This is a genomic window from Paenibacillus glucanolyticus, assembly GCF_037333485.1.
In the GTDB taxonomy this organism is placed as follows: Bacteria; Bacillota; Bacilli; order Paenibacillales; family Paenibacillaceae; genus Paenibacillus_AQ; species Paenibacillus_AQ glucanolyticus.
The window spans coordinates 6,096,199-6,153,869 of record NZ_CP147845.1; the positions used below are offsets into that span (position 1 = coordinate 6,096,199).

48 protein-coding genes (2 of these 48 only partly in view) are annotated in these 57,671 nt (G+C 51.7%); 15 read left to right on the top strand and 33 right to left on the bottom strand.

The genetic code is table 11. The features are described 5' to 3' along the window. Nucleotides 1–347 carry the 5' portion of a response regulator transcription factor gene (locus tag WDY75_RS28190; protein WP_063478439.1) on the bottom strand. 373 nt of this gene lie to the left of the window's left edge, so 347 of the gene's 720 nt are visible here — the first part of the coding sequence; it begins with the start codon at nucleotides 345–347; its stop codon lies beyond the left edge, outside the window. Between the two features lie 158 nt (nucleotides 348–505). Here WDY75_RS28190 and WDY75_RS28195 point away from each other — a divergent pair, with 158 nt between their 5' ends. Beyond that, on the top strand, nucleotides 506–1,225 hold the full coding sequence (locus tag WDY75_RS28195) for a hypothetical protein (protein ID WP_006207865.1): 720 nt from the start codon (nucleotides 506–508) through the stop codon (nucleotides 1,223–1,225). A gap of 115 nt (nucleotides 1,226–1,340) precedes the next feature. On the opposite strand, the gene WDY75_RS28200 is transcribed toward WDY75_RS28195, so the two are convergent. Then, nucleotides 1,341–2,261, bottom strand: a complete 921-nt coding sequence (locus WDY75_RS28200; RefSeq protein ID WP_040680188.1) for a polysaccharide deacetylase family protein — start codon at nucleotides 2,259–2,261, stop codon at nucleotides 1,341–1,343. Then, nucleotides 2,227–3,549 (bottom strand): MFS transporter, encoded by a 1,323-nt coding sequence (locus WDY75_RS28205; RefSeq protein ID WP_006207863.1) that lies wholly within the window; start codon nucleotides 3,547–3,549, stop codon nucleotides 2,227–2,229. Before WDY75_RS28205 ends, WDY75_RS28200 begins: the two co-directional genes overlap by 35 nt. A gap of 215 nt (nucleotides 3,550–3,764) precedes the next feature. Here WDY75_RS28205 and WDY75_RS28210 point away from each other — a divergent pair, with 215 nt between their 5' ends. After that, nucleotides 3,765–4,481: a DUF421 domain-containing protein gene (locus WDY75_RS28210; RefSeq protein ID WP_006207862.1), complete on the top strand. Its 717-nt coding sequence runs from the start codon at nucleotides 3,765–3,767 to the stop codon at nucleotides 4,479–4,481. A 49-nt stretch (nucleotides 4,482–4,530) separates the two neighbouring features. On the opposite strand, the gene WDY75_RS28215 is transcribed toward WDY75_RS28210, so the two are convergent. The 19 genes from WDY75_RS28215 to WDY75_RS28305 all read right to left on the bottom strand — a co-directional run bounded on the left by WDY75_RS28215 (nucleotide 4,531) and on the right by WDY75_RS28305 (nucleotide 31,148). Further along, on the bottom strand, nucleotides 4,531–5,565 hold the full coding sequence (locus WDY75_RS28215; protein ID WP_063478438.1) for a copper amine oxidase N-terminal domain-containing protein: 1,035 nt from the start codon (nucleotides 5,563–5,565) through the stop codon (nucleotides 4,531–4,533). A 165-nt stretch (nucleotides 5,566–5,730) separates the two neighbouring features. Continuing rightward, complete coding sequence (locus tag WDY75_RS28220) at nucleotides 5,731–6,330, bottom strand: TetR/AcrR family transcriptional regulator (RefSeq protein ID WP_063478437.1); 600 nt, start codon at nucleotides 6,328–6,330, stop codon at nucleotides 5,731–5,733. Nucleotides 6,331–6,365: 35 nt separating this feature from the next. After that, complete coding sequence (locus tag WDY75_RS28225) at nucleotides 6,366–7,814, bottom strand: MDR family MFS transporter (RefSeq protein ID WP_228029905.1); 1,449 nt, start codon at nucleotides 7,812–7,814, stop codon at nucleotides 6,366–6,368. A gap of 406 nt (nucleotides 7,815–8,220) precedes the next feature. Beyond that, the gene (locus WDY75_RS28230; RefSeq protein WP_036643981.1) at nucleotides 8,221–8,940 is read right to left on the bottom strand and encodes a glycerophosphodiester phosphodiesterase family protein; all 720 of its coding nucleotides are present in this window, start codon (nucleotides 8,938–8,940) and stop codon (nucleotides 8,221–8,223) included. After that, nucleotides 8,901–9,746, bottom strand: a complete 846-nt coding sequence (locus WDY75_RS28235; protein ID WP_006207858.1) for an HAD family hydrolase — start codon at nucleotides 9,744–9,746, stop codon at nucleotides 8,901–8,903. Before WDY75_RS28235 ends, WDY75_RS28230 begins: the two co-directional genes overlap by 40 nt. Nucleotides 9,747–9,830: 84 nt before the next feature. Further along, nucleotides 9,831–10,691 carry a carbohydrate ABC transporter permease gene (locus WDY75_RS28240; protein WP_036643985.1) on the bottom strand — a complete coding sequence of 287 codons (861 nt, stop codon included), beginning with the start codon at nucleotides 10,689–10,691 and terminating at the stop codon, nucleotides 9,831–9,833. Continuing rightward, nucleotides 10,681–11,637 carry an ABC transporter permease subunit gene (locus tag WDY75_RS28245; protein WP_040680186.1) on the bottom strand — a complete coding sequence of 319 codons (957 nt, stop codon included), beginning with the start codon at nucleotides 11,635–11,637 and terminating at the stop codon, nucleotides 10,681–10,683. The genes WDY75_RS28240 and WDY75_RS28245 overlap by 11 nt, the downstream gene beginning before the upstream one ends. Continuing rightward, complete coding sequence (locus WDY75_RS28250) at nucleotides 11,637–12,974, bottom strand: ABC transporter substrate-binding protein (protein WP_063478436.1); 1,338 nt, start codon at nucleotides 12,972–12,974, stop codon at nucleotides 11,637–11,639. Before WDY75_RS28250 ends, WDY75_RS28245 begins: the two co-directional genes overlap by 1 nt. Before the next feature lie 298 nt (nucleotides 12,975–13,272). Further along, nucleotides 13,273–13,827 carry a glycerol-3-phosphate responsive antiterminator gene (locus tag WDY75_RS28255; protein WP_006207853.1) on the bottom strand — a complete coding sequence of 185 codons (555 nt, stop codon included), beginning with the start codon at nucleotides 13,825–13,827 and terminating at the stop codon, nucleotides 13,273–13,275. Between the two features lie 562 nt (nucleotides 13,828–14,389). Beyond that, nucleotides 14,390–18,259, bottom strand: coding sequence for a discoidin domain-containing protein (locus WDY75_RS28260; RefSeq protein WP_063478435.1), 3,870 nt, complete (start codon nucleotides 18,257–18,259; stop codon nucleotides 14,390–14,392). 559 nt (nucleotides 18,260–18,818) lie between these two features. Then, entirely contained in the window at nucleotides 18,819–19,289 is a 471-nt protein-coding gene (locus WDY75_RS28265; RefSeq protein ID WP_063478434.1) for a DinB family protein, read from the bottom strand. 150 nt (nucleotides 19,290–19,439) lie between these two features. After that, entirely contained in the window at nucleotides 19,440–21,512 is a 2,073-nt protein-coding gene (locus WDY75_RS28270) for an amylo-alpha-1,6-glucosidase (RefSeq protein WP_063478433.1), read from the bottom strand. A 25-nt stretch (nucleotides 21,513–21,537) separates the two neighbouring features. Next, nucleotides 21,538–23,667: a glycoside hydrolase family 3 N-terminal domain-containing protein gene (locus WDY75_RS28275; protein ID WP_063478432.1), complete on the bottom strand. Its 2,130-nt coding sequence runs from the start codon at nucleotides 23,665–23,667 to the stop codon at nucleotides 21,538–21,540. 26 nt (nucleotides 23,668–23,693) lie between these two features. Beyond that, a complete protein-coding gene (locus tag WDY75_RS28280; protein ID WP_063478431.1) occupies nucleotides 23,694–24,518 on the bottom strand; it encodes a carbohydrate ABC transporter permease in 825 nt (274 codons plus the stop codon). A gap of 5 nt (nucleotides 24,519–24,523) precedes the next feature. Continuing rightward, nucleotides 24,524–25,468: a carbohydrate ABC transporter permease gene (locus WDY75_RS28285; protein WP_063478430.1), complete on the bottom strand. Its 945-nt coding sequence runs from the start codon at nucleotides 25,466–25,468 to the stop codon at nucleotides 24,524–24,526. 95 nt (nucleotides 25,469–25,563) lie between these two features. Next, nucleotides 25,564–26,811: an ABC transporter substrate-binding protein gene (locus WDY75_RS28290; protein WP_006207846.1), complete on the bottom strand. Its 1,248-nt coding sequence runs from the start codon at nucleotides 26,809–26,811 to the stop codon at nucleotides 25,564–25,566. Between the two features lie 173 nt (nucleotides 26,812–26,984). After that, nucleotides 26,985–28,541, bottom strand: coding sequence for a response regulator (locus WDY75_RS28295; RefSeq protein WP_063478429.1), 1,557 nt, complete (start codon nucleotides 28,539–28,541; stop codon nucleotides 26,985–26,987). A 6-nt stretch (nucleotides 28,542–28,547) separates the two neighbouring features. After that, nucleotides 28,548–30,350 (bottom strand): sensor histidine kinase, encoded by a 1,803-nt coding sequence (locus tag WDY75_RS28300; protein ID WP_063478428.1) that lies wholly within the window; start codon nucleotides 30,348–30,350, stop codon nucleotides 28,548–28,550. A 54-nt stretch (nucleotides 30,351–30,404) separates the two neighbouring features. Further along, complete coding sequence (locus tag WDY75_RS28305; RefSeq protein ID WP_006207843.1) at nucleotides 30,405–31,148, bottom strand: helix-turn-helix domain-containing protein; 744 nt, start codon at nucleotides 31,146–31,148, stop codon at nucleotides 30,405–30,407. Nucleotides 31,149–31,259: 111 nt separating this feature from the next. Here WDY75_RS28305 and WDY75_RS28310 point away from each other — a divergent pair, with 111 nt between their 5' ends. The 4 genes from WDY75_RS28310 to WDY75_RS28325 all read left to right on the top strand — a co-directional run bounded on the left by WDY75_RS28310 (nucleotide 31,260) and on the right by WDY75_RS28325 (nucleotide 36,262). Further along, a complete protein-coding gene (locus WDY75_RS28310) occupies nucleotides 31,260–33,545 on the top strand; it encodes a glycoside hydrolase family 65 protein (protein WP_063478427.1) in 2,286 nt (761 codons plus the stop codon). Between the two features lie 158 nt (nucleotides 33,546–33,703). Next, nucleotides 33,704–34,381: a beta-phosphoglucomutase gene (pgmB, locus tag WDY75_RS28315; protein WP_063478426.1), complete on the top strand. Its 678-nt coding sequence runs from the start codon at nucleotides 33,704–33,706 to the stop codon at nucleotides 34,379–34,381. Nucleotides 34,382–34,756: 375 nt separating this feature from the next. Then, on the top strand, nucleotides 34,757–35,719 hold the full coding sequence (locus WDY75_RS28320; RefSeq protein WP_036644009.1) for a phosphotransferase enzyme family protein: 963 nt from the start codon (nucleotides 34,757–34,759) through the stop codon (nucleotides 35,717–35,719). A gap of 24 nt (nucleotides 35,720–35,743) precedes the next feature. Next, a complete protein-coding gene (locus WDY75_RS28325) occupies nucleotides 35,744–36,262 on the top strand; it encodes a hypothetical protein (RefSeq protein ID WP_063478425.1) in 519 nt (172 codons plus the stop codon). Nucleotides 36,263–36,507: 245 nt separating this feature from the next. Here the strand turns inward: WDY75_RS28325 and WDY75_RS28330 are convergent, their stop codons facing one another. The 4 genes from WDY75_RS28330 to WDY75_RS28345 form a co-directional block, all read right to left on the bottom strand. Then, the gene (locus WDY75_RS28330) at nucleotides 36,508–36,846 is read right to left on the bottom strand and encodes a hypothetical protein (protein WP_156515041.1); all 339 of its coding nucleotides are present in this window, start codon (nucleotides 36,844–36,846) and stop codon (nucleotides 36,508–36,510) included. After that, nucleotides 36,800–37,663 (bottom strand): extracellular solute-binding protein, encoded by an 864-nt coding sequence (locus tag WDY75_RS28335; RefSeq protein WP_063478423.1) that lies wholly within the window; start codon nucleotides 37,661–37,663, stop codon nucleotides 36,800–36,802. The genes WDY75_RS28330 and WDY75_RS28335 overlap by 47 nt, the downstream gene beginning before the upstream one ends. A gap of 67 nt (nucleotides 37,664–37,730) precedes the next feature. Continuing rightward, nucleotides 37,731–38,033, bottom strand: coding sequence for a hypothetical protein (locus WDY75_RS28340; protein WP_063478422.1), 303 nt, complete (start codon nucleotides 38,031–38,033; stop codon nucleotides 37,731–37,733). 56 nt (nucleotides 38,034–38,089) lie between these two features. Continuing rightward, the gene (locus WDY75_RS28345) at nucleotides 38,090–38,956 is read right to left on the bottom strand and encodes an AraC family transcriptional regulator (RefSeq protein ID WP_063478421.1); all 867 of its coding nucleotides are present in this window, start codon (nucleotides 38,954–38,956) and stop codon (nucleotides 38,090–38,092) included. A 126-nt stretch (nucleotides 38,957–39,082) separates the two neighbouring features. Here WDY75_RS28345 and WDY75_RS28350 point away from each other — a divergent pair, with 126 nt between their 5' ends. From WDY75_RS28350 to WDY75_RS28385, 8 genes are all read left to right on the top strand, one after another. Next, nucleotides 39,083–40,372, top strand: a complete 1,290-nt coding sequence (locus tag WDY75_RS28350) for a Gfo/Idh/MocA family oxidoreductase (protein ID WP_006207834.1) — start codon at nucleotides 39,083–39,085, stop codon at nucleotides 40,370–40,372. Nucleotides 40,373–40,487: 115 nt separating this feature from the next. Continuing rightward, on the top strand, nucleotides 40,488–42,302 hold the full coding sequence (locus tag WDY75_RS28355; RefSeq protein WP_006207833.1) for a sensor histidine kinase: 1,815 nt from the start codon (nucleotides 40,488–40,490) through the stop codon (nucleotides 42,300–42,302). Beyond that, nucleotides 42,280–43,878, top strand: coding sequence for a response regulator (locus tag WDY75_RS28360; RefSeq protein WP_063478420.1), 1,599 nt, complete (start codon nucleotides 42,280–42,282; stop codon nucleotides 43,876–43,878). The genes WDY75_RS28355 and WDY75_RS28360 overlap by 23 nt, the downstream gene beginning before the upstream one ends. A 122-nt stretch (nucleotides 43,879–44,000) precedes the next feature. After that, nucleotides 44,001–44,915 (top strand): carbohydrate ABC transporter permease, encoded by a 915-nt coding sequence (locus tag WDY75_RS28365; protein WP_006207831.1) that lies wholly within the window; start codon nucleotides 44,001–44,003, stop codon nucleotides 44,913–44,915. 5 nt (nucleotides 44,916–44,920) lie between these two features. Further along, nucleotides 44,921–45,760, top strand: a complete 840-nt coding sequence (locus tag WDY75_RS28370; RefSeq protein ID WP_036644138.1) for a carbohydrate ABC transporter permease — start codon at nucleotides 44,921–44,923, stop codon at nucleotides 45,758–45,760. Between the two features lie 71 nt (nucleotides 45,761–45,831). Beyond that, nucleotides 45,832–47,148 (top strand): ABC transporter substrate-binding protein, encoded by a 1,317-nt coding sequence (locus WDY75_RS28375; RefSeq protein ID WP_063478419.1) that lies wholly within the window; start codon nucleotides 45,832–45,834, stop codon nucleotides 47,146–47,148. Between the two features lie 24 nt (nucleotides 47,149–47,172). After that, on the top strand, nucleotides 47,173–48,819 hold the full coding sequence (locus WDY75_RS28380; protein WP_063478418.1) for an MGH1-like glycoside hydrolase domain-containing protein: 1,647 nt from the start codon (nucleotides 47,173–47,175) through the stop codon (nucleotides 48,817–48,819). A 25-nt stretch (nucleotides 48,820–48,844) separates the two neighbouring features. Then, nucleotides 48,845–49,747 carry a glycoside hydrolase family 43 protein gene (locus WDY75_RS28385; RefSeq protein ID WP_063478417.1) on the top strand — a complete coding sequence of 301 codons (903 nt, stop codon included), beginning with the start codon at nucleotides 48,845–48,847 and terminating at the stop codon, nucleotides 49,745–49,747. A 170-nt stretch (nucleotides 49,748–49,917) separates the two neighbouring features. On the opposite strand, the gene WDY75_RS28390 is transcribed toward WDY75_RS28385, so the two are convergent. Together WDY75_RS28390 and WDY75_RS28395 are read right to left on the bottom strand one after the other, a co-directional pair. Further along, on the bottom strand, nucleotides 49,918–50,937 hold the full coding sequence (locus tag WDY75_RS28390; protein ID WP_036644028.1) for a Gfo/Idh/MocA family protein: 1,020 nt from the start codon (nucleotides 50,935–50,937) through the stop codon (nucleotides 49,918–49,920). A gap of 25 nt (nucleotides 50,938–50,962) precedes the next feature. Then, the gene (locus WDY75_RS28395; protein ID WP_006207825.1) at nucleotides 50,963–51,736 is read right to left on the bottom strand and encodes a sugar phosphate isomerase/epimerase family protein; all 774 of its coding nucleotides are present in this window, start codon (nucleotides 51,734–51,736) and stop codon (nucleotides 50,963–50,965) included. Between the two features lie 139 nt (nucleotides 51,737–51,875). Here WDY75_RS28395 and WDY75_RS28400 point away from each other — a divergent pair, with 139 nt between their 5' ends. After that, complete coding sequence (locus WDY75_RS28400) at nucleotides 51,876–52,703, top strand: AraC family transcriptional regulator (RefSeq protein WP_036644140.1); 828 nt, start codon at nucleotides 51,876–51,878, stop codon at nucleotides 52,701–52,703. 217 nt (nucleotides 52,704–52,920) lie between these two features. Here WDY75_RS28400 and WDY75_RS28405 read toward each other — a convergent pair whose 3' ends face one another. The 5 genes from WDY75_RS28405 to WDY75_RS28425 form a co-directional block, all read right to left on the bottom strand. After that, entirely contained in the window at nucleotides 52,921–53,766 is an 846-nt protein-coding gene (locus tag WDY75_RS28405; protein WP_063478416.1) for an arylamine N-acetyltransferase, read from the bottom strand. A 143-nt stretch (nucleotides 53,767–53,909) separates the two neighbouring features. Then, nucleotides 53,910–54,977, bottom strand: coding sequence for a bifunctional transcriptional activator/DNA repair enzyme AdaA (locus WDY75_RS28410; RefSeq protein ID WP_006207822.1), 1,068 nt, complete (start codon nucleotides 54,975–54,977; stop codon nucleotides 53,910–53,912). 301 nt (nucleotides 54,978–55,278) lie between these two features. Further along, on the bottom strand, nucleotides 55,279–56,148 hold the full coding sequence (locus tag WDY75_RS28415; protein ID WP_063478415.1) for a carbohydrate ABC transporter permease: 870 nt from the start codon (nucleotides 56,146–56,148) through the stop codon (nucleotides 55,279–55,281). An 18-nt stretch (nucleotides 56,149–56,166) separates the two neighbouring features. Further along, a complete protein-coding gene (locus WDY75_RS28420) occupies nucleotides 56,167–57,042 on the bottom strand; it encodes a carbohydrate ABC transporter permease (RefSeq protein WP_006207820.1) in 876 nt (291 codons plus the stop codon). A gap of 45 nt (nucleotides 57,043–57,087) precedes the next feature. Beyond that, nucleotides 57,088–57,671 carry the 3' portion of an extracellular solute-binding protein gene (locus WDY75_RS28425; RefSeq protein WP_006207819.1) on the bottom strand. The gene runs 742 nt beyond the window's last position, so only the last 584 of its 1,326 coding nucleotides appear in the window; its start codon lies off the right edge, out of view; its stop codon occupies nucleotides 57,088–57,090.

The window sequence follows — 57,671 nt, forward strand, 5'->3', positions numbered from 1 at the left end:
TTGATTCGGGCGATCAGCTCACGGGGGCTGAACGGCTTGACCATATAGTCATCGCTGCCCAGCTCAAGCCCCAGTATTTTATCGACTTCACTATCCTTGGCCGAGATCATAATGATGGGGACCTCAGCTTCCGCGCGTATCCGCCTGCACAATTCGAAACCGTCCATGCCGGGCAGCATAATATCCAGCACCCACATATCTGGCGGGTTCGTTGTCCACATCTCCCAGCCTTCCTCTGCTGTTCCAAGCCCAACGGTCCGGTAACCCTCCTTGCGCAAATAAGCCTCCACCAAATTTCGTATATGCTGATCATCGTCGATCACGGCGATGAGATAATTTTGATTCATATATAGTACCTCCGAATTCATCTCCTCTCAGTATACCAAGCGGCGTGCGGCGAATGGGGAATGCCATTATTTTTCCACAAATACACCAATGTTCTGCCAATGCTGACCCGTACACTGGGTACTGTAAGACAAACCAACCCGATAAGGAGTGTTAAACCATGAAACACAGATTATTTGGCAAACTCGCACTATCCGCAGCCCTGCTTGGTGGAACAGCAGCTCTTCCAGTCCATGCCTCAGGTGCTGATACACCAGGCGACGTTTCAAGTCAAACAGGGAAAAGCGCGCCTGCTGAGACTATTGAGATTGCAGCTGTCCATACCCTGCCGAACCCGCTGGAATTGGCAGAGAAATACGCCCCGGAAACGGTTCAGGATTGGAAAGAAACCCTTGAGAAATACGGCAAGCTTGCTGGTGCTGAGGGAACATTTCAGTTCGCGGCGACAACAGCCGCCGCCACGGTTCGGGTTAACGATGACTCGAAGCCGGGTGAAGTAAAGGACCCCGTGGAAGCTACAATTTCGTTCAAGGCTACACCGGCCAAGGATATCCAGGAGTTAATTGACAGCGGTGAGATCAAGGAATTCACAGCAACCGGGGTCAATGACGTTGGGATGCCTCCTGAAGGTGTGACCATTCAAAGAACGGAAGCTGTAAAAGCAGGGGGCGGCGAGGCTCCATCTAGCTTTGTACCAGCCGGTGTAGAAGGTACAAAGGCAGTGAAAATCAGCGATGAGGATCTGGCTTTCATTCATGCAAGAGTAGACCTCTTCAAAGCTGCGGATTCCAAGGATTCCGCCGCCATTCAAGAAGCGCTGACAAAACTGCTGAACCAGTACAAGGAACAGATCACCAAGCTGGAAGCTGAAGCGAAATAACATACAACGGTTAAGTACAATCGGAACTTACAACACACAGGCGGCAAACGCCCGATATACTTAACAAAACAACCCTTGCCGGTGCCGCGGCAAGGGTTGTTCGTGCAGGCTCTGTTTATTTTTGCGCCATGGCCTTCATGAGTTTTACGGCTGAACGTATACGCGGACGCTTTAAGTTCTCCTCCACATAGCGGTAATCCGTTAAGATCACCTTCGCATCCCGCAGTCCGTATGCAAAATCGTCATCGAACAGAAGCCGATACTCCCACACCCGCTTCTCCCAATTCGGAATATTCGCCAGCATCCATGCATCCTCGGCTCCCGGGTGGACATAGGTTTCGCTAACCCCTTCAGGCAGTCTGTACAGCTTATCGATCAGCGATTGCTTGAAGCTGTCATAGGTCTCCCCTTCGACAACAGGGAACGGATGCGAGAGCAAATAATCCGGAATCGGCACCCCCAGCATATCGGCAAGACTGGAGGCAAGCGCGACCGGACGCTCGATATTCGATAAAGAGCTAAGCAGGGGATCCTCCGGATGAATGTAACGGAATAAACGTGCAGGAAGCCGCCAGCGCGAAGTCTTCCACAGCATCTGCGGAATAAGACTGCGCCCCGTCTCCATCCCATACAGACTGCCCATGTGATTATCAACATGGCTCACAGGAATGCCAGCCTTGCTCGCCCGCTCATACTGCGCGTCCAGCTCTTTCAGCACGGCCCCTGTCTCCGCCTTCTGTTCAAACTCCTGAACCGTCGCGTATTGTTGACCGCTCTGGTCATGCAGGGATGGATGACCGGTCAAGCTGCTCCATCGCAGCGCCTCGAATTCGCTTGTCATGGTCAGGTGCAGTCCGACATTGGGCTGGCGCCGACGAGCCGTCCAGGAAGCAGCCTCTTCAAACCCGGGGGCCACCGTCATGATGGTGGCAGAGGAAGCCTTGTTCTCCTCCAGCAGATGCTGAATCGCCTGGTTCATAGCTTTGCTCTGCCCGAAATCGTCACAATTGATGATCAGCCTTCGCTCCATGGTCATGTTCGCCTCCTATGGTTTTTGAGAATTCGATTCTGGTCAGGAAGGATAACAGGAAGGAGATGATCAGCAAGCACAACGGAACGACACTGATCAAGTACCTGAAGGTTGATTCCGGATCGCTTCCCGGGTTGTCACCGCTCTCATATCCGAAAATCATGCCGACCACAAAGAACGCCAGTGCGGAAATCAATCCGCTGGAACGCGTAATGAACCCGCTGACAGCCGTATAGATTCCCTCTCGCCTTAGACCCGTCCGCTCCGCATCCTCATCGATGATGTTCCCGCTAACCATAGCCGGTGTTACCAGAAATCCTGCCAGACCGAAGCCCACGCCGATGCCGGCCAAAATGCCGCTGAGCAAATCGTATCCGAACCAGAGTGGAATAACGGATATACCGTACACCCCGAGCGAGAGTCGCCAAGCCTTCACACCATCCATCCTGCGGATCATCCAATACCAGACGAACACCAGCGGGATGACCGATACAAACACAGCCGCCAGCAGAATCGATACTTGGTCAACCGGAATCTTCAGCACATATTTGGCATAGAAGGGGATCGTTGAGCTTATCAGACCATTCACCGTCTGGGCGAACGAGTTGGAGATGTTAAATACCCAGAACTTTTTGTTGCGCAAGGTTTCACGAAACGCCTGAACCAGCTTGAGCGGCTCGTTTGTGCTGTACACCTCCTGCTCCCGAACGCTCATCATACAGAGGAGCATGAATACACCAAACAACAGCGCATACAGAATTGCCATATTGGAAAAACCCAGGGCATCATAGATGATCGGAGTAAGCGCAGTGCCTATCAGCAAAGCCACTACCTGGTAGCCCTGCTGTATAGCTGAAGCCTTTGCCCGTATCCGGTCCCCGCGGAACAGCTCGGGAAACAATGCTCCATAATTAACCCATAACACGGTGGCTACAGCTTCATACAGAATAAGCGCAACCAAAAACCACATAAACAGTCCGTTCTGAGACAATCCTTCCGGTGGCGAGAATACGAGCACGAAGGTCAGCATGAACAGTGGAATCGCACCGAATACCCACGGCCTGCGCCGCCCAAGCCTGGTCTTCGTACGATCCGACCAATATCCCATGAGCGGATTGTTGACAGCATCCCAGATCAGAAATACCGTCCGCGCGAGGGATGCCAGCCCAATGCCAAGTCCCAGTGTGTCCACGTAAAAAAAGATATAAAAGGAGCTGAACGCCTGACTCGGAACCATCATGGCAAACATGCCGAGCGAATATGAATACGGTGAATTCCTCCAACTGCGCTTCATCCGTTTCCCTCCATCCGTTAAGGACGATTTGTTGTACAGTATTCGGCGCAAAGAACGATTATACCTGCTCATGCAAGGGAGGCCATGAGATCTTGTCGAACCGTGCAGGGCAGCGTCTCCCCCTGCCGTAAATTTGGCTGATAATACATAGTTTTCTTGGCAATAGCCAACCCTTCTGTGTAAGGCCGTAAAACCACTCGGAAAGGATCTGTGCCATGGAACTCATCAAAGATCTTCTGGTAGTGCTCGGCAGAATTTATACCATCTATCCGCTGCTCTTAGCCGTTACCCTGTTTATGGGCCGTCGATCCGTTGCCGAGCTGCCCGTCTTTGATTACATCATCATTCTGTCCCTCGGTTCCGTAATCGGGGCAGATATTGCAGACCCCCATATCGAGCATATTCCTACGATCTTCGCCATTGTTGCCATCGGTGTCCTGCAAAAGATCGGCTCCGTCCTGCTCATTAAGAGCCGCCTCATCGGGAAATGGATGACATTCGAACCCATTATCGTCATTAAAGATGGGCAATTCCTTCATAAGAATCTGAAAAAAGCCCGTTATCCCATCGATAATATTTTGCAGATGCTGCGTGAGGATCAGATTTTTGATATCAACACTGTGGATATGGCCGTGCTCGAGCCGAATGGGACCTTATCCGTTCTGAAGAAAATGGGGAAGATGACCGTTACGCTAGAGGACTTAAAATTAAAGCGGCAGGATTCCGGCCTGTCCTACGCCATTATTAAGGAAGGGCGAGTTCAAACCATAACCCTCCAAAAGCTAAACCTTACAGGAAAATGGCTGGAGAACCAGCTCAGCGAGCGGGAGATCCTGCTTGATCAGGTGTTCTTCGCTTCTCTTGATGAACAGATGTCTTTAAACATCACCGTCTATGATAAGGAAATTCCGGTTCCCCCGCTGTATCATTAACGAGAAAAAGAGCCCGGCGCAGCCGCCAGGCTTCTTCTTGTATTCCCTCTTATTGAAGAACGATTTTGATCGCATGGCCAATCGGCGGCAGGCTCTTGGTCATCACAGGGCTGTAATAACCAATGATCTCCGCATCGGCAGTCAAATCACTAGCTTTCATAGCTTTGCCATCTTTATGCTCGATAATCGTTTCAGGCGTCAGACTTAGGATCACTTCACTTGGTGATTGCTCCGTCAATCCTTGACCCTTGATCGTTACACGCAGGTTGCCGCCCTCTGCATTGATATCAGTAATCGCACCAGCGGTAGCGAGTTGTTCCTTCTCTTCCTTGTCCGACTTCACACTGATTTCATATGCGTAGGTCTGCGGCGGCAAGCTCATGGTCATCGCCATGCTGTGAACGGCTTCAATCTCCATCCCTTTCGCAAGATCCTTGAGCTCGATCTTCTTGCCTTCCGCGTCGCGGATGATGGTGCTCTCGTCCACATTCAGAATGATGCCTTCCGTTCCCGTGCCGTTAATATGAACGGCCTTGCGATTTTCATTATGAATGACTTCCGTGATTTTGCCGCTGGTGGTTTCCTTCTTCACATCATCTTCCCCGGAAGTGATACTCACCCTCATACCATCGACCGCGACGCTAGCCCGGAGTACCTCGCTGAAGAAGTTAGCCGGAACATAGAGCATGCCCTTCACATTCACCGGCGCAGCGCCGAGGGACTTGTACATTTTGTTTACCGCGTACTGATCCTTGCCTGTTTGCACGAGGGTCCAGATCGGTGAGCCCGGTTTCGTCAGCTCTGCAGAGCGATCCTCCTGATTCCAGTCCAGCTCAAATCCGAGTGCCTCGGACACGCTCCGCAGCGGAATCATGACCAGCTTCGCGTCTGTATTCATAAATCCAGCGCCCGTCACATCCTTGCCGTTGACCAGCACTCCATAATCCATGGCAGCCGATATCACAACCGGCTTCTGTCCTTGGCTTCCTCCAGCCTGGGGTGCCGCATAAACCGCTGCACTACCGGAAACCGCCATGGCTGCAACCATCAGTGTCACCGCTTGCTTCTTCCATTGTTTGTTCATGTTGATCATCCTTTCTAGGTGTCTTTCATTATCATGTACAACTATACTGACGGGCGTTTTTTGCCAAATGTTGCATTGAAACGAAAAAGAAACCCTACCGAGAACATACAAAAAAGCCGTCCGGAAGACTATACAGTCTTCCGAAACGGCCTCTTGCATGCCGGTCTATTTCGTTGATCGACATACAAACAACGGGTCAACAAAACTTCTGCAATATTCCTCCGCAATCTGCTCCGCACTATATCCCATATCCCGGAGATACAGAATAATGTCCGCCCGAGGCAGCGAGGCAAGCATGACGGATGTAAATTGTGAATCAACCGGCATCAGCGTTCCTTGCTCCGCCGCTTGGTCCATAAGGCCCTTGATCTGCAGTCGCAAATACATGAAAGGTGGATGCTCACACAAAATGTTCTTGGTGTCTTCCAGCCGATCGGAACTCAGCATCACCCGCAGCCATTCCAGATCCTCATTGAAGTGAAGAATAACCTTCGTCATGACGGTCCTCAAACGGGCCGCAGCGGGCACATCCGCGCTATTGCGCAGGTAAAGGTCCAATTCCTCCATGAACCGGTCAATCTTCGCCTCCATGAGCGTAAAGCAAATTTTACTCTTGCTTGGATAGCGGCGGTACAAGGTGCCTTGACCGATTCCGGCGGTTTTAGCCACCTGATGCATCGACACGTCCTCGACGCCGTATTGGTCAAACAAGGCCTGAGCCGTATCCAAAATTCTCTGACCTAATTCGTCATTCTCTTTTGCCATTCATATATCCCTTTCTCTTTGAACAAACGGGAATCTTATGCGGCAGACTGTTCTTCTTCTACGGGTGAAGTTGTTCGTTTGACGAAGAAGCCCAGCACCAAGGCCACTATTGCAAGAACAAATCCGATTATAAAGGCGCTTTGAAGGCCTGCAATCATACTTTCCACCGGATTCATATCCCCGGTCGTCTCGACATAATTTTTAGCTCCTGATGACATGATACTGATAAAGAGCGCCATACCAATAGCTCCGGCAACCTGCTGCAGTGTGCTCATAATCGCTGTTCCATGCGGGTACAGCAAGCGCGGCAGCTGGTTTAGTGCTGTTGTCTGGGCCGGCATCATGACCATAGATATGCCAACCATCATCATAACATGAAGGAAGATAACATAACCACCGGTCCAGGAAGAATCCACTCTCGAGAACAGGAAAATCGAGAGGGACAACAGCACCAGTCCAGGAATAATGAGAACTCTCGGACCGAATTTGTCAAATAGCTTGCCTGATATCGGGGCCATCAGACCGTTGACGATACCCCCCGGCATCATGACAAGTCCTGCCGCCAGTGCGGTCAAACCAAGTGCATTCTGCAGGAACAACGGCAGCATGATCATGGTGGAGAACATACTCATCATCAGCACCAGCATCAGCACCGTGACGAGCGAGAACATCGGAAACTTAAACGTGCGCATATCCAGCATCGGCTGGTCCATCTTCAGCTGACGCCATACAAATAGCAGCAAGCTGACCGCACCGGCGGCAATGAACCATGTGACCTTCGGATCAGACCAGCCGCCTTCACCGGCACTGCTGAAGCCGTACACAATTCCCCCGAATCCGACGGATGACAGAATAATGGAGATAAAATCCACCTTCGGCTTGGTGAGCTCTGTAACGTTTTTTAGATATATAAATGCAAAAACAATCGAAAATGCCGCCAGCGGAATGATGAGGAAAAACAACCAGCGCCAGCTAAGAGCATCCACAATCAAACCGGATAGCGAAGGTCCGATCGCCGGAGCCGTCATCATGACCAAACCGATCATTCCCATCGCTCCGCCGCGATTCTCAGGCGGATAAATGCTGAGGATCGTATTCATCAGAATCGGGATCAGCAGACCCGTTCCTATTGCCTGCAAAATCCGTCCGGACAGCAGCACGCCAAAGGTCGGCGATATACCGCTGATCACGGTACCGATTAAGAACAGCGTCATAGCACCGATAAACATCTGCCTGGTGGTAAACCACATTTGAAGCAGCGCGGTTACCGGCACCAGAATACCGACAACCAGCATATACGAAGTGGACAGCCACTGAACCGTGGACTCCCCAATACTAAACTGCTCCATCAAGCTTGGGAAAGCGATGTTGAGCAGCGTCTCATTCAAGATGGAAACGAACGCGCCAATAATCAGTGCGGCTACAATCGGCCCTCTCTTTAACTTGCTTAAATCAATCTTGGCCGTACTTGGCCCCACTCCCATATCCAAGACCTTATCCTCCTTAAAATGATGTCTGCGGACAATTGTCCGATTATGCTTTTTAAATTCTAACGGACAATTGTCCGTAGGTCAACTGAAAATTTTCATTGAATTTTCAGGAATTGCAGCCATGCTGGAATTCCTGGGATTATGCGAATACACATCAGTAATTAGGACGCTCAAGAGTTAGGATTTTCAAGACCCTTATGGGTTATCGAAATAACTAGAAAAAGGATCTGCCCCATTATGAAATGCCGGGACAGATCCTTTTCATTCTATGTTCATGCCGATCTCCATCAACCCGCAAGCCGGACATCATCGGAAGGATAGAATTACACTGATGTACTGAACTCGAATGATGCGAGTGCCTGTTATCCGTCACTCCAACTGCCGTTGCCTCTTTTGAGTTTCACGCGTTCTGGGCAATCTTCTCTTGGTATACCTTGGCCCAGCCCTCCAAATTGTTCGTCACGATCAACAATTCCGGATATTGGGCAAGCGTCTCCAGAGCTGCTTCATCATCCGGTGTCCAGACAATGAGCTGGATGTTCCGCTTGCGTGCTTCCTCCATGAACTTCGGGGTCACATAAACGTATTTTACGGATACATACCGGGCCCCGATCGCTTCCAGATACGGAAAAACGGAAGGGGTCGCCCCGTATATAACCAGGCCCAGCTCAATGTCCGGATCAAGCGCACGTGCCCGTTCAACGGAATAATGATCGAAGGAGGTCAGGAAGACCTGCTTCTCCATACCCGTTTCCTTGATCACGTTGATGACCTTCTCCTCCAGCCCCGGATAGGTATCGCCCATCTGCTTCAGCTCAATGTCCACGATCATCCGATCCTTGGCAAAACGCAGCGCCTCCTCCAGCGTTGGAATGACCTCTCCCTGTCCTGCGTCCAGCTTGCGTATTTCCTCTAGCGTGAAGGCGTTGATCGCTCCTGTACCGTTGGTTGTCCGGTTTACCGTCGGGTCGTGTATCACAACGGGCACGCCGTCCTTCGTCAGCTGGACATCCAGCTCCAGATGCGAGAAGCCAAGCTCCAGCGCTTTTTGAAAACCGAGCATCGTATTCTCCGGATATTTTAGCGGATATCCTCTATGGGCCAGTCCCCGTACTTCCATATTCCCTTCCCTCCATGTACAAATCGATTGATGGCTTCGATCACGCCTTCGCCATAAGATGCCTGACTTACGTAATCGGATGCCATTTGAAGCTCTATAGGACTGTTCGCTACCGATACTCCAATCCCTGCCAGCTGCAGCATGGACAGATCATTCATCTGATTGCCTATCGCCATGATCCGCCCCGCTTCGATCCCAAGCGTGCGGGATAGACGCTGCAGCATAAATCCTTTGCTGACTTGTCCCGAGACAAGCTCCACGTAGTCAGCCTCGGACTGAAACGGAGAAACGGCATGGCGGTGGACGCTTTCCCACCGGTCCCACACCGTGTTGAATGCGAGCAGATTCCCGATTAATATCACTTTCTCCAGCTCCCCCGCCGTCCAGCGGGAAGATCGGGCAGATATCACGGAGCAGGATACGCGCTCCTTATGCTCATAGGCTTCGATCTCTTCGGTGCGTGCAAAGGTCTGGATTTCGTGCTCGCGGAATAACAACACGCTCAGTCCCATCAGGTGGAAGTCCAGCAGCATATCAGCGATGTTCTTTACGGACAAACAGTATCGTTCCAGGACGCGCCCGCCTTCTGCGAGCACGGCTCCATTGCTCAGAATGACGGGGATATCGATTCCCAGTTCCTGAATCACAGGCATCGCAGTCCGATACGGTCGTCCCGTTGCTACCGTGAACAGGCCGCCTTCCTTTACATATTGCCGGATAGTCCCTGCTACATGTTCACTTAACGAATGATCGGGTGACAATAACGTACCGTCTAAATCGCTTACGATCAGGCGAATGTCTCTCAAGAATATGTCCTCCTCGGTAACGGTGCCAAGGGATGCAGGCTTTCTCCGTCAACTCCGCCTAATCTCTTAACGAATAAAATGAGGTTATTTAAATGTTGAATTCGCCATGGCGGCTACAATATGCTTCTGCATGACCGTAAACACCAGCACGATCGGGATAATAGCCATGACGCTGGACGCCATAATAACATTGAAGAACATCGCTTCATTGCCGGCAATGGAATCCCGCAGCATGGCAATACCTACCGTAAGCACGCGCATATCGTTGTCGTTGGTCATGATGAGCGGCCAGAAATACGAGTTCCAGGACGAGATGAAGATTAAGACGCCCATGGTGACAATCGTTGGCATTGCCATCCGAAACAACAGCTTATACAGAATCGAGAACCTTCCGGCTCCATCCACGCGCGCTGCTTCCAGCACGTCATTGTTGATGGATTTGAAGGCCTGCCTAAGCAGGAATATCGCGTAAGCAGAAGCTCCATGAGGCACGATGAGCGCCCAGAAGGTGTCCAGCCAATCCAGCTTGGACATCATGACGTACACCGGAACGAAAATGACCTGCTCCGGCACGATCAGTGCAGCCAGAACCAGTAAGAACAGAGCGTCCCGTCCCCAGAATTGCCCCTTCGCAAAAGCATATGCCGCCATCAGCGCCACATTCAGCTGCAAAATAATCGTTCCTACCGCCATCAGCAGCGTATTACTGAAGAACCGCGCATAAGGGATCACCCGGAAGGCCTCGGCAAAGTTCTGCCAGGCAAAGGTTTCCGGCCAGAATGTAGGAACGGCCATCCGCATCTCAGACTGCGTCTTGAGCGCACTGATCAGCAGCCAATACACCGGAAAGAACATGACAAGCGTTACCATGACGGCTCCGATGATGCGAAGCGTCATCATGGTCTTGCGGTTCTTGGCTGACCCGGCCATATAATTATCCTTCATAGTGCACCTTCTTCCTGCTGACCACCCATTGAACCAATGTTAACAGCAGTATGATAACGAACAGAATCATGACAAGCGCAGAGGCTCTTCCTGTCTTGAATTCATCGAAAGCCATCGTATAGATCCAGTACACAATAGCGTTTGTGGCCTTGAGCGGACCGCCGTCTGTCATTACGTCAATTGACTGGAACACCTGCATGGAGGAAATAAAACTGGTAATGACAAGAAACAGGGTCATCGGCGACAAGAGTGGCAGTGTAATATTGCGGAACTGCCGAAGCTTGCTGGCCCCATCAATCGAAGCCGCCTCGTAATACTCCGCCGGAATCCCCCGCATGCCTGCAATAAAGAGGATCATCGCGAAGCCCACGCCCTTCCATACCGAAACGGCAACCAATGCCGGTAATGCCGTGGAGGGATTGGTCAGCCATTGGACAGGGTCCATGCCAAACCAGGATACAACGGAATTCAGAAGCCCGTATTGTCCGTTGTATATCCAGGTGAATACCATGGCTGCAACCACCATCGACACGTAATATGGCATGAAGATGACACCGCGCATGAAGCCGAACAGACGTGACGAGGACACATTGAGGAGCAGCGCCAGCAGCAGCCCGATCACAAGCGTGAATACAACGTCCATCAAGGTGTACAGGAACGTGACCTTCAGGGACTGATAGAAATCCGCGCTGCCCAGAAGACGCGTATAGTTATCAACGCCTACGAACTTTTTCACGGGACGAGTCATATTCCAATTCGTGAAGCTGATGTAGACGGAATAGCCCAGCGGATAATACAGGAACACGCCCATGAACAGCAGCGCCGGGACCGCGAATGAAAAGTCCTTCCACTTCTCCATTAACGTATGAGACATCCGTTTAGAGACCGAAGCGGTCGCCCGATTGGACGCCGCCTTAGTCACTTGTTTATTGGTCTCCATAGGCATCACTCATAGTCAGCCAGAATATCGTTGATCTTCTTGGCCGCATCCTGCATAAGTGGTGTCGGATCTTTTTTGTTCAGCACCATTTCCCCTACAACTTCTTTGTACACTTCACTGAATTCAGGATAAGCCGGGTGCTGCATACGCGGTGTCACTTCATCAAAATGCTCGTAAACCGATCGGTATTGCGGCCATCTTTCGAAATATTGATCGCCTTCCTCCGACTCGATCGCGGATTTTCTTGTAGGCAGGTATCCAACGGATTCGGCCCATTTAATGTTCTGCTCAGCTGAAGTCATGAACTCGATGAATTTCCATGCTGCTTCTTTCTCCAGATCCTTGGCACCTTCCATCATGACGATACCTGCGCCGCCAATGTTGGAGGTACGGACTTTATCACCAGGAATGAAGGATACGCCGACTTCGAAGTCTGCATTCTCGCGGTACATCTTCAACATCGCGGAAGTGTGCTGTACCATGGCGATTTCACCGTTCAGGAACATTTGCCGCATATTGTCGGAAGCTCCTTTACCGAAGCCCATATGCATACTGCCGTCATTTTGCCATTTGTAGAAATTCTGAAGGTAGCGGAGGGAATCCTCGTTCTCGACAGCGGAAGCACTCAGGTCCTCCGTCAGGATTTGTCCGCCGCCGTTAATGTTCCAAGGGTCATAGTACCACGTATCCCAACCTGGAACCGAGAAGGCATAGCGAGTCGTTTTGTCGCCTTCCTTTTTTGTTACCTTTGCATTGAAATCCTCAATCTCATCCCATTTCGCAGGAGGCTCCACGCCCAGCTCGTCCAGCATCGTTTTGTTGTAGACGAACACGCTGGTGCTGACAATCAGCGGGAATCCGAATTGCTTGCCGTTGTAGGCATAGGCGTTCAGCATCCCTTGAGCAAAATCGTCCATCTTCACTTCATCGCGCTTGATCCATGGACCCAGGTCGGCAAATACGCCGCTGTCCGCAAAGTTCGCGAGGGACGATACCTCCACATTGGTCACGGCCGGTACATTATTCGCAGCTACGGCAGCCGACAGTTTCTTGTGAAGGTCAGGATAACCGCCTTGGAACACCGGTTCTACCGTAATATGAGGATACTTCTTCTGAAACTCTGCAATCATGTAATTCAAGCCTTCAAGCTGGGCATCCGCGTGGGCATGCCAGTATTGGATTTTGACAGGTGTTGTATCGTTCTTCATATCCATTGAAGCGGCTTCCACATCATCCAGCGAAACCTCGCCTCCAGCACTTTCACTTCCACCGCCGCCTCCGCATGCCGTGGTGATGACCATAAATATGGTCAGTAACGTCAACAACCATGATTTCTTTTTCATTGATGATCTCTAGCCCCTTTCGAATCAACTTCTTCTGAATAATGGCTTGTCTATCCACACTTCATCCATCCCAATGCCAGCCCTGCGGCACATGGACCCTCAGGAATGAGGAAAGCTCCTCATCCAATCAACCCTTCTATCCCTTAAAAAGCGCACAAAAATAGAGACGTCAAAAGAGCGCAACCTAAGAGCCACCACCTCCTATAAAAGCTAAAGTAGCTGCTACTCGGGTTATCTCATCGTCTCCACCCCTAGCAAATATGTAATTGTAGTATATCCATTAATCCTACAGGACGCTTTATTTCCAAAAGCGCGCATCACCCGTAGATACGAGATCTGCACCGTTAGCCAGTGCCTCATCGATTTCTTCTTCGCTTCGTAAAAAACCTCCCACAATTAGCGGACAGTGAATTTCCTTCTTCAGGTCGCGGATCACGCGGGGCATAAGTCCCGGCATCAGCTCCACCTCGTCCGGACGCGCTTGTCCGATCATCTTCACGGCGGTTCTTAAAGCTGTCGTATCAATGGCAAACACACGCTGTATCGAGCTGATGCCTGCTTGCCGCGCTGCTGCCACCGTATTGGTCTTCGTGGTAATGATCCCATCGATCCGATACGAATCCGCCAAATACTGCACAGCCGAATTGTCACGACCAATCCCGCTTACCATTTCCAAATGAACAAACACTTTTTTGCCTGAGGAGTGCAGCCGACTTACGATATCCCTTAGTTTCATGATGTCACCTGTCATCAGGTTCACCCGTTCCACCGCGCTGCTCACAGCCGCATCGATCTGTTCAAGCTTGGTAATCGAAGCGATCACGGGAAGACGGCTTCTCTTCTGATCTGTCATAAGTGCGTGTCCCCCTTTACCGAACACTCACTATGATAAAGCGATAGGATCATGTGAGTATTAACGATGTGTAAAATATGTGTTAACGACGCTCGCTGCACACAATCCACACGTCATGAATGCGCTTTCCATTTAGCTGATAACAGATTTTACTATATGCCTGGTTTGGTAGGTTCCCTCCTAGACTTAGGATCATTTTCGATTCAGCGAACATGGGGAGAACGCTTTCAGAATAGCTCGATCAGCTATTTAATATCTATCATAGTGGAATGATTTAGCTAGAGTCTATAGCGAATATTGTATTAATTTGTCGAATTTAAAAGAATGTGAGCTGAATGTAATAAATATCATGGCGCTTTGTAAAAAGAACGTCAACTCCGTTTGCAATCGTCCCTGGTTATGGGGCATATAGAAGGGCAGATCGTGCCACGGAGATCGCACAGGATGGAAACAGGCCGCCCGAGGGTATCGGACGACCTGCCAATCCATGCTTCCATGCGCCTGTTTCAGGCGCTTAACCGTTTGGTCTGCAAAATGCGCTGACTGCTCTACACCTTGGGGATTACGGATTCACCTGAATCGTAAACGTCGAGGTGTTATTCTTGATCGGCGTTACGGTATCGGTGATCTTCAGGTTATTAAAGATCACACTGCCCACGGCCGGACCTTGGTTCGGCTCCGGCATTTCGTTAGCCCAGATTCCTACGCCGGACTTCGCGTCAAATGCGTCGCCGCTCTTTTTCGCACCGGAGATCGTAATGTTCGTAAAGATCGTATCCTTGACCGGGTTCTGCGGCTGCCCGCCAACATAATTGGTCTGGAACATGATGCCGTGGTAAGTCGGATCGATAATGTCCACGTCCGTTACCCGAATGCCCTGGAACACCTTTGAGGCTGAGAACAGCCACATTGCCGGAAAGGTCTGCTGGTTCCAGAAATGGCCGCCCGCACGGACAATCGAGATATTCTCGAATTGGGTCGGCGGCGATGCGCCGAAGCCGTTCATCGGGTATCCGAAATCCAGCGAGCTGATCGTGACGCCGGAATAACAGAGCGTATCCGCAATGTAGATATTACGAAACGTATTGCCGTATCCTCCATATACCGCAAGGCCCGCCGCACGCCAGGTCAGCAGCGAAGTCAGATTCTCGTAGACGTTATCCTTCTCGTCTGCCCCTCCCGCATCAATCGCGGAGAACAGAGCAAAGCTGTCATCCCCTGTTGCCCGTGCTTCAATGTTGCTCACGAGATTGTTCGTGCTGCCGTTGGTCATGTTGATCCCATCAGCAAACACGTTGCGGATCCGGGAGTTGGTAATTTTCATGTAATCCGTATTGGCGCCCCAATACATGCACACTTGGTGCTCCACCCAGATGTTATCGATCGTCATGTTCGCAACGTTCGAGAAATCGAACACTTTACCCGGTCCGTCGATCCGGGAGGTGTAATTGCCAAAGTATGCAAAGTTCGCGAAGGTGGAGCCGTTCGCCGTTGCATTGATGGAAAATCCGATATCGGTATTGTTCTGTGACGATGGGCCGGTAAAGCGAGTAAACCATGGGCCCGCACCAACGATTTTCACCGGTTTGCCGTAAACCTGGAACTTATTCGATGTCTGATAGGTTCCGGCCGGGAGATAGACGCCGACCAGATTCCCCGTTGTATCCATGCGGAATTTATCCAAAGCATTCTGCACGTCCTGATGCGTAAAACCTGCGGGAACGACATATTTAGCCGGGTCCGGATTCGGGATTAATGTCACCTGCTCCAGGTTGATAAAATCAATGGCGTACTGGCTTGTGTTGGCTGCATCCTTCTGCAGGCGGATTTTGCTTCCCTTCGGGATGGTGGTATCAAACATGATGTTGGCCTCGTCGTATATGTGACGCGGTGCTCCTGCAGATGGGCTGTTGCTTGGATTGGCCTCATCGCCATAGAGCCATGCATATTTGGAAGTGAGATTGATGGTCTTGGTAAAGACACCATCCACATAGACGTTCAGGGTGGCATCGATCCCTCCGCCGCCAGGCGCATCCGGAATCGAGAAGCGCGTAACCAGACTATTCGTGCTGGCTTTCGTCGTGAACTCTACGAAGCTGCCTGTTGAATGGAGTGTGACCGCCTTCCGGCCGGATGCTTCACCGGCAATATCCCCGATGTTGCGGTTCGGCCCGACCACAGCCGCTCCGCCGCCAACGACGGCATCCTCGGCCTCATACATGTCATAAGGCATATTCGCCCCCCGTCCGATAAAGAGCGGACTTGTTGCGATGTTGTTAGCTTGCTTCACCGGCAGCTCATTGGCATCCACGGCCACCTCGGTCTTCACGTTGTACTTGCCGTTGGCCGCCGTCCAACTGCCTACGTTCACCGGCTGAGCCGAAGCCCCGCTGGCGATGACGCCATTCACCGTGCCTGTAAAGGTCTGAATGACGTTGTTTGTATTCGCATCGCTCAGGGTCACCTTAATGCCGTGGGCACCTCCAGCGGACGCGGCCGTACCCTGGTTCTTCACCGTAACGGTGAAATTCACACTGTTTCCGGCAGCCGGATTGCCCGGTGACCAACTGGTCGCTGCCACCAGGTCGGAGCTTTGAACAGGGCTGATGACCATGGATGTCGGATGCGTATAGCTGTTATTGGCTTCGTTCTGCTCCATGACGGCATTGTTCTCATCCACCTTGGCCGTGAGTTGATATGTTCCCGCCTCCTTGGCACCGAGATTCAAGGTCACGTTAGCCGAAGCACCGGCTGCGAGTCCCGCCACATTCGAAGTACCGAGCTTGGTATTGCCATGGTAGAAATTGACGGTTGTTGCCCCGGAAGAGAGGGTCCCGATGTTCTTCACTACAGCCGTTAATACAATGCTGTCGGTTTCCACCGGGTTCACCGGTGTCCAGGACATTCCCGTAATGGTCAAGTCCGGATTGGAAGCAGGCGTGCCGATAACTTGAAACTCGGCAATCTGTCCTCCCGATGAACCCGTATTGGCCGTGATCCTCAGCTCCACGGCATTCACTTTGGCAGTAACCGGAATGGTCACCGTATTGCCCGTGGCCGGGTTAAAGGTATACTGCGCAGCGGATACCAGATTTGTGAAGGCGTTACTGTTCTGATCATGGCCCAGCACCTGAATTGTCTGCGCCCGCGTTCCCCATTGGCTATCCGGATTCAGCTTCAGCACAACCGACGAAATGTCCGCGTTGGAGCCTAAATCAACGGTCAGCGTATGCGGATAACGGTTGGCACTGCCTTCCCAATACGTGCTCAAGCTGCCATCATTGGCATTGGAAGCAGCATAAATGTACTCGTTCGAGGAAGCCGTGATCGGCTTGTTCAGCGCCAGATTGGTTCCGTTGCCTCCGCCGCCGCTGCCTGTGCGGGTCACCGTGTTGCTGGCGGCAGATACATTACCGGCTGCGTCTTTGGCCTTCACATAGTAACTGACCGTGGCGGCAGCAGGCTGATTATCCGTATACGTCAGCACATTGCCGGCTACGCTTGCCCGCACTGCCTGATTGGCGTATATATCGTACCCCGTTACGCCGACATTGTCCGCTGATGCCGACCAGGTCAGCTTAATTTGGCCTGAAGCTGGCTCAGTATAAGCGAGGTTGCCCGGGGCAGTCGGTGCCTCTGTATCCCCGGCCGGTGCCTGGCCGTACACTTCGAACTCGGAAATCTGACCGGCTGGCCATGCGGTATTGGCGGTGAAAAGCAGCCGTACATATCGCGCCGATTGCGCGGTCAGATTGATCGTAACCTTATTGCCGTCTGCCGGATTAAATGTATAGGCAGCGGAAGAAGACAGGTTGTTGAACGCTGAGCCGTTGCTGCTGCCTTGTACGGTCAACGTCTGAGATCTCGTCTCCCACCCGTTCGCAGGCAGCTTCAATATCACTTTGTTGACACTGTAGGAGCTGCCCAGATCCACCTGAAGCCACTGAGGAAAGGCGTTGTTGCTGCTCTCCCAGTAGGTAGCCTGGTTAGAATCATTGGCATTCCCGGCAGCATAGGTCTGGTTATAGGAGCTGGCCGTCATATTCTTGCCAGCCGCCAGATTGCCTGGCTCCGCTGCGATTACGGCATCCTCGGCTGCTGGCGCTTTGGCGTCTTCGCCGGATGCAGGTGCTTTACCTCCTTCGGACCCGCCGCCCGGGGTGCCTTCATCGCCTGAGCCATCTCCTGGCACCTCCTCATGACCGGAGCCGGGCCGGCCTCCGCCCGGTTGATCCATAGCGGGTTCCCCCGCCGCCGGATCGCCATCCCATTGCTGCCCATCTCCAATCTGAACGGCTGGATGCGAATCGGTATGGGATCCCTCAGCAAAGCCCGGGTCAGGCACCATGATCAGCTGTGTCCATATCAGCATCAATACGAGTAAACTCATGACAGCAGGTTTGATTCTATTCATCAACCTTCTGGATTTCATGATCCAACCTCCTGATATCAAATGTTTTCCTTGTGTACGTTGCATACGTTAGTCTCGTCTTCCCGGCCGCATGCCGGAAGAAATAAGTATGCGCTTACAACTATGTTCCGTTCGTGCCGATCACCTCCCTTGAACTCCTATGTTCCTATGTGCCCTGTGTTGGTCAACCGCCGCCGCTATCCTCCCCATCACGCCCCCAGCACGAATAACCCTGTTGGATCACCCGAACATAGGCAAAATCTCGCGCACTGGCAGTTTATAAGGAAGAATGCAATAAACATAATGAGAGGGTATGCTGGTTCAGGTGCTGCTGCAAAAACAGAAACATCATGACGCCGTGCGTAAACCTGCGGGAAGCTTAACGATGGGTGGCAAACATATTCCATGCTGTGTCATTACTATAAAGGATTTCCAGATCGATTGACGATGCGCGATCGTATGTTTTTTAGGTGGATTTCTATGCGAGGAAGGAAAGGAGTTTTAATATGGTCAGGTCAGAAAAAAGGCCGGACAAGAACGCCCCCTTATCCGGCCCGGATGGATCTCCTCCATCCCATGGCTATTCGAATAACGGGACCTTCGGGTCCTTTCCGTTACAGTGAACCAGCATCGCATGCAGCTGTCCCCGGTGGTGGTACACATGACCCAGTATTTCAAGCAGCCATTCGTACCTCGAATAGGTGACGCCCCAGTAGGACGTCATCTCATGATGAAGCTCTTCTTCCGTCATCTCTCTGAACGCCTGTTCCAGATACGAATAGTTGCTTAACAATTCAGCCTGTATATCCTTCAGGTTATGAATCGATACACCTGCATAATAGGCGCTCATCTCCTCCTGCGCAGCTCCTTGTGATATGTGGAAATCGGCCCGGCAGATGACGGCGATATGCTTGAGCAATTCCCCGACAGAATGTTTGTCCTCGGTCGGCTTAACGAGCAAATCCGCTTCATCGAGCTTGTCGATTATCGCCACGATGGATACAACGGCAACTTCAATCTGATGTAATGCATATGTACAATAGGAATTCATAGTTTCTCTCCCATCCGGTATGTATACAACAATCCATTCAAACTCACTCCACTATTATAGAACATACGTTCCTCTAATTTCAACCAAAAACAACCTGACCCTTAAGTATTAAGAGTCAGGTTGTTCGTGCACACAGAATCTGATAAAAGATCAATCCACAAGATTGAATCCGGTTGTATTCTCAAGTACTTGGACTTTAAACGTGCTGCTGCCGGCTTCCCGTACGACGAATACGGACAGATGCCCGTTTCCGATGGCAATCCGCTCGGCCTTCAGCTCATTCATCCCTTCCGGAAGGAACGGAGACAACGCAATTTCCTTCCTCGCTGCATTCGGATACAATCCGAGCATCGCCTGCAGGAAGGCAATCGAGGTTCCCGCTGCCCATGCCTGCGGCGAACAGGTTGTCGGGTATGGAACCGGATAACCGAGCTTCGCATCATGTCCGCAGAACAGCTCCGGCAGACGCTGGTACTCAAAATGCGCCGAAGCCTGCAGCAGGCCGGAGATGACCTTACCCGCCTCATCCTTGAATCCCTGCTTGCCAAGTCCCAGCAGGATCATGGCATTATCATGCGGCCATACACTCCCGTTGTGATAACTCATCGGATAGTATCCCGTGGAGTCTGTGCTCATCGTGCGGATTCCATATCCGTTAAACATGTCGCTTCTGAGCATCCGCTTGGATTGGGCTTTCGCCCGGCTCTCTTCCGGCAGCCCGCTCATAAGCAGATGCCCGGGATTCGAGGATACGCTGCGCACCTGACGGAGATCCTTATCCAGTGCGATGGCATAACACATCTCATCCTCCATCCAGAAGGCCGATTCGAATCGAGCCCGAAGCTCCGCGGCTTCCGTCTCCAGCCTGCGGGCCCGTTCCGGCTCGCCTAACTCTGCAAAAACGGGCACCAGCGATGCCTTGGCTTGATACACATAGCCCTGGACCTCCGACAGTGCGATCGGAGATTCCGCATACTCCCCATTCTCATGGATGATCGAGTTGGCGGAATCCTTCCAGCCCTGGTTCGGGAAGCCTTTCTCGGCTTCCTGCTTGTAAGCCATGAAGCCGGAGCCCGCTTCAAGCGAGGCGTCGATGTAATCCAATGCCCGCAGCATGTTTGGCTTCAATTCCTCCGCCAAGGAAAGATCGCCTGTCCAGCGGTAATACTCGCCGATCAGCGCCAGAAACAGCGGTGTGGAATCGATGGTACCGTAATACGGCGAGAAGGGCGATTGATTCGTCGTGACAAGCTCTCCATAGCGAATCTCATGCATGATTTTGCCCGGCTGCTCATCCCGCCAAGGGTCCGTCTTCTCGCCTTGATAAGCTGCCAGCGTTCTCAAGGTCCCCTTGGCATGCTGCGGGTTCACCGGAAGCATGAACAGGGCCGTGATCAAGCTGTCCCTGCCGAATGGAACCGCGAACCACGGCAGCCCCGCGACTGTTGTATCGCCGAAGCCCACATCGGTCGTCAGCATGCGCAGATCCTGCAGCCCTCTCTGGTACAAGCCGCTGAACAGCGCGGAATCCGACTGCACCCGCGAGCTGTTTTCATACCACTCTTCATAGGAGGCCTCCAGTTTCTTCAGCCCCTCTTCATAGGTCAGCGGCTCCGCTGCGGGATGCTGCTCCGTCATCGGTGTGATACAGAAGGTAATGACCTTCTGTTCTTGAGGTTTCAGAGACAGCGGAAAGCTAACCGTGCCGGTCTGATCCGCCTGACCACCGTCTGCATCCCAGGAAATACGGGTCTGTCTTCTCAAGTTATCCGCTCCCATGTAAGCCAGCGTCATCTCCAGATCCCCTGTTCGAATTTCCTCCATCCTGCCAACTTCCCCGGTACGGTATTTACGAACCAGGAACATATCCTGAAAATCGGCGTCAAAGGAAACCGAGAACTCGAAATGGGAATCCCCAACAAAATAATTGGTCAGCGTGCAGCGCTCGTACAGGATGCCGCTGTAGATGAAGCGCTCACGATGTACTTCAACAGCCCCTTCATCCTTGGCCTCCTTCATCAGGCGGAAGGAAGCAACATAACTCTTGTCTCCGGCAGAGGACAACAGCGAAGGCTTCTCCCCATCGATGAATGCCTCCATTCGGCTCAAGAAGCGCGTATCCTTCGTATACAAACCATGGCCTTGATCATCTCCCAGGACGATATCTCCGTTAAGCCCGGTCAGAAAGAACAAATCTCCTTCCTTAATAACACGGTAGTCCATGTATGAATCCCCCTTCTATTCCGGTTTATTTAACAACCGCGAACTCAGCCTGCAGCCCCTCTTCCGAATGCGGTCCGACCCAGACATGGAACTTCCCGGGCTCCACCGTAAAGTCCAGCCTCTCATCCAAGAGCCCAAGTTCCTCCCGTCCCAGCGTAAAATGCACCGTCTGGCTCTCTCCGGGTGCAAGCTGCACCTTGCGGAATCCCTTCAGCTCTTTGACCGGCCGGGTCGAGCTTGCAACCAGGTCGCGGATGTACAGCTGAACAGTTTCCTCGCCAGCCCTCTGGCCGGTATTCGTTACGTTCACGGTAAGATGCACGGCTTCATCCCGGCTGATCTGATGCCGGTCCAGCATCATGTCCGTATACTCAAACGTTGTATAACTCAGGCCATATCCGAACGGATACAGCGGAGAATCGTCGCAATCGATATAATCCTCGTACAGATGAGGACGTCCGGTATTCTTCCGGTTGTAATACATCGGAATTTGGCCCGTGGCGCGCGGAACGGTAACCGGGAGGCGGCCGCTCGGGTTATGCGCTCCAGTCAGCACATCCACGAGTGCGTACCCTGTCGTTGTTCCAAGGTGCCATGCTTCCACCACAGCATCGGCAAACTCGTGCAGCCACGGAGCAGCAAGAGGGCGTCCATTCATCAGCACCACCACAACCGGCGTGTCGGTCTGACGCTTCAGTTCCTGAATCAGAGACTCCTGGCAGGATGGAAGCGTAATGGAGGTGACGTTGTAATGCTCGCCCGTCATGGCTTCGGATTCGCCCACAACGACAACCGCAACATCGCACTGCTTGGCAAGCTCGACAGCCCGCTTCACTCCGCCATCCAGCTCCTCCAGAATGCCGCTGCCCGGCTCATAGAACACCTCGGCCTTCGGCGCGATTTCCGATTGGAACGCATCCCATACCGTGATCACGTCTTCATCGCGGCCTTTCCAGGCCCAGCAGCCCATCGAATTGTGGCGGTCATCCGCCAGCGGCCCAATTAACGCCAGCCTCTTGTGCTTGCCGGTATCCAGCGGTAAAATCCCGCTGTTATTCTGCAGCAGCACAATCGATTTCCGGGCGCTGTCCCTGGCCTGCTCCAGATGAGCAGCAGGAATGGCTTGCCCTTTCGGCGCATCTCCGTTCGCTTCAGCTTCCTCGCTCACATACGGATGCTCGAACAATCCGAGCCGGAATTTCACCTGTAATATGCGGAGCACCGCATCATCCAGTTGCTTGAGCAGCTCGGGATTGTCCTGGATCAATGCTTCCAGATGATCAAGATAGACACCGGCGTGCATGTCCATATCCACCCCCGCGTCCAGCCCCTTCAACGCGGAATCCTTCCGATCCTCGGCATAGCCATGGTAGATCAGCTCTTCGATCGACTCCCAATCGCTGACCACCATCCCGTCAAAGCCCCATTCCCCCTTCAATATATCCCGCAGGAGATAACGGCTTCCGGAAGCAGGAACGCCGTTCAGTTCACTGAAGGCACTCATCACGGATAGCGCTCCGGCCTGAATCCCTTGATAGAACGGGGGCAACACGGTTTCGCGCAGCGTCCGCTCCGACATGTCGGTTGTATCATAGTCCCTGCCGCCTTCAATCCAGCCGTACCCGGCAAAATGCTTCACGCATGCCGCTACCGTCGGATAACCGTCCTCATTCGGGCTTTGAAATCCTCTGACCTTCGCGGCAGCGGCCAGAGAGGACAGATAAACATCCTCCCCCGTGCTCTCCGCGATGCGACCCCACCGGGGGTCGCGCGTGATGTCAACCATCGGCGCGAAGGTCCAGCGAATCCCTTGCGCTGCGGCCTCTACGGCCGCAATGCGGGCGTTCTTCTCCATCCCTTCGGGATCCCAGCTGGCGGCCTCGCCCAGCGGAATCGGAAAGATGGTGCGGAAGCCATGAATGACGTCATCCCCAATCAGAAGCGGAATTCCGAGGCGGGTTTCCTCCACGGCCAGCCGCTGAAGCTCGTTGATCTTTTTCGGACCATGTACATTCAGCAATGACCCGATCTTGCCTTCGGCAACCAGCTTCAGCTCCGGCTCCTCACACCGGCCGTACTGAACTGTCTGACCAACCTTCTCCGTCAAGGTCATCTGCGCAAGAAGATCCTTCGCACGCCGTTCCACGTTATCCATCGCTAATCCCTCCCCATGCTCCTATATCAACCTTTGACACCGGCGTTCGAGATTCCCTCGATATATTGGCGCTGGAACAGGAAGAAGAACAGGATGATCGGCAGTGTGGATAGCACAACGCCCGCCATAATCATCGGTGTATTCTCAAAGAACATATCCTTCACACTGTTCAGGCCGACAACCAGCACATACATTTCCGGCGTGTTCGCAAGCGTACTCGGAACGAGATAACTGTTCCATGTTCCGGCAAAAGCAAGAATCGACATCGTAATCAGTGATGAACGGGCCAGTGGATACACGATCCGCCAGAAGGCGCCCATCTTCGTCAAGCCGTCCATCCGCGCTGCTTCCAGGAATTCATTCGGAACCGAGATGAAGAACTGCCGCAGCATGAAGATGTACAGACCTTGATACAGGAACGGCACCGTTAACCCCCAGAACGTGTTCAGCCATCCGAGCTGCGCCACGTTCACGTAAACCGGGATCAGGATCATATGGTACGGCACCATCATGGTGGCAACAACGATCCAGTAGATCAGGCCTTTGCCCTTGAAATTCAGCTTGGCCAGTGCAAAGCCTGCCATCGGGTTAATGATCAGGTTCCCGATCACGACAGCGCCGGTCATAATCACAGTGTTCAGAAACCATCTCGGCACATTATAAGCATCATTCGTAAAGAAGATTTTAAAGTTCTCGAACGTCCAGTTGGCCGGCGATGTCAAGGTGTTGACATGGCGCATCGGAATGATGGACGTATAGAGGGTATAGAGAAATGGAAGGACGAACAAGAGCCCAAGGATAATCGTGCCGATGTACAAAAACGGCCGACCATTATTCGTACGGGTCAACATTACGCTCACTCCTTCTCATCCAAGAATTTTTTTTGCAGATACGTAATCAACATGATGATCATGAAGAACAGTACCACCGCCGCGCTGCCGTAACCGATGTTCATGTATCGAATCCCGTGCTGGTAGAAATACGTCACCACCGTGCTGGTAGCGCCAGCTGGCGAACCGAGTGCGCCATAACGGGAAATCGCCGCAATCTGATCATAAATCTGGAACCCGGCAATGGTGGATACCGACACGATAAAGAAGGTGATCGGCTTCAGGTACGGCACCGTAATGTAGCGGAACTTGTTCCATTTGGACGCCCCGTCGATTTCACCTGCCTCGTACAGATCCTTCGGAATCTCCTGCAGGCCCGACAAGTACACGATCATGGTAAAGCCGGCTTGCTGGAAAATAAACAGGATACATACAAACAAGAGCGCATAGCTTGTATCCGCAAACCAGGTCACATTCCCGAAACCCAAAGCTCCGAAAAACTCCGTCAAAAAGGTCCCCTGCTTAAAGAGCATCATGAACACGGTTGTGATTGCGATTTGCGAGGTGATATATGGAATGAAGAATACCGTGCGGAATATCCCTTTGCCCTTCAGCTTCTGATTGACCAGGATGGCCAGAAGCAGACCGAGCAGCGTCTGTATCGGAATTGAGATGACAACGATTTCCAGGGAATGAAGCAGCGCCTGGAAGAACTCTTTATCTTGAAGGATCGTCACATAGTTTTCCAGACCGATGAATTTGGCCTGGTCCAAGGCGGCAAAATTCGCATCCTGAAAGCTTCTTACAAATGACTGGATAAATGGATATAGAAACCACCACGCCCACAAAATCAAAAAGGGCAGTGAAAACAACCAGCCCAGCGTCTTGTCGGAGTCTGCCAACGAACGGAACCAAGACTGTCTAATCCTGCTCCCTTTCAAATCAGCTTGCTTGCTGCTGTAATCGGACATGAGTTATCCCCCGCTCCCTTACTCAAATTCTAATAGGTGAACAAAGGCTCCCGCTCCCCTGAGAACAAGGAGCGGGAGCGGGTGTTGCCTTTTTCTTATTTGAACTGGCCTTGAATGTCATCGAGAATTTGCTGAGCCGTTTTACCGGAGCCGCCCAGAATCAAACCTTCCAATTCTTTAACGAGTTCATCCGTGAAACGCTTGGTATCCGTCGGATAACCATAGTCTGTGCTGTACTCCAGCGCAGGCTGCAGCGCCTTGAATTCAGGGTTTTTCTCGAAATACTGCTCGGACAACGAGGATACCGCCGGATTAAAGCCGAGCTCCATGAATGCGGTTTGCGTATCGTCATTGGTCATATAATAAGCAGCTTTCAGCGCAGCTTCTTTGTTCTTCGCGTCTTTCAGTACCATGTAAGCATCCGAGCTCATGGTGCTTCCGTTAGTTGTTCCTTTAGGAACCGGAATGGCTACCATTTTCAGATCCGGATTCGCATCCTTCAGGTAACCCTTGTACCAGTAGCCACCCGTACTCATTGCGCCCTGCTCATTGCTGAACACTTCGCCATCCCAGCCGAAGCCGAGTGATTTCGGTGTTACAGCAAGTCCTTCGTCATACATATCGATGATCATTTCCAGCGCCTTCACGTTCTCTGGCGAGTTGATGGTCTCACCGTTGCCCCAGCCGCCGCCGAAGCTCTTCACGTAGTTCGTGATATGGAAGGCATCCAGGTTCACGATAATGCCCTTCACATTGCCTTTGTTCAGCACTTTTGCCGCTTCGATCACTTCATCCCAAGTCGTCGGGTACTCGCCGAGACCGGCATCTTTCCACATCTGCTCGTTAATGAAGAACATCGCCGGCATATCGCTGTTCGGCACGCCGTATTGCTTGCCGTCCACGTTCCAAATTTTCTTCGACGCATCCGGGAAACGGCTCATGTCAACGCCAGCCGCTTGAACCAGTTCATCGATTGGCGAGAACAACCCTTTGTTGATGTATTCGTAAGCACCTTCATTGGACATCTTAATGAAATCAGGCGCAACGCCGGCAGCGATTTCGCCCGGCAGCGTGTTCCAGAATTGCTCACTGCTCGGATATTGTTTAATTTTGAGTTCAAGCTCCGGATATTGCTCGGAGATGGTGTCTGCTGCTTTCTGGTAAATCTCCAAATCCTGTGCCGTACCCCAGAATCCGAAATTCACCGTCACTTTTTCTCCTGCATCTCCAGATCCGTTATCTGTATTGTCAGCGCTTTTATTGCCGCCACAAGCGGTCAACCCAACAACAAGAGCCAGGCACAACACCAGCATGGCAGAAAACTTCCTGTTCACTTTACCCATGATGCTACCCCCTACATTTCTTTTCGTTTTAACTTGCACCTTAATCATAAAGAGCGAGGGCAATAAAAAAAATTAATCAAATGATGATTAATTTTTTAAAATTGACTATTTTTTTATTAATAGATTGTGCGGTAAGATCATTTTTATTAAAAATCATACTTTCTTTTCGATTATCACACTTCTTCTTTCCTATACTGTTTAGGAGAAAAGCCTGTGTATTTCTGAAATACAATCGCAAAATGGGCCTGATTATTAAACCCTACCATCTCGGCAACGTCATAAATTTTGTAGCGGTAGTTCTTAAGCAGCACCTTCGCCTTCTCGATCCGAAGCTCGTTGATATAATCGAACAGTCCTTGACCGACCTCCTGTTTAAAAAGCCGGCTGACGTAATTCGGACTGACATGAAACAGCTCCCCGAACAGCTTCAGCGAGAGGCTCTCCGCATAATGTTCCTCCGTGTACTCCATAATATTGCGCGTGAGCTGGCTGTATCCCTTAAACCCCAGATCGTGGCGATGCTTAAACCGTGCTTCGAACAGGGTCCGGTATGCAGCGGACAGCTGTTGAAAATCATGGATTCCCTCCAAGCCTGCAACTTCTTCCTGCACGGCTCCGCTTGGCTTGCCGCCGCTTTCCCCGATCATAAACTTCAAGCCTTCATACACTTTGCGGACATCCTTCTCTTCCATGCACTCTTCTTGCTCCAGAAACTTCTCCCACGTGGATAGCAGCTCGAGAAACCGGTCATTCGCTTCTTCCCTGAGCGCAGACTTCATCTGGCTCAAATAGACATCCGCCTGCTGATAAACGCTCTCGCTCTTCTGTCTCAGATGCTGATAATAAAATATCGAAGTCTCCGGGTGGTAAAATTGCTGGGACAAGGCTCTGCCTGCTTGCTCATAACCCATGGAAATGCCGTCAAAATCAGCAAACCAATCGCTAATGCCCAGCACGATGTCAATATTCACAAAGCGCTTTAGCGCCGAGCTGATCATCTGAACCATTTTATTGACGCGGGTCAACGATGCCAGCAGACTTTTCAATTCGCTGTTGCTTATAAATACGGCATATAGCTGCTCATTCAGCCGAAGAAACTCCACTTCCTTCTCCGTCGATAGAATCTCGCCTACTACGTTCTGAACCGTATTAGGCAGGATCGATTCCGTTTCTTTGGTGTACCTCTTGATGACCGCTTGATAATCCTTGATTTTGAAGAGAACGACATACATATTGCCCTCTTTCAACCCGGTCTCTGCTGACAGGTCATGGACGTTCCCGTGAAGCGCGTCATATAGAATCTGTTCCTTCCGGCTGCCGGGTGCATTCGCTCCGGTTCGGGCCGGAGCCTGCTGACTTCCAAACTGCTCCCGAATGCTCTTCAGCATCGCCGTCAGCTCGCGCTCATTCATGTCCGGCTTATGGAAGTAATCGAAGGCCCCTAACTTCAGAGCTTCCTTCACATACGTTATGTCGTCGAAGCTGCTCAGCACGACGGCTTGAACCGGCAGCTGCCGCTCCTTCATTGCCCGCAGCACTTCGATTCCGTCCATCTTCGGCATCTTGATATCCAGCAGCACCACGTCCGGTACCGTTTCCGTTATCATGCGCAGCGCTTCTTCGCCGTCGCCCGCTTCACCGACAATGTCCACACCCTGGGCCTCCCAGTCGATGGCCGATTTGATACCGATGCGCACGAGCGGTTCGTCATCTACGATTAGTATTCGCACTTGCTATCACCCTGCTTCTTCTGTGATGATCGGAACCCGAATCCAGGCCACCGTTCCGCCATGCTCTCCGCTCTTGATCCACAGGCCGTACTCCGGTCCAAAATGAAGAGATATCCGGTTCCTTATATTGTTTAGTCCGATCGAGTTGAAGGTATCTCGAGGACCTTCCTGCTCCTGCTTGGCTTGTCCGCCCTCCGGAAAACCGCGACCGTTATCACTTACTTTCATAATCAATGTTTCTTCTTCCTCATATATGGATATCACCAGCATCCCTTTATAATCGATACCTTCGAAACCGTGGAAGACTGCATTCTCCACCAGGGGCTGAAGCAAAAATTTCAACGTCCTATGATTCATTACGGCTGGTTCAACCTCATACGTAACATCGAATTTATTAAAATAGCGGAAATCGAGAATTTTCGTGTAATTCTCCATAAACTCGACTTCCTCTGCAATGGTCACATAGTTGCCCTCCTTCTTCACCGTAAACTTGATGACCGAAGAGAAGGCCTGCAGCGCTTCCTCAATGCCGGTGGCCCCCTGGATTTTGGCCATCCACTTGATCACGTTCAGCGTGTTATATATAAAATGCGGACGAATCTGGGATTGCAGCGCATTCATCTCCAGCGTCCGCTTCTCTTCTTCCTCCACATAGATCCGCTCAATCAAATCGCGGATTTCCTGCAGCATCTGGTCCACGGTATGGCTGATCACGCCGATCTCCCCATGCTGCCTCGTATCAAAGCTTACGTCAAGCTGACCTTGGGAGACAAGCTTCATCTTGCTGTTCAGTACCGACAGCGGCTTCATGATCGTGGTCGCGATGCGCGCCGAGATCAGAATGGACAGCACGAGCAGCAGAATCAAGGCGCCCATCAGGATGGCTACCATCAGGTACACAATGGAGAAGAGGTCTTTTTTCGGAATTACCGTAACCGCCTTCCAGTCGGCCATAGAAGAGGACGAAGATATCATGTACGTATCCCGATTAATCTGCGTATTGACTTCACCGTCAGCGTTATATTGAAAATCACTCCCCAGCACCTCGGCTGCCGGCAGCCCGATCTCCTCCGGATAAATGCTGTGCACGATATGATCCGCTTCATCAATCAGATAGAAATTCGTGTTCTCCGAAAATGCCGAATCGCTCCAGAGCGTCTTCAGTTTGTCCACCGAAATGTTAAACAGAATAAAGCCCAGATCTTCCTTTGTATAGGGGTCCATGATCGCTCGGCCGGCAGATACGACCGGAGTAGCCTTGGTGGACAGCAGTTTCTCCTGGTGGATGCCTACCGGAACGAAGCGCCCGTGGGCACCTCTGATCTTCTGGACAAAAGGCTCGCGCGTGAACTGCTGCTTGAAATAAGCGAAATTCATGTACTCCTTGTTGCTTCTGCCGATGATAGACTGGCTGTTCTCGTGGTAGATGACAACCGAGTCAATCAAATCGGAATACAGCATGACTCCGCTCTGGATCAAGCCGTTCACTTTATCGAAATCCCGCCCCCGCTCAAGCAATGGGTAGGTCACCTTGCCATAATCCTTGCGCATGATGGGATACACCGTGGAATCCTGGATCGGAAACATCGACAGCCGCAGCAGCGGCTGCAAGGAGGTATCGATATTCTTGATGATTTGTTTGTTGTTCTCCACGGCAGCATCAATCATCGTACCCCGATTATTCTCTACGTAGACCCACGATACAATCCCGCCGATCAGAATGAGCGGCACAATGATAAATGCGGAGAAAGCAACGATCAGTTTCTTCTCCAGACTGAGATGAAGCATTTTCTGCTTGAGTTTGTTCATGACATTCTCTCTCTTCTCGTTTCTCTCACTTCTCGTTGTTCGTTGAATCGTTCGTTATCGCGCCGTACCGCTGATTCGGAATTTTCTCGGGGTCATCCCCGTGAAATTCTTGAATAATTGCGTATAATAACTCTGGCTGCAGAACTTGAACGTAAACGCGATTTCGGAGATTGATTGGTTTGTATGGGTCAGCAAATGCTTGGATTCTTCAATCTTCCGCCGATTCATAAAGGTTGTAATGGATACACCCGTCTCCCGCTTAAAGCGATCGGACAGGTAGCTCGGGTGAACGTTTAAATATTTTGCAACCCGCTGTAAGGTCAGCTCCTCAAAAATATGCTCCCTGATGTAATATATCGCCAGATTCACAATATGCGAATAGGATACTTCTTCCTTCTCGGAGCGAATCATCGAAACAAACTGCACCAGCATTTCATATTCAAAATGAACCAGCCGCTCCACATCACTCATTTTCTCAATCTCAAGGATTAGCGTATCACTTAAATGAAAGGCTATCTCCGGGTCGACGCCGCCCTTGATGATCGCCCGGGTAAACAGGGTGCAAGACGCAATTAAGGCATTCTTCTTGGATCGAAGCGGATATGTCGCAAGCACGGCGGCCTCCAGCTCGTTAATCTTGCGCAGCATATCCATGGCCCTGTTCTCGTCCCCGAAGCGTATGGCCTCCATTAACTCGTGCTCGTAATCAAACGGAGGATGTATAAAATTCTCGCGCAGATAATGCATGCGGGAAGACAAATAAAAGGGATGATTTCCTGTGCGGGAAGGTTCCTTCATTATTTCTGCACCACCTAAAAATATTGATAAAAACCTTGATATTTTAGTATAACATAACCCCGTTTGGCTCTAAAATTCAAGCATAACCATGCTAGGAAGGAAGTGTAGACCATGACCTGGACAATTTCAAATCCTGAGTTGTCACAGCAAGCCTTGCTGAATATGGAAAGTATTTTTGCACTCGGAAACGGTTACTTGGGTGTACGTGGCAACTTCGAAGAAGGCTACGGAGAGGACATGTCCACCATTCGCGGAACTTACCTGAATGCTTTCCACGACGTTATTGAAATCCCTTACGGCGAGAAACTGTTCGCCTTTCCCGATACACAGCAAAAACTCGTTAACCATATTGATGCCCAATCGGTCCTGATCTATTTAGGCGATGAGAAAGAACCCTTCCGCCTGGATCACGGCACGATTATTTCGTTTGAACGCCGCTTGTTTATGGACAAGGGATATTCCGAACGAATCGTGCATTGGAGATCGCCCGAAGACAAAGAGATTAAGCTGACCTTCCGCCGCCTGGTGTCCTTTACGCACCGTGAGCTGTTCGCCCTCCATGTACGGATAGAGCCGGTCAATTACAACGGCCAGGTCCGCATCGTCTCTACGGTGAACGGCAAAGTGAAAAACTACACCAATCCCAATGATCCCCGGGTCGGCGCAGGACATGCGGAACGGATGACCGTCACCGAAACTGGCGTTAAGGGCAGCGATGCCTATGTCGTTGATGAAACGATGGCATCCAAGCTGCGTGCGGCTTGCGTTACCCGCCACCGCCTGGATGCCGATGCTGACGTTCAGCTTGAAAATGGAGCCGGTGAAGTCACCTACACGGCTACCCTTTCATTGACCGGACCGATCGGCTTTACGAAATACAATCTGTATACCGACAGTCTTCGTCACGGACAGGATATGATCGAGCGCGGGATTCAGCTGCAAGAGAGTTTGAAGGAGCTTTCCTTCGAGGATCTGCTTGCAGAGCAAACCGAATATTTAAATGACTACTGGAAGTCTGCGGATGTGGTGATTCAGAACGATGACCAGCTGCAGGAAGGCATCCGCTTCAACTTGTTCCAGCTGCTGCAGTCCGCAGGGCGGGACAAACACAGCAACATTTCCGCCAAAGGGCTCAGCGGCGAAGGATATGAAGGCCATTATTTCTGGGACACCGAAATTTACATGTTCCCGGTATTCCTGATGACGCAGCCGGACATCGCGCGCCAGCTGCTGCTGTACCGCTATTCCACACTGGAACAGGCGAGAGCGAGAGCTCGGGAAATGGGACACCGGCAAGGCGCTTTGTTCCCGTGGCGCACCATTTCCGGAACGGAGTGCTCCTCCTTTTTCCCTTCGGGCACGGCGCAGTATCATATCAGTGCAGATATCGCATACAGCTATATCCAGTACCATCTGGCCGAACAGGATCAGGATTTCCTCTTGTCTTACGGTGCCGAGGTACTGATCGAAACCGCCCGTCTCTGGGCCGATATCGGCCACTATTATAACGGGGCGTTCCATATTGATGAAGTTACCGGCCCGGATGAATATACCTGCTGCGTGAACAACAACTATTACACCAACGTCATGGCAAAACATAACTTGAAATGGGCTGCCAAGAGCTGCTCCATTCTGAAGTCCTATGATGCACATGGCTTCCAATCCCTGCGCGACCGACTTGGCGTTACCGAGGATGAAATCTCGGCTTGGGCGAAAGCCGCGGAAGCTATGCTGCTCCCGTATGATGAAGCCCTTGGCATTAACCCGCAGGATGACACGTTCCTCCGCAAAGCGGTATGGGATTTCGAGAACACGCCGGAGGACAAATATCCGCTGCTGCTGAATTACCATCCGCTAACGATTTACCGTTATCAGGTGTGTAAGCAAGCCGACACGGTTTTAGCGCACTTCCTGCTGGAAGACGAGCAAAGCTATGAAACGATTCAGCGTTCGTACGAATACTATGAAGGCATTACGACACATGACTCGTCCCTGTCCTCCTGCATCTTCAGCATCATGGCTTCGAAGATTGGCAGTATGGACAAGGCTTACGAATACTTCATCGAGACGGCGCGCCTGGACCTGGACAATACGCACGGCAACACAAAGGACGGTCTGCATATGGCCAACATGGGCGGTACCTGGATGTCCATCGTATACGGCTTTGCCGGCATGCGTCTGAAGGAGAGCGGGCTCTCCCTCTCCCCCGCCATTCCGAAGGATTGGGAGAAGTACGCATTCCGCCTGAACTTCCGCGGCCGCCTCATCGGCGTATCCATCGAGAAGGACGGCGTGACCCTGGAGATTGTGGAAGGCGATGCCATCGAGATCAAGCTGTACAACGAGGCCGTTACACTTAAAGCCGGACAACCGGTGCAAAAATCACTCGCCAAGTAGCTCCGGCCAGGTACAGCTCCGACAGATCCATCAGGTTAGGCTTACCGTGAGAAACCAGCTTCAGATAAGTGCATCATTGATCGTGCTCTCATTAGGAAATTAGCGATGATACTAGTACGATTGAATATATTTCAGTTGGTAAAAGGAGTTATTTGGACATGAGCATAGCGAAATCGCTGAAGGCTGTCATTTTTGACTTGGACGGCATCATTACCGATACAGCCGAGTATCATTATCAGGCCTGGAAGGCTACGGCAACCGAGCTGGGCATTCCCTTCACCCGAGAATTCAATGAGAATCTCAAAGGGGTATCCCGCATGGATTCCTTGATGCTGCTGTTAAGCCAGGCGGAGACGCCGGTCAACTATTCCGAAGGAGAGCTGGTGCAGCTGGCTGACCGCAAAAACAAGCTGTATGTCGAGCTGATCGAAACGATCACGCCAGCCGATCTGCTGCCGGGCGTCACCGAATTCGTGGCAGACATTCGGGCGGCGGGTCTTAAGACCGCCATTGCGTCCGCCAGCAAGAACGCCATCGCTGTACTGACCCGGCTTGGCGTCATGGATCAGTTCGACGTCATCGTCGATGTAACCAAGCTTACGAACAACAAGCCCGACCCGGAAATCTTCCTGACCGCTGCCGCGCAGCTGGGCATAGAGCCCGCTGACTGCATCGGGGTGGAAGATGCCGCGTCCGGCGTCGATGCCATCAAGGGTGCCGGCATGTTCGCCGTGGCAATCGGCAACGCTGCCCACTTCCCGCACGCGGATATCGTGCTGGACAGCACGTCACAGCTGAATTTCCGGGAACTGGCGCAGAAGTTCGAAGGTAAGTAGATCGATGTAGTGAAGGGGTGTTCCTTAGGTGGGACACCCCTTTTTGATGTGGCGGAGGTTGTTGCAGGGACGGGATGCTTCCCCATGGTCGCTGCAATCGGGCTGGCGGGGAGCCGCTCTTTGGCGACTCTTAGTCCCTTTTGGGGACTTGTTGGCGCGTAAGCCGCTCTTTGGAAAGTCCCTTTTGGGGACTTATTTGGCGCGTGCGAGCACCCATGCTGGGTAAGATTATCTCACAACGTCAGGATGCGCTATCCCGTTTTTTTGCAACGATGCACCATCTTCGGTAGACTTGAGTTGATACTGATGCTGCTGATTACCATCCGGTATGTGGACCAGACCGACATATCGAGAACACCATAAAGGGGATTTTCCATGGAACAGGCTGTTTTGAATCAGGGTGCCGAGCGTTTCGGCAGAGGTTCTTATTCACTGCAATTGCTTGGAGGATTTGACCAAAATGTATTTGAATATATCGGTGAAGACGGGCTTCGCTTCATCATTAAATTCTTAGACGCGGCCAAGTACCGCAAAGCCTCGATCATCCGCGAGCTGACGTGGATGGCTTATCTCGCCGAGCATGGGCTAAACATAGCGTCGTCGATTCGTTCCGCACAGGATCTCCTGATTGAAGAAGTCATTCACGGCTCCAAACGATATTATGTCATTGCCTTTACGAAGGCTCCGGGCAGCCCTTTATCCGATTTGACATCGGATTTTGCTATGATCGAGCGCTGGGGACGCGGGATGGGAAGCATGCACAAACTCGGCAAGAAGGACTCCACATCCGCTTCGCTCGTTCACCGCATGGCTTTTCCCCAATGGAATGATCATCTCATCTTTACGGATGCGTTCCCGGAGGCTGCCGGTGAAAGGGTACATACTCAGTGGAGGCGATATCTTAAGGAGCTGGAGTCCCTCCCGCAAGATCAGGACAGCTACGGGATCGTTCATAATGACCTGCACCATAACAATTTTCATGTACATAACGGGGAGATTGTCTTTTTTGATTTCGGGGATGTTTCTTACCATTGGTTCGCATACGATATCGCCATTGCCATCTATCATGCGGTTCAGACAGTCCCTGAACACAGGAAGGCCGAATTTGTCGCCAGATTCTTCGATTCGTTCTTATCGGGCTATCTGAAAGAGAACACATTGAGTGCGGATTGGATTGAACGGATTCCATTTTTCATCGACTTCCGCAACCTGTATTCCTATGTCTACTTCTCCAAATTCGTGGACTGGAACGAGATGGATGAGTCTACTCGGAATTATCTTCTAGCCATGAAAGCCGATATAGAATCAGGCCAATCGGTAGTCAATCTGTCTATTTAATATAAAGAAGGAAGATTGCTCGCCATGAAACCAAAATCCAAACATCTCCGCCGGCTCGCATATGCAGGCCTGGGTTTGCTCCTCTCAGCCAGCCTTCTATACCTGCTGTTTCTTCGTCCCACACCCATCAAGGCGGGTGGATTCACATCCCTTACGGCCGAGAATACGATCATCTTCGAAGTCATCAACGAAGGATTCACCAAGGTGGAGCTGCTGGATGTGCGGGTGAACGATGGCCAGAAACCAGCCAAGGCGGAGCTCGGCGTCAGTTACTCCCTTCATCTGGTCGGCGGAGACGACCTTGATGAAGACACCCATATCGAATTCGTGGGTATTCAAGAGATGCCGCTCCAACCTGAACTCACAGCAGATGAGAAGTTAGCCGCACTTGATCAGGGAGCACGCATCCCGCTCAATTATGGTGTCCGTCTTTTTAATGATACGCCTATCACCCAGATTGAAGTGACGTATAAGTATTGGGGGATCACCTTTAAGCGGGAGGTGCCGATGGGGCGGTTTTTCAATAACGGTTCAAGCACCTAAATAAGAACAGGTTTTAGTTTACGGGAGTATCATATTGAGCGTAATATCGCTCTAACTGCTTTTGTTATCACTGTTATATCGCTTCCGTTATATCTTTAACCAAGCTCTTTGATATCGACAAGTATACTATGATCACAGGACTCTCTTATACAACTAAATAAGCAAACCAAAGCCTCTATCCGTGTTGGATAGAGGCTGATGCAATTAAAGACCCCGTCTTGCAATTCTATGTAGTTAATCATTATCTACGATACAATCTCCGCCCACCGGGCCAGCGTCTCCTGTACCTCGGCCTCTCCTTTCATCATTGCCTCAATATCCAGATTGATCTGCTGCCTGGACAGGTTCCAGACCTGATTGGAGAGATAGGCATTCTTCTCAATGCGCTCCATGGCATACAGGGCGGGACCCCACCACGGATTATCGGTACGCCCAAGCTCCTTGGCCAGTGTTCTCGTGATCGGCAGGCCCCAATAAGCACGCTTGGCTTCCACAGAAGAGGGGATCGCCAATGCCTTCAGCAATTCCCATGCCAGCTCAGGCTGCCTGGACATGGCAGGAATACCGTATCCTGTCGAATACATCGTATAGATATCCACGCCGTTTCGTGCATGAGGCAATGCCATACGTCTCACTTAGCTCAGGATCGTGGGCCACCCCTCCAATATGCCTGCTAAAGTCATATATCATCGCACAGCGATTCGAACGAAATACGTTCTCAAACCGGACCCCCGGCAGAGGAGCGACACGGTGCTTCTGATACAAATCAACAATCCATCGATACGTAGAATGCGTAATTTCACTGTCCGTATAGCCCTTACTGACAGATCCGTCCTCCGATAAATGCCGTCCGCCCCTGCGCATAAGGAACGGCTCCAAAAATTCCACATCCGGATAAATATAGAGGCCATACCGGGAGTCCTCCGGATGTTCTTCGAGCCGCGTTAAGCGAATCGCAGCATCCAGAAACTGTGCATCCGTCCACCCATTCTCAGGGAACGGCACACCCGCTTCGGCAAACCTTTTTTTGTTATAAAAAATAAGGGGAACCGCGGCATCCACAACCGGCAAGGCTGCCAGCTGGCCCTCCCACATCGGATGTGACAAAGCCCCCTGGTAAAAATCATCGATGACCATCGCGGGATCATTCTTCAGATAAGGCAGCAAATCCCGGACAACGCCTTTACGCATCTGAGTAGAATATGCCCCCTCCCGGATGTGCAGCAGATCCGCTCCATCCTGATGAAACTGCTCCAGCACGCCGTAGCTGTCCTCTGCCCGGACAAGCACCACCTTTACATCTGGCCTGGCGGCTTCAAACGTTTGAATAACCGTCTGCACATATTTCAGATCATGTCCGTGCGATTCCGTGATGACGCGAAGCTCGGTTGGCGTTGTCATTTCATAATCCCTCCTGTATGATCGATCACGATTTCCCTGCACTTGCTCAGGCTGTTCCCATACGCAATTAAAATCCGTTCTTCTTCTCAACTAATCGCACATCGCTATGGGGAGTTACCGCATACGTATAGGTTGTTCGCATCTGCGGACCTTCCCCGTGTTTTGGTTCGCAGTCTTGTCTGATGATGACCGTGAAATCCTGTTCATGTTCCTTAACCTCCACGACATCGTTAATCGTCTCTAAGTCCCCTGTACACTTCGGCACTTGGGCCAAAACCTTGGTAAGTACAGCAGCACGGTCCATATTCCCCTCTAAGGGGTACCCTGATATTGAAACGACAATCATGAGCACCATGTATATCATACGCATAACATCAACTCCTCTCTAATGTCATAGACGTAACATTCCTCATAATGTTCTATAGATCAACCTGGATCTCTATACTGCTGCCTGTATGTTCGCGGCGACATTTGTACCGTCCGCTTGAACACCTTCCCAAAATGGGAGAAGTTGCTAAATCCTGCACGCATGGCGATATCCGTAATGGAATCATCGCTTTCGCGCAGCAAGCGCTGCGCCTCCTTAACCCGAAGCAGATTCAGATAATCGCTGAAGGTAAAGCCCGTCGTTTGCTTAAACAGCCGGCTGAGATAGTGCGGGCTGATTCGGAACGCCTCCGCTACCCCGGGCAACGTAAAACCTTTCTGATAGTTGTCGTTCAGATAACGGACCACCGCTTGGGTCTTGGGATGAAGAATGGGCTCGGTATCGGCGGAACGCACCGTGCCCAGCTGCTGATTACGGTACGCGTACAGCAGCAATTCAACCGATCGGTGCCGCAGCAGCAAGCAGCTTCCGGCTTGGGGATGAACCATCTCGTCCACCATTTCGCTGACCATTCGCGCCATGGCTTCGCTTGCCGGTGAAGGAAGCCTCAGAATCGGAATATCCCAACCGAACGGCTCCTTCAATCCTTCGGCCAATTCAGGCGAAATGGCCAGCTCCGTGAACAGCTCCGGCCTGATATAGAGGACAACCCGATCATGATCCGGCCTGCCGCTGTCCAGCGTCTTGTGAACGGCATTCCGGTCAACGAATACGAGATCCCCGGCTCTGACCCGATAGGAGCGGTCCTTAATGAAGTATATGCGCTCGCCCGACAACAGGTAGTACAGCTCGTAATGATCATGAAGATGGTCAACCGTCATCGAGAAGTACCCGATGCGGCGGTCATATTCGATATCCAGATATCCGGCAGGATCATGGTAATCCGCTCGAAATGGCTTCGTCACATAGCTGTCCCCCTTTCCTTGGATTATAGCAAAATATGCGGCATTTGAAAGCGATTACGCATAAAATGCGGCGAAAGAAGTGTTCCCTTGTTATAGGCTAGAGCTATATTCAAGGAGGCGATAGAGATGAGTGACAAGAAACGCTATGTATTGGTCGGAACGGGCGGCCGCGCCGAGTTCTTTTACGGAGCCCTGGCCCAGAACTTCCGCGACAAATCCGAGCTTGCTGCCTTTTGCGATATAAACCAGACCCGCATGAATTACGCGAATCAGCTGCTGAGAGACAAATATGGATATGCCGAGGTTCCTACCTATCCTGCGGATCAGTTCGATCAGATGATTGAGAACGAGAAGCCGGACTTCGTCATTGTGACCAGCATCGACCGCACCCATCACAAGTACATCATTCGCGCGATGGAGCTTGGCTGCGACGTCGTGACCGAGAAGCCGATGACCGTCGATGAGGAGAAATGCCAAGCGATCCTGGATGCCGCCAAGCGGACCGGACAAAATATACGGGTAACCTTCAACTACCGTTATGCTCCGCACCATACCAAGGTACGGGAGCTGATTATGAATGACGCCATCGGACAGGTGACTTCCGTCCACTTCGAATGGCTGCTGAACACCCGTCACGGGGCGGATTACTTCCGCCGCTGGCACCGGGACAAGCGAAACAGCGGGGGGTTGCTCGTTCATAAATCGACCCATCACTTTGATTTAGTCAATTTCTGGATCGGCTCCCATCCTGAAACCGTTTTCGCATTCGGGGATCTCATGTATTATGGTAGAGAGAACGCGGAAGAACGGGGCGTAACCCAATTTTACAATCGGGCAACCGGCAATCCGATCGCCAAGGAAGACCCTTTTGCGCTCCATCTGGATTCCGATGACCACCTCAAAGCCATGTATTTGGATGCCGAGCCGGAGGATGGCTATCAGCGGGATCAAAGCGTATTCGGGGACGGCATCAACATCGAGGATACGATGGGCGTTCTTGTACGGTACCAGAACAAGGCCATTTTGACCTATTCCCTTGTCGCCTACCAGCCGTGGGAAGGTTACCGCATCGCCATCAACGGCACCAAAGGCCGGATCGAGATGACTATTGTGGAGCAATCCTACGTGAACTCGCTGGGTGACAAGAATCTGGAAGGCGCGTTAATCGGTAAAACGCTGCGGGTGCTCCCGACGTTTGATGCCCCGTACGAGGTTCATGTAGAAGAGCAAGAAGGCGGGCATGGGGGAGGCGACCCGGTTCTCCTGAACGATCTGTTCGGGGAGCCCGTGGAGGATCCATACGCCCGCGCTGCGAACCATATTGATGGAGCAAGATCCATACTAACAGGAATTGCAGCCAACCGCGCCATCGCTACCGGCATGCCTGTACGAATCAGCAACCTGGTTCGTTTCTAAGCAGTACAAGGCTGCTTCAAGCAAATTCTCTTAAGCAAAGGCTGCGTCATTCACGCAGTCTTTTTTTCTATTTCCAAGGGCAGCCTTGAAGTCCATTCGGTAAGGAGGGAAAATGATGTTCTTCTCATTAAAAAGCCGTCTGATCGCCTTTATCGTTGTCCTGTTCGTCCTCTCTTTCGGCACGCTCTCCTTCCTGCTCTTTACAGAATCGCGAACCGTAATCCGCTCCTACATTGAATCCTCGGCCCTGGAGAAGATGGAGGAATACGGCTCGTACGTGGACATGGTCCAAATGCAGATTTACGATGTCGCCTCCCTGGTCTTCAACAGCGACATGGCCAAGAACTGGGATAACGCCATACGCGACCCGAGCCTTCCCGAAGGGGAGAAAATGCTTGCTAATCTCGCGATGAGCCGATTCCTGACCCAGGCCACCAACAGCTATACCAGCATCTCCGACGTTTCCGTCTACCGGCGGAACGGGCTTCGCATCGGCAGCGAGAACCAAGTCGCGAATGACCCCGCCTTTATGCAAGAATCGTGGTACAGAAACTTCTTCACGTCCGGGGACCACTGGCTGGCTGCCCATACGGATCAGCATGAACGCGTAAGGGATCACGGCAATCCGGTTGTCAGCCTGCTGATGCCTCTCGGTACCTTCCATCATGCGACGGCACAGAACGTGATGAAGGTGAACGTCAGCGAATCCTATTTTCTGGAGCCGCTCAGCCGCATCCATTTGGCCAAGAATAGCACGATTTTTCTGCTTAATGAACAGGGAAGCCCTATTCTCTCCCAGCAGGCGCATGAGCTTGGTGCTCGGGCTATAGCGGAAATCGACCGTATTCGAAACGGCCCGATCAAATCAGGAGTTGTCTATCTGACCAACGATGAGGGGCAGCGAGACATTCTGGTACACAAAAAGCTGGGGCGTACCGGCTGGATGCTGGCAGGTCTGGCACCGGAAAAGGAGTTATATTCCTCTCTTCACAAACTTCAGAGCACGATCTTGGTAGTTACGGTTGTCCTGATTCTGGTCTCCCTGTTTGCCGCAGCATGGCTCTCCTATGGCGTCACCAAGCCTTTAACGCGACTGGTTCTGGCCATGAGGCAGGTGCAGCGGGGCGCTTTCGATCAGGCGGATTCCCTTCTGCCTCCCGACAAAAACGTAAAAAGCGAGGTCAGTTACGTCATCTCGACCTTCCGCTACATGGTCAGCCGCCTGCGGCAGCATATCCAGAATGAATTCGAGCTGAAGCTGCTCCGCCAGCAAGCGGAATACAAAGCCCTGCTCATGCAGATTAATCCCCACTTCATGTTCAATACCTTGGAGCTGGTAAGCAGTCTGGCCATGCAGCGCCGGACGGAGGATACCGTCCAGGTCATCGAGGACCTTGGCAAAATGATGCGATTCTCCATGAATACGAGCGACGATCGGGTCCCGCTTGAGGAAGAGCTGGCTTATGTCCGGCACTATATCTCCATTCTGCAAACCCGCTTCGGTCATAAACTCGGCATCTCCATCACGGAGGAGGGCAAGCTGGATTCACTGGTCATGATCAAGTTCATTCTTCAACCGCTGATCGAGAATGCCGTCAAATACAGCTTCCAGCATCAGACCACGGCACAGGTGGATATCCGGATCAGCAGAGTGGATAACCGCCTGCATTTCAGCATTGCGGACAATGGCCCCGGCATGCCGTCCGAGATCATCCGCAAGCTGCAGGACCCCATGGCAGCTTCTCAGCTAGAGCCGATCCTGCGGAGCGAGAGCTGGCACATCGGACTCGGCAACGTGATTGCACGCTGCCGCCTGCATTACGGTGCCTTGTTTGCCGTCCATATCCGGAATGGAGTTCAAGCGGGCACATGCATCGAACTGATTCTACCGGTACAGGAGGAATATCATGTACAACGTATTGATCGCTGACGATGAGATCGAAGTCCGCGAAGGGCTGAAGCTGAAGGTGGATTGGGAGGGCATGGGCTTTGCCATTTCGGGGGAGGCCGCAAACGGCGTAGAAGCCGAAGCGCTCTTGCGAGCAGAACGCTTTGACCTGCTCATAACCGACATGAATATGCCCGTTATGGACGGAGTCCGTCTGCTGGATACTTGCCGAAGCCACAATCCTTCCATCCAGATCATCATCATAACCGGATACGAGGATTTCCAATACGCCAGAGCCGGCGTCCGCAGCCAAGCCATGGATTATTTGCTGAAGCCCGTAACCCGGGAGGATCTGAGAACAGCACTGACCAAAATCAAAGCGGAATTGGATAAGAACCGCAAGGTACGGGACGATTCGGAAATGATGCAGTGGCGTCTCTCCCAGTATTACAAGGAAATGAAGGAACGCTTCCTGCTGGATCTCGTGCGAGGCAACCGGCTTCCGGCTTCCTCGCTGCCGGAACGGATTCGGCTGTTCCACCTGGAATCATGGCAGGATCACAGGGTCTGCTTCGTAGCCGCAGGCATGAGGGAGTCCAGCATACAGCATACTCCCAAAGGGCGCGCGCCAGAGCAGCTTCACCTGCCGTTCGAGATGGTCTGCCATGAAATCGCCCAGTCTTATCCCGGCAGCATCCAGGTATTTCATGACGCAGCCCATCCCGGAATCATGTTCTTCATTACGCTTGACGGCGTTCAGCACGAATTCACACGCAAGCTCGCGGAAGATGCGGCTTCCTATTTAACCATGGATGTGCAGGTCGGGCTGGGACTTCCCGTATCGGGACTTGAACGCTGGAAAGAAGGGTATATTCATTCGCTCTTGGCGTGGAATCTGGCAGAGCGTCAAAAGGAACAGGACCGCACGCCCGTAACAGACCACAGTCCATTACTCCCGGAGGAAACCAATCGAACACTGCACCGCTGTCTGATTCGGGGCGAGCTGGATTCCTTTCGCAGCGTCATCCGGAAGGAGCTTGCCGAGGCATACCAGCTCTCTCCTTCCCGCTTGGTCCGGAGCCTTTTTCAAATTTCACTGCTGATGGAGTCCGCCGCCGCTGACTTCATGGGGTATTCTCAGGGAAGGGAGCCTCACTGGATTTCGCCGGAATGGGTGCTGTGGATGGAGACTCCCGAGCAGGCAGAGCGTTTGCTGATGCAGTGGGCGCAAGATTTTGTGGATCAGCAGCAGGTCTCTGAGGGCGGGGAAGCTACTCTGATCGAGTCAGCCAAACGGTATATCGAGGAGAATTATATGCAGGAATTAACGCTGACCTCGTTAGCTGAACAATACAACTACCACCCTACCTACTTCTCGGAAATGTTCAAGGAAGGTGCAGGCATATCCTTTATTCACTATGTTACGGAAGTCCGTATGAAACACGCCGTACGCCTGTTGAAGGAAACTACCTTAACCGTATGGGATATTGCAGAGCTCGCCGGCTTCTCATCTCCCGGCTATTTCAGCTCCAAGTTCAAAAAAATGTTCAACATAAGCCCATCCGAGTTCCGATTATCGCAATCCGAAAAAATCGAACATGATGATCCGAAGAAATGAGATTCCGGCCCCTCCCCTTCCCCGGTATGATGAGTTTACCAGAAGTAACGCCGCCTCAATTGTAAGCGGCTTCACATCTCAGGGTAACCGCCCATTCTCATCCATCTGAAGGGAGGCATAACATGAGAAAGCTGTCCAAGCCCTTATACGGCCAGCAGAATAAGACAGCCTACTTGTTTCTTCTGCCTTGGCTCATCGGCTTCTTCTGTCTGACGCTGGGGCCGATGATTGCATCACTGTACTTATCCATGACGAAATTCAACCTGTTGTCATCGCCGACTTGGACGGGACTCAGCAACTATGTCCAGATCTTTACCGAAGACGATACCTTCCTAAGATCCTTGTGGCTAACGTTCTACTATGTGTTCTTGTCCGTGCCGCTGAGGCTTGCATTCGCGCTGCTGGTGGCGATGGCGCTGAACAAGGGCATTCGCGGACTCGGCATTTACCGAACCGTGTATTACATCCCTTCCCTATTGGGGGGAAGCGTGGCCATTGCCATTGTCTGGCGTCAAATCTTCGATGGCAGCGGACTGGTCAATCAGTTCCTGAGCTGGTTCGGCATCACGGGGCCATCCTGGATTGCCCATCCCGACTATGTAGTCTATACGATCATCACCCTGTCCGTCTGGCAGTTCGGGTCGGCCATGGTCATCTTCCTTGCCGGTCTGAAACAGATTCCTGCCGATTTATACGAAGCCTCGGGCGTAGATGGTGCAGGAAAGCTCCGTCAGTTCTTCGGCATCACACTCCCGATGCTGTCACCGGTCATCTTTTTCAACCTGATCATGAGCATGATCAATTCCTTCCAAGCCTTCACGCCAGCTTATGTTATCGGGGACGGCCGGGGAGGACCGCTCGACGCCACGATGTTCTACACCTTGTATCTGTATCTGAAGGGCTTCTCGTTCTTTGATATGGGATACGCCTCAGCCTTGGCATGGATCATGCTGGTCATCATCGGGGTGTTCACCGCAATTGTCTTTCTCACATCGAAGTTCTGGGTGTTCTACGGGGACAACCAGGAAGGGAGGTAATGGATATGCCACTCAAGAGACAACTGGTTCAAGCCGGCAGGCATGCTGCCATTATCCTCCTCGGACTGGCGATGCTCTATCCGGTGTTATGGCTAATTCTGAGCTCGTTCAAACCAAATCAACTCATCTTTACCGACAGCAGCCTTATCCCGACAGCCTTTACGCTGGATCATTATGTGAACGGCTGGAAAGGGCTGCAGGGCATCTCCTTCGGCAGGTTCTTCAGCAACTCCCTGCTGATCTCGGCACTGAGCGTCATCGGAAATGTCATCTCCTGCTCACTCGCGGCCTACGCGTTCTCCAGGCTGAAATTCAAGTTTAAGAGCCTGTGGTTCAGCATCATGCTGGTGACGATTATGCTACCTTACCATGTGACACTGGTGCCCCAGTACATTCTGTATAACGAGCTGCAGTGGATTAATACGTATTTCCCGCTCATTCTGCCCAAGTGGCTGGCGCAGGACTCCTTCTTCATTCTGCTGATGGTTCAGTTTATCCGGGGAATTCCGCGGGAATTGGACGAGAGTGCCACCATCGACGGCTGCGGACAGCCGCAGATCTTTTTTAGAATCGTAGTGCCGCTGCTTGTTCCCGCGCTCATTACAACAGCCATCTTCACGTTTATCTGGAGCTGGGATGATTTCTTCAGCCAGATGATTTATCTGAGCAAAATTGATCTGTTCACCGTACAGCTGGGAATTCGGTCCCTGTTCGATCCATCGGGACAATCGGATTGGGGGGCGCTGCTCGCCATGTCCACGCTGTCGCTGCTGCCTGTGACCATCATCTTTCTTGTGTTTCAGCGGTATTTTCTCGAGGGCATTGCCACAACGGGCCTGAAGTAGTCACGCGCTGTCTGTTCTGTTCGTGAGCATGAAGCACATTTCAAATTATATTTAAACCGGGGGGATTAACTATGTTAAAACGATCTATGGTGGGTATGCTGGCAGGACTCATGTTGTTCGTAACAGCCTGTTCCGGAACGGATCATACCGGTGCTGGCGGAGATACGGATAACGGAGCCGCGGAGAGCGGCCAGGTTGAACTGCGCATGATGTGGTGGGGCGACCAGAAACGGGCAGATATTACGAACGAAGCGCTTAAGGTGTTTCAGGAGAAACATCCGAATATTAAAATTATGGGTGAATTCTCACCCTCCTCAGGATATTTTGACAAGCTGAATACGCAGCTGGCATCCGGCACGGCACCGGATATCTTCTTCTTAGGCGGGAATGTGGTCGACTATGCCAAAAAGAATGTCCTTCTGGATCTGGATCCGTATGTTGGCAGTGAATTGAATCTGGACGGAATGGATCCCACCATGGTTGAGTATGGCCGTCTCGACGGGAAGCTGCAGCATATTTCAGCCGGTGCGAATGCCCGGGGCATTGTCATCAATCAGGCACTGTTCGAGAAGGCCGGAATCCCTTTGCCGGAGCCGAATTGGAACTGGGAGGATTACGCAGCTGTCAGCAAGGAACTGTCTGACAAGCTGGGTGATGGCATTTTTGGAACGTACAACTTCACCGTCGATGGCATGGACATCTATCTGAAGCAGCGCGGCAAACAGCTGTATAATATGGAAAATGGAACTCTGGGCTTTGCCAAAGAAGACATCCAGGAATGGTTCCAATATTGGGAGGAGACGTCTTCAGCAGGTGGTGTGGTCACACCTGAAATGCAGGTATCCAATCCGCATGACGACACTAGTAAATCGCTGCTGATTACAGGCAAGGCCGCCATGAGCCTCCTTCCTTCCAACCAGCTGGCTGCTTTCCAGAGCCTGACGGAGGACCCGCTGATCCTCCATCCGGTACCGCGGGGTCCCAAGGGTACGGGTGTTGTATTCGAATCCAGCCAGGGATTGTCCGGTTATGCGAATACCAAGCATCCCAAGGAAGTCGCTATCCTGATGGATTTCTGGATCAATGATCCACAAGCCGCCAAAATTCTCGGCAGTGACCGGGGCGTTCCAGTAACGGAAGCCAACCGCAATCTACTGCAAGAGGAAGCCGGTCCGGTGGAGGAAATTGTATACCAATACACAAGTCTCGTATCTGAGGCTACAAAATCAGAACCTTTTGACGTGAGTTACAATCCTCCGGGATTTGCTGAATTCTCCAAACTGGCGCAAACGACAAGCCAGGAAATCGGCTTCGGCCGAAAGAGCGTCGAGCAAGCCGTTTCGGACTTCTACAATGGCACCGTTCGAATCTTTGAATCGAATCAATAAACCAGGCTCTACAAGGAGGCGGACATGACCGAAGTTATGCTGGACCGTCTGCGCGGGATCTCGATACAGGATCAGGTGCAGACGGTTAAACCGGAAGATCAGAATTTGTTGCGAGAATGGCAGGAGTCAGGCGTACGATTTGCCGCATCGGGCGGACGGCTGGAGGCTTCATATTATACGGCGCTGGAGAAGCTGCTTGCCTGCATCGTGCCGATGGCTGGCAGCGAGCCTATTCTGCAGGAAGGCGGGATTTATCTTGGCTGCTGGCTGGAGAGCACCGGCACCATCAATGCGGAGCTGCTCTCGCGCTTGATTCCTTCTGTCTCGAAATCGACCTATCTCGCCTTTGCGGCTCACCAAAGAGAGGACGGTTTGCTGCCTTACAAATTAACGGAGAACGGTCCCTCCTTCCGGCAGATTCAGCTGGTTACACCGCTGGCACGCAGTGTATGGAACCATTACCAGCTCCACGGCAAGGACCGCGACTTTCTGAAGACCATGTACAAAGCCATGGCGCATTATGACGAATGGATTGCAAGCTTCCGCAATACCCGGGAGACTGGCTGCGTAGAGGCCTTCAGCACCTTCGACACCGGACATGATTTATCACCCAGGTTCTGGCATGTTCCGGATACACCCTATATGAATGATGCCGCAGCCTATCACCCGGATTCTCCGGTCCTGCCTTTCCTGGCACCGGATTTGACCGCCAACATCTACTGCCAGCGCATATATTTGGCCCGCATGGCCGAAGAGCTTGGTGGATCCGGAGCTGATTGGAGAGCGAAAGCCGAGTCCAGCCTCGAGAGTCTCTTCCGTTACTGTTACGACGAAGAAGATATGTTCTTCTACGACCGGGACCGGAATGACGAGCTGGTCAAAGTCCAGTCCGATGTGCTGCTGCGCGTGATGGTCTGCGAGGTTGGGGACCGTGAATGGTTCGACAAGCTGCTGCGCCGGTATTTGCTGAATACGAGCAAATTTTTCGCCAAATATCCGTTTACATCTATGGCGATGGACGATCCCAGATTCGATCCGTTCTCCTCCTACAACAGCTGGGGCGGGTCGTCCAACTTCCTGAGCCTGATTCGCGCTCCGCATGCGTTTGAATATCACCACCGCTATGTCGAATTGACGTGGGTACTGCATCCGATCCTGTCTGCGCTGTCCAAGGCAAAGCGCTTTGCACAAGCGTTAAGTCCCTGGACCGGAGAGGAAGGTTTTACCGAGACGTATTCCCCTTCCATCCTGTGTCTGCTTGATTATGTGGAACGGTTGTGCGGGATTATGCCGGTCGGGTCGGACCAATTATGGTTTACCGGTCTTCTCCCCGTCGACATGGATCATGGCGAGGAAGTTGCAGGCAACACAGCCTACAGCCGCACGGTGAATGGGCTGCATTACGAATTGGTAAATACAGCAGATCGTATAACGATATACCGGGAAGGCAGCGTTCATATTGAAGGACCGGCCGGAATTCGGCTGGTTACCGATCGAAGCGGACACCTGGAAGGCGTCATTGGAATGAGTGTGCGCACCATCGAGGGCGAGCTCATCTATCAAGGCAATTCCCTTCCGATCCGGATCAAAGGAAATGAAATGCAGCGATATCGAGGCGGAGGCTTGAAAACAGAGAGGGATATCGGCATTATCTATCCCTCCTATCGTTAATGATTTCAGGAGGTGCCTGAACAGCATGAACACTCAGGATATTCAGCTGCGGGATCCTTATATCCTGCCTGATTCCAAGCACAAGAAATACTACATGTACGGCAGTACCGACAAAGATATATGGAGGGAAGGAAACGGCTTCGATGTCTATATAAGCGAAGATCTTCGGCATTGGGAAGGCCCTTGTACGGTCTTCCACAAGACCGATAATTTCTTCGCGGAGGTGAACTTCTGGGCACCCGAAGTGTACGAATATCATGGCCGTTATATCATGTTTGCCACCTTTCGCAGGAAGGATAATGATCTGCTGGGCACTGCGGTGCTGTCAGCGGAGCAGCCGACAGGGCCCTTTGCTCTCCATAGCAGCGGTCCTGTGACACCGGCGGATTGGAGTTCTTTGGACGGCACGCTGTATATCGATGAGGAGAACCAGCCGTGGATGGTGTTCTGCCATGAATGGCAGCAGGTTGGCGACGGCGAGGTCTGTGCCATGCGCCTAAGCCCGGATTTATCCGAATCCGTATCGGAACCGGTGATCTTATTCCGTGCCTCTGAGGCAGCGTGGACCACACCGTTTCATTCGCAGCGCTTTCCCGGGACCGGAAACTATGTGACGGACGGTCCCTTTCTATTCCGGACAGCACCCGGCAGCCTGCTGATGCTGTGGGCCAGCTTTGTCGACGGCCGCTACGCGCTCGGCATTGCCAAATCCCCATCCGGCAGCTTGATGGGTCCCTGGCTTCAAGAGCCGGAACCCTTATATTCCAGCGACGGCGGGCACGGGATGGTGTTTCGCACGTGGGAGGGGCAGCTGATGCTGGCGGTACATACCCCGAATCGGACGCCGGAGGAACGTCCGATCTTTATCCCTGTAGTTGAAGACGGAGACAGCCTTAAGGTAAGTCCGATGAATCGGCAAACCGGTTAAAGCACTGGAGTGAATAAAAAAACAAGAGCCGCTCTCCATAGTAATGGCAGAGCCGCTCTTATTTTTATGAAAAAGTTGTTGCTGCCCGGCTTATCATGATCATGGCTTTACTATCGCATATGACAAAAAGAGAAGCCGTATGCGTACGGCTTCTCTTTAAACTCATCCTATTACAGCTTCACAATCTTACCCGTCTCTTGCGATTCGAATGCGCCCAGGATGACGTTCAAGGAACGCAGCCCTTCCTCACCGGAAATGCTAGGAGGCGTGTTTGTTAGAATGGATTCCACGAACGCGTCGATGACGCCGCTCGGAACCTGCTTCTCATTCGTTGCCATGGCACCAACCTTGTAAGTCTCGATCGTACCATCTGTCAGCTCGACGTTAACCTCGTCACCATGAACGGCACCGATCTTCATCACGCCTTTCTCGCACCAGAGGACCGTTCCGTTATCACCGGATCTGTAATGCGTCCAGCTTGCCATCAGCGTGCCGACTGCGCCACTCTTCATGCGAACGATGCAGGTTGCATTGTCGTCCACGTCCGTTCCCTCTTTGTGGACTGTTCCAATAAAGCCGGCAACTTCAGCGATTTCATCGTTCAGCAAGTAACGGATAAAGTCGGATTTGTGAACGCCAAGATCACCCATAGCACCCATAATGGCTTCTTCCTTACGGAAGAACCAGCTGTCGCGACCATCCAGGCTCCAGCTCTCTGGACCCCCATGGCCAAAGGAAGTACGGAACGTAAGCACCTTGCCGAGCTTGCCGGAATCCAGGATTTCCTTAGCTTTTACGTGTGGAGGCATTAAACGCTGATTGTGGCCTACCATCAGGTAAACCCCATTCTTGCGTGCTGCCTCGATCATTTGCTCTCCTTCTTCCGTTGTTGTAGCCATCGGCTTCTCAACCAGTACATGAAGGCCAGCATTCGCTGCTGCAATACTCATTGGAGCATGCAGATAGTTCGGCGTACATACGCTAACGGCATCAAGCTTCTCATTCTTAAGCAGTTCTTGGTAGTCGGTATAAGCTTTGCCGCCATACTGGGCAGCCATCTCTTCGGCACGTTCCTTTACCGGATCGGCAAAAGCAACCAGCTCCACATTAGCATTGTTCGCGTATTCAGGAATATGTCTGCGCTGGGCGATGGCGCCGCAGCCAAACACAGCCACTTTAATTTTGCTCATTGAAAGTCTCCTTTTTGCACATAGATTAAAATTGGTTCAGGTAGTTCTGCTTCAGCCAGTTCATGCTGTTCTCCACGCTTTGCAGCGGTGGATTCTGACATACGTCCTGCTCCACGATCAGCCATTCCGTGCCTGCATCCGATGCAGCTTGAATGACACCCGGCAGGTTCACAGAGCCTTGGCTCAGCTCCAGCGTCTTCATGTTGCCTTCAGCGTCTTTGCTGAAATCCTTCAGGTGAAGCAGCGGCAGGCGTCCCGCATATTTCGGAATGTAAGCCAGCGGATCTTGTCCGGCAAACTGTACCCAGCATACGTCCATCTCCACTTGTACGGCTTCCGGCGTCGTTGCAGAATACATCGCATCAAATACGAATTCACCGTCAACCTCAGCTTCGAATTCAAACGCATGGTTATGGTAACCAAAGATCAGTCCTTGCTTGCGTGCTTCAGCTCCTACTTCTTCCAGGAAGGAGAAGAGGTTCTTCCAATCCTCAGCATCTTTACGATCTTCTTCAGCCACATAAGGGCACATCATATATTTAGCGCCAATGGTTTTCAGGTAATCTATCTCCTTCTGCAGGTCTGCACGAAGAAGATGCAGGCCCACGTGGCTGCCAATCGCCTTAAGGCCGAGCTCTTGAAGAAGCGTTTTCATTTCCTCGGCTGGAATGTCTCCGTAACCAGCGAACTCCACGCCTTCATAACCCAATTCAGCCACTTTGCGAAGCGTACCGCGGAAATCCTGAGCCGTTTCATCGCGCAGCGTATACAATTGCAAACCAATGTTCATTCTTCTCATTATAGCGCACCTCGATTCCAAAAATGAGTTACTGCTCTATCTGCTACTATCATACATGCAAATAGGCTAAAATGAACATAAACAATATTGCTGCAACATGAACTATCTGCTTGCATTTTTACTGGGGGTTTTAACCATGATGGAGGCAAGACTGCTAATCTGCGACTATTCCTACCACTTCCAGCAGTTCAGCAACAGCCACCGGGGCGGCTTGACGACCTATCTGTTTCGTCTCCAAACCGAGGGGTCCTGTGAAATATACTGCAACGGCATCGAGCACCACGTGCAAGGGGGCGATCTGCTGCTGCTGAAACCCGGCGATGAATACGAGCTGCGGATCAACGATGACGGCGAGGATGGCCGCGTATCCAGCGGAGATTATTATATATTTTGCGATGGGTCATGGATCGATGATTGGTGGAACCGGATCCATCGGCCAGTTGTCAGCCATGTCGGGCTCGACGATCAGCTGCTGGGTCTGTGGAGACAGATGCTGCTGGAGAAGCGGCGCGGACTTGAGGGGGAGACCGGGGAGCTGACGGATTATTTGCTGCGCAGCCTCTGCCTGTGTCTGGACCGTGCCATTACCGAGATCAAGCCAACGGATCGGCTTGCCTTCACCGCTCTTCGGCTGAAGCGATTCGTGGAGGAACATGCCACGATCACCTTCAAGCTGGAGGAAGCCGCTTCTCATGTCGGGCTCAGCTTATCCCGGGCCGTTAAACTGTTCAAGGAGTATTACGGAAAAACCATGATTCAGTACGCCTTGGAGATCAGGCTGAACGCAGCCGTTGAGCGCATGAAATACAGCACCATGACGCTGGAGGAGATCGCGGAAACCTGCGGCTTCGCAAGCTATTCCTATTTTCACAGAGTATTCCGTGCCACATACGGCATGTCCCCGGTCAAATACCGGGAAACGGCAACCGTACCGGCAAGGCCGGGGCAAGAGAAAGCCCCTCGGTAATTTTTTCTCTACATTATAAGAAGCAGCCTGCGCGTACCCGGAAAGGTGGAGCAGGCTGCTCCAGACTACAGATGCTATTAATAACTCGATATACTCTCCAGTACCCCATTAGTAAGTGGAGATAAGGGATATTATACCATGCTTCGACAGGTTGAATAGGTAATTTGAACTAATTGGTGCTACCGTTCTACTCGGGGGAATCCGGTATAGCGCTGGCTTAAAAAATATCAACACCGAGACTCTGTAGAACCGTTACGGCATCTTCGACAGGCAGCTTCGGAAGCTTAAACTCATGATCGATCACCTCTCGAAGCTCGCTGAGGTCCGATAAAACGCGCTTGTCAACCCTCCCGTCTTCATGCCGGATACTCAGTATATTATTGATTAGGGACAGCGACCGTTCTTGCTCCAATTGCCAGAGCTGACAGCGTAGTATAGAGGTGAAGAGATCGTTAGGCTTAAAGTACTCCCTAATAGCAGGCTGAAAATCATCGAATTGATAGGTTTTTCGGGTATCGAAGGACCATACCAGATCTGTAAGCAGCTGGCCGTCCACATACCTGTAGTACGTGTACGTTCCCGGCTCGTCTCCCGGACGCAATCTCACTTCAATTCCAGCATATTGGGAAACCTGATCAGGATAAGTCTCCAACCGAACGGGTTCGAAAAACGGAGCAGCGTTCCCGCAGTCCACATACACTTCTTCTTGCCCATCAGGGTTCCGAACAAGCAGTCCGACATGCCCCTCGCCCAGCAGCGTATAACGAGTTGGAAATCCGAGCTGGTTCAGCAGCTGATGGAGACTGCTGTTGATCATATAACAAGTGCCTCCCGCATTCAGCTGCATCAGCTGATCGACAAACCTCTTCTCGTCTTGCTCCAGTCTGCCTTGCTGGTGATACTCATGATACCGCAGCAGCGTGCTAATATTCTCGAAAGGAATCCTATTATGATGCGCAGTGCAAATCTCGGTTAAATACGCCAGCGAAGCCTCCTTGAATGGAACCCGAATATACTGCAAATAATTGGCGGCCCATTCAGGTAAGTGTACTTGTTCCGTCACTATCGTTCACTCTCCCTTATCGAATGCTGTTGATATACTCTTTATTTTAAACGATTCGGCATATGAATACTTCGTACGAACGATAGTGGAACTATGCAAAAATAGTCTTACCCCAAGGTAAGACTATTCTCTATGACCCAGGTCTAATATTCCTCTTTTCTTGCGGCACTCATGGATTTCTCATGATTCAACAGCCATTGCTTGCGCGACAGCCCTCCCCCGTATCCGCCCAATTCACCGCTCGTATTGATGACGCGATGGCATGGAATGACAATCGCAAGCTGGTTGGCCCCATTCGCCTGGGCGACGGCGCGGTAAGCGGTAGGTCTTCCCATCGCCGCTGCGATCTCGCCATAGGAAGAGGTTCGACCGGGTGGAATCCGCAATAATTGGTCCCAAACTTCCTGTTGGAATGGTGATCCTAACAGGAACAAAGGGGTTTTAAATTCCGTTAACTTCCCGTCAAAATACGCACCCAATTCTCTCTCAATCGAACGGATGGGAGCTGTGTAACCCGGAATAATCGCCGACTTGGTTCTCAGTCTGAGACGTTCTACCTCCCGCTCCAAGCCCCGGCGATCCACGAATTCGAGCAAATACAGTGCTTCGTCATCTGCAATAGCCATCATCGGTCCCAGACGCGTGTCGAGCCACGATGCTTTTAGAATATGATGATGCCCGGACCTTGTAGGGGCTGCGCCCATAATCCGCGAAAAAGCATCCCGAAATCCGCTGCTGGACTCGTAGCCGGTTGACAGCTGCGCATCGATGACAGCATCTCCTTCCCGGATCTGCTTCAGGGCAAGGCCCATCCGCCTAGCTCGTGCATATTCAACAAAGGTCATCCCGAACCGCTTCTTGAATTGGCGTCTTGCCGTTGAGGCATCCACGGACAGCTTCTGGAAGTCCTGGTTGGTCCATCTCTTCTCCGGGTTATCCTCCACAGCGTCTACAAGCAGCCGCACAAGATCCGAAACTTGATTGGGATGCGAGAGCGGCCGGCATCGTTTACAGGGTCGGAAGGATGCCAGCAGTGCTTCTTCGGCCGTCTCATAAAACTCGCAGTTCTCGATCTTCGGTTTCCTCGCCGGGCATGTCGGGCGACAGAATACACCGGTTGTCTTAACGCCCACGTAAAAGACGCCTTCATATTCCGATTTCTTATCCAGCAGCGCCTGATAATATTCCTGTTGATTTGCGGCCGATATCATGTAACGTTCCTCCCTGTGACTATGTTCATTCTATATGGTACATCTGGTATAAGCTGTGTTTCTCCAGGAAAATCATGTACCCTGTCTTGGTGTACCTATTATATTTCTTTTGCACACATGGCGCAGCCGAAAATCGTGCATGAATGTTTCCCGGTTGGAAACAGAGAATGATCATTACTGGCACGAACCAAAACAGCCCCTTCCGAATGAATCGGAAAGGGCTGTTCATGGTAAATATGTGCGGAGCCTCGGAACAGGCTATCTGCCTCCGTTGTAAACTAAATGGACCTTGCTGGCAGCCTTAACCCTTGATCGAGCCTGCCACCATGCCCTTCATGATCTGCTCCTGCAGAATCAGGTAGGCTACAATGGTAGGAATGACCGCGATTGCCATCGCACCCATGGTCAGGGCGTAGTCCGTGCCGAAGCCGTCCGAGAACAGGGACAGGCTGAGCGGCAGCGTCTTTAGCGCTTGCGTATTGATAAATACGAGTGCGAAGGAGAAGTCATTCCAGAATCGGAGGAATGCCAGAATGGATATCGTTGCAACGATAGGCGTGCAGAGCGGCAGAATCATTCTACTGAATATTCCCCACCAACCGCTGCCGTCAATCATGGCCGCTTCTTCAATTTCCCTTGGAATGGATGACATGTAAGCCATCGCCAGGAAAATCGCAATCGGCAGCTCAAACGCCGTATAAGGCAGAATGAGCGCTCCGTACGTATCGAGCAGGCCGATGTTTTTCATCATGATAAACAGGGGCACCAGCGTACTGTGGATCGGAATGAGCAGCCCGGTCGTAAATAACACAACCACCAGCTTTTTGAACCGAAACTCGAATCTGGACAGCACATATGCCGCAAGTACGCTGAGCAGAATGGTCAATGCAACGGCTGTAATGGTCACAACCGTTGAATTGATCATCGCCCTGCCCATATTTCCAAGCTCCCATGCCCGAAATATATTCTCGGTCATCCACTCCTTCGGCAAGCCGTAGGGGTTCGTGAAGAAATCCTGATTCGATTTAAACGCGCTTGTAAAAAGCCAGTACAAGGGATAGAGCGTAAGAATCGCATACACCATCAGCAGCAATTTTACGAACCCGGATAAACCCTTCATGATGACTCGTTTCCCTGAAGCATTTTCCGTCCCGGTCGTCTGTAAATTCACATCGCTCCCTCCTTCATGTTAACTTGACTTTCTGCGCGTTGCGAAGTAATTAAGCGCGATTAGGATGGCGCTGACAATCATAATCATCGTGGAGACGGCAGAACCGTAACCATAACGATACACACTGAAGGTGCTGTTATACATGTATGTGGCAAGCAGCTCGGTCGATTGCGCCGGTCCGCCGCCCGTCATGACAATGACGTGGTCAAAGGCCTTCAGACTTCCGGAGATACAGAGCACGATAGTCACGACAACCGTACTCCAGATCATCGGCAGCGTGATTTGCATCAGCTTGTTCCAGCCCGTGGATCCATCAATTTTGGCCGCATCATGGATCTCGGGAGAAATATTTTGCAGTGCTGCAATAAAGATAACCAGATACGGACCGACGTTCGCCCAGTTAATCGGAATCGATATCGCCAGCATGTTGACTTTCGGATCAGACAGCCAAGCGCGGGTCCATGAATCCAGACCGAGCATCTCCAGCACATAATTCGCAATCCCGAACTGCGGATGGTAAATGTAACCCCAGATCAGGCCGACTACAACCGTCGACAGCACCATCGGCATAAATACGGCGGAGCGTATGAATCTGGAGAAAAACGAATTCTTGAACAGTACAATGGCCAGAATCAATGCAATCGGAACCTGACCGACAATGGATGAGACAACCAGAATCAGGTTGTTTCGAAGCGCCCGCCAAAAAATCGGATCCTTGAACATCTCTATATAATTATCAAGACCGATAAAGGTGGCATCCCCGAACCCTTTCCAGCTGAAAAACCCGTAGTAAGCTGACCAGAAAACCGGAATAATGACAAATATCAGAAACAACAGAAGCGCTGGAAGAAGAGCTATGGCTATAAATCCTTTGCTTCTCATCGCTGTAGGCATGGCAGCCTCCTCCCTCCTAATCCTTGTGCAGTGGTGAATGGTTTCTTATGGAGTAGCGGATCTGGCTTGCGCATCCTGAAGCTTCTGGGCCACACCTTCAACGGGACCGCCCATCATGATTTCCTGCAGACCGTTGTTGATGACTTCAGCCGCTTCTGCAGACAGATAAGCATCATATACTGGCGTAATTCCAGTGGTTTTCACCAGATTAAAGGCTTTGTAGTACAGGGAAGTAACTTTGGACTCATCAATCTCGGTATCGTACATTACCATGGAGTTGCTCTCGGCAATCGCTTTTTGCGCTTCCGGTCCGCTCACGGCATAGATCAGTTCAAGGGCCAATTCTTTCGCTTTCCCTTCGGTTCTGCTGCTAAGGGCCAGACCGCCGCCAGCTCCGCCGGAGATCGTGCCTGCCTCACCTTTTCCACCAGGAATCGTTGGCAAAGTAGTAACCTCGATATCCTTCATTTGCTCCTCAGAGGAAGAAGCCGCAAGATTCGTAAGGGTCCATGCGCCGCTGATCATCATCGCTGCATTTCCTTGAATGAAATACTGCTCAGCTTGCGTGTTGTCGATGCTGTTCGCCCCTTCTTGGAACGCTTTGTTATCAACCAGCTCTTTGAAATAGC

Bases quoted from the DNA above. Each gene is read 5' to 3' on its own strand.
- WDY75_RS28195 (WP_006207865.1), top strand. From the start codon at position 506: ATGAAACACAGATTATTTGGCAAACTCGCACTATCCGCAGCCCTGCTT.
- WDY75_RS28200 (WP_040680188.1), bottom strand. From the start codon at position 2,261: ATGACCATGGAGCGAAGGCTGATCATCAATTGTGACGATTTCGGGCAG.
- WDY75_RS28205 (WP_006207863.1), bottom strand. From the start codon at position 3,549: ATGAAGCGCAGTTGGAGGAATTCACCGTATTCATATTCGCTCGGCATG.
- WDY75_RS28210 (WP_006207862.1), top strand. From the start codon at position 3,765: ATGGAACTCATCAAAGATCTTCTGGTAGTGCTCGGCAGAATTTATACC.
- WDY75_RS28215 (WP_063478438.1), bottom strand. From the start codon at position 5,565: ATGAACAAACAATGGAAGAAGCAAGCGGTGACACTGATGGTTGCAGCC.
- WDY75_RS28220 (WP_063478437.1), bottom strand. From the start codon at position 6,330: ATGGCAAAAGAGAATGACGAATTAGGTCAGAGAATTTTGGATACGGCT.
- WDY75_RS28225 (WP_228029905.1), bottom strand. From the start codon at position 7,814: ATGGGAGTGGGGCCAAGTACGGCCAAGATTGATTTAAGCAAGTTAAAG.
- WDY75_RS28230 (WP_036643981.1), bottom strand. From the start codon at position 8,940: ATGGAAGTACGGGGACTGGCCCATAGAGGATATCCGCTAAAATATCCG.
- WDY75_RS28240 (WP_036643985.1), bottom strand. From the start codon at position 10,691: ATGAAGGATAATTATATGGCCGGGTCAGCCAAGAACCGCAAGACCATG.
- WDY75_RS28245 (WP_040680186.1), bottom strand. From the start codon at position 11,637: ATGCCTATGGAGACCAATAAACAAGTGACTAAGGCGGCGTCCAATCGG.
- WDY75_RS28250 (WP_063478436.1), bottom strand. From the start codon at position 12,974: ATGAAAAAGAAATCATGGTTGTTGACGTTACTGACCATATTTATGGTC.
- WDY75_RS28255 (WP_006207853.1), bottom strand. From the start codon at position 13,827: ATGACAGATCAGAAGAGAAGCCGTCTTCCCGTGATCGCTTCGATTACC.
- WDY75_RS28260 (WP_063478435.1), bottom strand. From the start codon at position 18,259: ATGAAATCCAGAAGGTTGATGAATAGAATCAAACCTGCTGTCATGAGT.
- WDY75_RS28265 (WP_063478434.1), bottom strand. From the start codon at position 19,289: ATGAATTCCTATTGTACATATGCATTACATCAGATTGAAGTTGCCGTT.
- WDY75_RS28270 (WP_063478433.1), bottom strand. From the start codon at position 21,512: ATGGACTACCGTGTTATTAAGGAAGGAGATTTGTTCTTTCTGACCGGG.
- WDY75_RS28275 (WP_063478432.1), bottom strand. From the start codon at position 23,667: ATGGATAACGTGGAACGGCGTGCGAAGGATCTTCTTGCGCAGATGACC.
- WDY75_RS28280 (WP_063478431.1), bottom strand. From the start codon at position 24,518: ATGTTGACCCGTACGAATAATGGTCGGCCGTTTTTGTACATCGGCACG.
- WDY75_RS28285 (WP_063478430.1), bottom strand. From the start codon at position 25,468: ATGTCCGATTACAGCAGCAAGCAAGCTGATTTGAAAGGGAGCAGGATT.
- WDY75_RS28290 (WP_006207846.1), bottom strand. From the start codon at position 26,811: ATGGGTAAAGTGAACAGGAAGTTTTCTGCCATGCTGGTGTTGTGCCTG.
- WDY75_RS28300 (WP_063478428.1), bottom strand. From the start codon at position 30,350: ATGAACAAACTCAAGCAGAAAATGCTTCATCTCAGTCTGGAGAAGAAA.
- WDY75_RS28305 (WP_006207843.1), bottom strand. From the start codon at position 31,148: ATGAAGGAACCTTCCCGCACAGGAAATCATCCCTTTTATTTGTCTTCC.
- WDY75_RS28310 (WP_063478427.1), top strand. From the start codon at position 31,260: ATGACCTGGACAATTTCAAATCCTGAGTTGTCACAGCAAGCCTTGCTG.
- pgmB (WP_063478426.1), top strand. From the start codon at position 33,704: ATGAGCATAGCGAAATCGCTGAAGGCTGTCATTTTTGACTTGGACGGC.
- WDY75_RS28320 (WP_036644009.1), top strand. From the start codon at position 34,757: ATGGAACAGGCTGTTTTGAATCAGGGTGCCGAGCGTTTCGGCAGAGGT.
- WDY75_RS28325 (WP_063478425.1), top strand. From the start codon at position 35,744: ATGAAACCAAAATCCAAACATCTCCGCCGGCTCGCATATGCAGGCCTG.
- WDY75_RS28330 (WP_156515041.1), bottom strand. From the start codon at position 36,846: ATGTATTCGACAGGATACGGTATTCCTGCCATGTCCAGGCAGCCTGAG.
- WDY75_RS28335 (WP_063478423.1), bottom strand. From the start codon at position 37,663: ATGACAACGCCAACCGAGCTTCGCGTCATCACGGAATCGCACGGACAT.
- WDY75_RS28340 (WP_063478422.1), bottom strand. From the start codon at position 38,033: ATGCGTATGATATACATGGTGCTCATGATTGTCGTTTCAATATCAGGG.
- WDY75_RS28350 (WP_006207834.1), top strand. From the start codon at position 39,083: ATGAGTGACAAGAAACGCTATGTATTGGTCGGAACGGGCGGCCGCGCC.
- WDY75_RS28355 (WP_006207833.1), top strand. From the start codon at position 40,488: ATGTTCTTCTCATTAAAAAGCCGTCTGATCGCCTTTATCGTTGTCCTG.
- WDY75_RS28360 (WP_063478420.1), top strand. From the start codon at position 42,280: ATGTACAACGTATTGATCGCTGACGATGAGATCGAAGTCCGCGAAGGG.
- WDY75_RS28365 (WP_006207831.1), top strand. From the start codon at position 44,001: ATGAGAAAGCTGTCCAAGCCCTTATACGGCCAGCAGAATAAGACAGCC.
- WDY75_RS28370 (WP_036644138.1), top strand. From the start codon at position 44,921: ATGCCACTCAAGAGACAACTGGTTCAAGCCGGCAGGCATGCTGCCATT.
- WDY75_RS28375 (WP_063478419.1), top strand. From the start codon at position 45,832: ATGTTAAAACGATCTATGGTGGGTATGCTGGCAGGACTCATGTTGTTC.
- WDY75_RS28380 (WP_063478418.1), top strand. From the start codon at position 47,173: ATGACCGAAGTTATGCTGGACCGTCTGCGCGGGATCTCGATACAGGAT.
- WDY75_RS28385 (WP_063478417.1), top strand. From the start codon at position 48,845: ATGAACACTCAGGATATTCAGCTGCGGGATCCTTATATCCTGCCTGAT.
- WDY75_RS28390 (WP_036644028.1), bottom strand. From the start codon at position 50,937: ATGAGCAAAATTAAAGTGGCTGTGTTTGGCTGCGGCGCCATCGCCCAG.
- WDY75_RS28395 (WP_006207825.1), bottom strand. From the start codon at position 51,736: ATGAGAAGAATGAACATTGGTTTGCAATTGTATACGCTGCGCGATGAA.
- WDY75_RS28400 (WP_036644140.1), top strand. From the start codon at position 51,876: ATGGAGGCAAGACTGCTAATCTGCGACTATTCCTACCACTTCCAGCAG.
- WDY75_RS28410 (WP_006207822.1), bottom strand. From the start codon at position 54,977: ATGATATCGGCCGCAAATCAACAGGAATATTATCAGGCGCTGCTGGAT.
- WDY75_RS28420 (WP_006207820.1), bottom strand. From the start codon at position 57,042: ATGCCTACAGCGATGAGAAGCAAAGGATTTATAGCCATAGCTCTTCTT.